45 protein-coding genes (1 of these 45 running past the window's edge) are annotated in these 57671 nt (G+C 63.6%); 30 read left to right on the top strand and 15 right to left on the bottom strand.

The genetic code is table 11. The features are described from left to right. Positions 1 to 185: 185 nt before the first annotated feature. Positions 186 to 386, bottom strand: coding sequence for a hypothetical protein (locus ACZXDY_RS22160; RefSeq protein WP_210385126.1), 201 nt, complete (start codon positions 384 to 386; stop codon positions 186 to 188). A 14-nt stretch (positions 387 to 400) separates the two neighbouring features. On the opposite strand from ACZXDY_RS22160, the gene ACZXDY_RS22165 reads away from it, so the two are divergent. Further along, positions 401 to 682, top strand: coding sequence for a hypothetical protein (locus ACZXDY_RS22165; protein ID WP_464346946.1), 282 nt, complete (start codon positions 401 to 403; stop codon positions 680 to 682). Between the two features lie 1083 nt (positions 683 to 1765). Then, a complete protein-coding gene (locus tag ACZXDY_RS22170; RefSeq protein ID WP_464346947.1) occupies positions 1766 to 3022 on the top strand; it encodes an aminopeptidase in 1257 nt (418 codons plus the stop codon). A 158-nt stretch (positions 3023 to 3180) separates the two neighbouring features. On the opposite strand, the gene ACZXDY_RS22175 is transcribed toward ACZXDY_RS22170, so the two are convergent. The 3 genes from ACZXDY_RS22175 to ACZXDY_RS22185 form a co-directional block, all read right to left on the bottom strand. Continuing rightward, positions 3181 to 3993, bottom strand: coding sequence for an MBL fold metallo-hydrolase (locus ACZXDY_RS22175; RefSeq protein ID WP_464346948.1), 813 nt, complete (start codon positions 3991 to 3993; stop codon positions 3181 to 3183). A gap of 250 nt (positions 3994 to 4243) precedes the next feature. Beyond that, a complete protein-coding gene (locus tag ACZXDY_RS22180) occupies positions 4244 to 5767 on the bottom strand; it encodes a permease (RefSeq protein WP_464346949.1) in 1524 nt (507 codons plus the stop codon). Next, entirely contained in the window at positions 5764 to 6516 is a 753-nt protein-coding gene (locus tag ACZXDY_RS22185) for an ABC transporter ATP-binding protein (protein ID WP_464346950.1), read from the bottom strand. Before ACZXDY_RS22185 ends, ACZXDY_RS22180 begins: the two co-directional genes overlap by 4 nt. Before the next feature lie 294 nt (positions 6517 to 6810). On the opposite strand from ACZXDY_RS22185, the gene ACZXDY_RS22190 reads away from it, so the two are divergent. The 6 genes from ACZXDY_RS22190 to ACZXDY_RS22215 all read left to right on the top strand — a co-directional run bounded on the left by ACZXDY_RS22190 (position 6811) and on the right by ACZXDY_RS22215 (position 13750). Then, positions 6811 to 7686 (top strand): branched-chain amino acid ABC transporter permease, encoded by an 876-nt coding sequence (locus ACZXDY_RS22190; protein WP_028167785.1) that lies wholly within the window; start codon positions 6811 to 6813, stop codon positions 7684 to 7686. 5 nt (positions 7687 to 7691) lie between these two features. Further along, positions 7692 to 8843, top strand: a complete 1152-nt coding sequence (locus ACZXDY_RS22195) for a branched-chain amino acid ABC transporter permease (protein ID WP_464346951.1) — start codon at positions 7692 to 7694, stop codon at positions 8841 to 8843. Further along, positions 8840 to 9598, top strand: coding sequence for an ABC transporter ATP-binding protein (locus ACZXDY_RS22200; protein WP_028167787.1), 759 nt, complete (start codon positions 8840 to 8842; stop codon positions 9596 to 9598). The genes ACZXDY_RS22195 and ACZXDY_RS22200 overlap by 4 nt, the downstream gene beginning before the upstream one ends. Positions 9599 to 9602: 4 nt before the next feature. After that, entirely contained in the window at positions 9603 to 10391 is a 789-nt protein-coding gene (locus ACZXDY_RS22205; RefSeq protein ID WP_464346952.1) for an ABC transporter ATP-binding protein, read from the top strand. A 90-nt stretch (positions 10392 to 10481) separates the two neighbouring features. Further along, positions 10482 to 12320: an AMP-dependent synthetase/ligase gene (locus ACZXDY_RS22210; RefSeq protein WP_464346953.1), complete on the top strand. Its 1839-nt coding sequence runs from the start codon at positions 10482 to 10484 to the stop codon at positions 12318 to 12320. A gap of 230 nt (positions 12321 to 12550) precedes the next feature. After that, positions 12551 to 13750: an ABC transporter substrate-binding protein gene (locus tag ACZXDY_RS22215; RefSeq protein ID WP_464346954.1), complete on the top strand. Its 1200-nt coding sequence runs from the start codon at positions 12551 to 12553 to the stop codon at positions 13748 to 13750. A 116-nt stretch (positions 13751 to 13866) separates the two neighbouring features. Here the strand turns inward: ACZXDY_RS22215 and ACZXDY_RS22220 are convergent, their stop codons facing one another. Then, positions 13867 to 14601 carry a transglutaminase-like cysteine peptidase gene (locus tag ACZXDY_RS22220; protein ID WP_464346955.1) on the bottom strand — a complete coding sequence of 245 codons (735 nt, stop codon included), beginning with the start codon at positions 14599 to 14601 and terminating at the stop codon, positions 13867 to 13869. Positions 14602 to 15278: 677 nt separating this feature from the next. Between ACZXDY_RS22220 and ACZXDY_RS22225 the strand changes: the two genes are divergently transcribed. Together ACZXDY_RS22225 and ACZXDY_RS22230 are read left to right on the top strand one after the other, a co-directional pair. Further along, entirely contained in the window at positions 15279 to 21206 is a 5928-nt protein-coding gene (locus tag ACZXDY_RS22225) for a nidogen-like domain-containing protein (protein WP_464346956.1), read from the top strand. Positions 21207 to 21290: 84 nt separating this feature from the next. Then, the gene (locus tag ACZXDY_RS22230; RefSeq protein WP_464346957.1) at positions 21291 to 23519 is read left to right on the top strand and encodes a CHASE2 domain-containing protein; all 2229 of its coding nucleotides are present in this window, start codon (positions 21291 to 21293) and stop codon (positions 23517 to 23519) included. A 228-nt stretch (positions 23520 to 23747) separates the two neighbouring features. Here ACZXDY_RS22230 and ACZXDY_RS22235 read toward each other — a convergent pair whose 3' ends face one another. Beyond that, complete coding sequence (locus tag ACZXDY_RS22235) at positions 23748 to 25355, bottom strand: ABC transporter substrate-binding protein (RefSeq protein ID WP_464346958.1); 1608 nt, start codon at positions 25353 to 25355, stop codon at positions 23748 to 23750. A 236-nt stretch (positions 25356 to 25591) separates the two neighbouring features. On the opposite strand from ACZXDY_RS22235, the gene ACZXDY_RS22240 reads away from it, so the two are divergent. The 9 genes from ACZXDY_RS22240 to ACZXDY_RS22280 all read left to right on the top strand — a co-directional run bounded on the left by ACZXDY_RS22240 (position 25592) and on the right by ACZXDY_RS22280 (position 36283). Next, positions 25592 to 27223 carry an ABC transporter substrate-binding protein gene (locus ACZXDY_RS22240; protein ID WP_464346996.1) on the top strand — a complete coding sequence of 544 codons (1632 nt, stop codon included), beginning with the start codon at positions 25592 to 25594 and terminating at the stop codon, positions 27221 to 27223. Positions 27224 to 27429: 206 nt separating this feature from the next. Beyond that, entirely contained in the window at positions 27430 to 28383 is a 954-nt protein-coding gene (locus ACZXDY_RS22245; protein WP_028167796.1) for an ABC transporter permease, read from the top strand. Positions 28384 to 28387: 4 nt separating this feature from the next. After that, positions 28388 to 29275: an ABC transporter permease gene (locus ACZXDY_RS22250; RefSeq protein ID WP_464346959.1), complete on the top strand. Its 888-nt coding sequence runs from the start codon at positions 28388 to 28390 to the stop codon at positions 29273 to 29275. 80 nt (positions 29276 to 29355) lie between these two features. Continuing rightward, the gene (locus ACZXDY_RS22255) at positions 29356 to 30414 is read left to right on the top strand and encodes an ABC transporter ATP-binding protein (protein ID WP_464346960.1); all 1059 of its coding nucleotides are present in this window, start codon (positions 29356 to 29358) and stop codon (positions 30412 to 30414) included. Next, positions 30411 to 30608: a hypothetical protein gene (locus ACZXDY_RS22260; RefSeq protein WP_464346961.1), complete on the top strand. Its 198-nt coding sequence runs from the start codon at positions 30411 to 30413 to the stop codon at positions 30606 to 30608. The genes ACZXDY_RS22255 and ACZXDY_RS22260 overlap by 4 nt, the downstream gene beginning before the upstream one ends. After that, the gene (locus ACZXDY_RS22265) at positions 30605 to 32017 is read left to right on the top strand and encodes an amidase (RefSeq protein WP_464346962.1); all 1413 of its coding nucleotides are present in this window, start codon (positions 30605 to 30607) and stop codon (positions 32015 to 32017) included. Before ACZXDY_RS22260 ends, ACZXDY_RS22265 begins: the two co-directional genes overlap by 4 nt. Then, positions 32014 to 33006 carry an ABC transporter ATP-binding protein gene (locus ACZXDY_RS22270; protein ID WP_464346963.1) on the top strand — a complete coding sequence of 331 codons (993 nt, stop codon included), beginning with the start codon at positions 32014 to 32016 and terminating at the stop codon, positions 33004 to 33006. Before ACZXDY_RS22265 ends, ACZXDY_RS22270 begins: the two co-directional genes overlap by 4 nt. Before the next feature lie 227 nt (positions 33007 to 33233). Next, positions 33234 to 34979 (top strand): type I secretion system permease/ATPase, encoded by a 1746-nt coding sequence (locus ACZXDY_RS22275; RefSeq protein WP_464346964.1) that lies wholly within the window; start codon positions 33234 to 33236, stop codon positions 34977 to 34979. Beyond that, the gene (locus ACZXDY_RS22280; protein WP_464346965.1) at positions 34976 to 36283 is read left to right on the top strand and encodes an HlyD family type I secretion periplasmic adaptor subunit; all 1308 of its coding nucleotides are present in this window, start codon (positions 34976 to 34978) and stop codon (positions 36281 to 36283) included. The genes ACZXDY_RS22275 and ACZXDY_RS22280 overlap by 4 nt, the downstream gene beginning before the upstream one ends. A gap of 158 nt (positions 36284 to 36441) precedes the next feature. Here ACZXDY_RS22280 and ACZXDY_RS22285 read toward each other — a convergent pair whose 3' ends face one another. Further along, complete coding sequence (locus tag ACZXDY_RS22285) at positions 36442 to 36924, bottom strand: CinA family protein (RefSeq protein WP_464346966.1); 483 nt, start codon at positions 36922 to 36924, stop codon at positions 36442 to 36444. Between the two features lie 158 nt (positions 36925 to 37082). Between ACZXDY_RS22285 and ACZXDY_RS22290 the strand changes: the two genes are divergently transcribed. From ACZXDY_RS22290 to ACZXDY_RS22300, 3 genes are read left to right on the top strand one after another with little or no spacing between them, the layout of a single operon-like run. Beyond that, positions 37083 to 38165 carry an amidohydrolase family protein gene (locus ACZXDY_RS22290; RefSeq protein ID WP_464346967.1) on the top strand — a complete coding sequence of 361 codons (1083 nt, stop codon included), beginning with the start codon at positions 37083 to 37085 and terminating at the stop codon, positions 38163 to 38165. Continuing rightward, the gene (locus ACZXDY_RS22295; protein ID WP_464346968.1) at positions 38162 to 39268 is read left to right on the top strand and encodes an amidohydrolase family protein; all 1107 of its coding nucleotides are present in this window, start codon (positions 38162 to 38164) and stop codon (positions 39266 to 39268) included. The genes ACZXDY_RS22290 and ACZXDY_RS22295 overlap by 4 nt, the downstream gene beginning before the upstream one ends. Continuing rightward, on the top strand, positions 39268 to 39681 hold the full coding sequence (locus ACZXDY_RS22300) for a Rieske (2Fe-2S) protein (protein ID WP_028169034.1): 414 nt from the start codon (positions 39268 to 39270) through the stop codon (positions 39679 to 39681). The genes ACZXDY_RS22295 and ACZXDY_RS22300 overlap by 1 nt, the downstream gene beginning before the upstream one ends. Positions 39682 to 39876: 195 nt before the next feature. Here ACZXDY_RS22300 and tcuC read toward each other — a convergent pair whose 3' ends face one another. Continuing rightward, positions 39877 to 41187 (bottom strand): tricarballylate/proton symporter TcuC, encoded by a 1311-nt coding sequence (gene tcuC / locus ACZXDY_RS22305; RefSeq protein ID WP_464346969.1) that lies wholly within the window; start codon positions 41185 to 41187, stop codon positions 39877 to 39879. A 122-nt stretch (positions 41188 to 41309) separates the two neighbouring features. Next, positions 41310 to 42209, bottom strand: coding sequence for a transcriptional regulator GcvA (locus ACZXDY_RS22310; RefSeq protein ID WP_464346970.1), 900 nt, complete (start codon positions 42207 to 42209; stop codon positions 41310 to 41312). 117 nt (positions 42210 to 42326) lie between these two features. Here ACZXDY_RS22310 and ACZXDY_RS22315 point away from each other — a divergent pair, with 117 nt between their 5' ends. Both ACZXDY_RS22315 and ACZXDY_RS22320 read left to right on the top strand, forming a co-directional pair. Next, complete coding sequence (locus ACZXDY_RS22315; protein WP_464346971.1) at positions 42327 to 42542, top strand: DUF1127 domain-containing protein; 216 nt, start codon at positions 42327 to 42329, stop codon at positions 42540 to 42542. 66 nt (positions 42543 to 42608) lie between these two features. Further along, positions 42609 to 43229, top strand: coding sequence for an N-acetyltransferase family protein (locus ACZXDY_RS22320; protein WP_464346972.1), 621 nt, complete (start codon positions 42609 to 42611; stop codon positions 43227 to 43229). A 198-nt stretch (positions 43230 to 43427) separates the two neighbouring features. On the opposite strand, the gene ACZXDY_RS22325 is transcribed toward ACZXDY_RS22320, so the two are convergent. Further along, positions 43428 to 44129, bottom strand: a complete 702-nt coding sequence (locus ACZXDY_RS22325) for an SDR family NAD(P)-dependent oxidoreductase (RefSeq protein ID WP_464346973.1) — start codon at positions 44127 to 44129, stop codon at positions 43428 to 43430. Between the two features lie 108 nt (positions 44130 to 44237). Here ACZXDY_RS22325 and ACZXDY_RS22330 point away from each other — a divergent pair, with 108 nt between their 5' ends. Together ACZXDY_RS22330 and ACZXDY_RS22335 are read left to right on the top strand one after the other, a co-directional pair. Beyond that, the gene (locus tag ACZXDY_RS22330) at positions 44238 to 46019 is read left to right on the top strand and encodes an acyl-CoA dehydrogenase family protein (RefSeq protein WP_464346974.1); all 1782 of its coding nucleotides are present in this window, start codon (positions 44238 to 44240) and stop codon (positions 46017 to 46019) included. Between the two features lie 184 nt (positions 46020 to 46203). Continuing rightward, positions 46204 to 47292 carry a Zn-dependent alcohol dehydrogenase gene (locus ACZXDY_RS22335; protein WP_028169027.1) on the top strand — a complete coding sequence of 363 codons (1089 nt, stop codon included), beginning with the start codon at positions 46204 to 46206 and terminating at the stop codon, positions 47290 to 47292. Positions 47293 to 47553: 261 nt separating this feature from the next. On the opposite strand, the gene ACZXDY_RS22340 is transcribed toward ACZXDY_RS22335, so the two are convergent. The 5 genes from ACZXDY_RS22340 to ACZXDY_RS22360 all read right to left on the bottom strand — a co-directional run bounded on the left by ACZXDY_RS22340 (position 47554) and on the right by ACZXDY_RS22360 (position 54427). Then, the gene (locus ACZXDY_RS22340; protein ID WP_464346975.1) at positions 47554 to 49023 is read right to left on the bottom strand and encodes an amidase; all 1470 of its coding nucleotides are present in this window, start codon (positions 49021 to 49023) and stop codon (positions 47554 to 47556) included. A 137-nt stretch (positions 49024 to 49160) separates the two neighbouring features. Further along, positions 49161 to 50132, bottom strand: coding sequence for an iron exporter MbfA (gene mbfA, locus ACZXDY_RS22345; protein WP_028169025.1), 972 nt, complete (start codon positions 50130 to 50132; stop codon positions 49161 to 49163). 63 nt (positions 50133 to 50195) lie between these two features. Next, on the bottom strand, positions 50196 to 51350 hold the full coding sequence (locus ACZXDY_RS22350; RefSeq protein ID WP_464346976.1) for an alpha/beta fold hydrolase: 1155 nt from the start codon (positions 51348 to 51350) through the stop codon (positions 50196 to 50198). 174 nt (positions 51351 to 51524) lie between these two features. Further along, positions 51525 to 53066, bottom strand: coding sequence for an acyl-CoA synthetase (locus ACZXDY_RS22355; RefSeq protein WP_464346977.1), 1542 nt, complete (start codon positions 53064 to 53066; stop codon positions 51525 to 51527). A gap of 188 nt (positions 53067 to 53254) precedes the next feature. Next, entirely contained in the window at positions 53255 to 54427 is a 1173-nt protein-coding gene (locus ACZXDY_RS22360; protein WP_464346978.1) for an acetyl-CoA C-acetyltransferase, read from the bottom strand. A gap of 147 nt (positions 54428 to 54574) precedes the next feature. Here ACZXDY_RS22360 and ACZXDY_RS22365 point away from each other — a divergent pair, with 147 nt between their 5' ends. From ACZXDY_RS22365 to ACZXDY_RS22380, 4 genes are all read left to right on the top strand, one after another. After that, positions 54575 to 55246 carry a TetR family transcriptional regulator gene (locus ACZXDY_RS22365; RefSeq protein WP_464346979.1) on the top strand — a complete coding sequence of 224 codons (672 nt, stop codon included), beginning with the start codon at positions 54575 to 54577 and terminating at the stop codon, positions 55244 to 55246. Between the two features lie 60 nt (positions 55247 to 55306). Continuing rightward, complete coding sequence (locus tag ACZXDY_RS22370) at positions 55307 to 56065, top strand: SDR family NAD(P)-dependent oxidoreductase (protein WP_028166789.1); 759 nt, start codon at positions 55307 to 55309, stop codon at positions 56063 to 56065. A gap of 179 nt (positions 56066 to 56244) precedes the next feature. Next, positions 56245 to 57051, top strand: coding sequence for an enoyl-CoA hydratase/isomerase family protein (locus ACZXDY_RS22375; protein ID WP_464346980.1), 807 nt, complete (start codon positions 56245 to 56247; stop codon positions 57049 to 57051). 43 nt (positions 57052 to 57094) lie between these two features. Next, positions 57095 to 57671 carry the beginning of an AMP-binding protein gene (locus ACZXDY_RS22380; protein ID WP_464346981.1) on the top strand. It continues 1298 nt past the right edge of the window, so the window shows 577 of its 1875 coding nt (coding positions 1-577); the start codon lies at positions 57095 to 57097; its stop codon lies beyond the right edge, outside the window.

Consider the following 57671-nt stretch of genomic DNA (forward strand, 5'->3'; position numbering starts at 1 on the left):
CGGCCCCAGCATGGAGTTTGAATCAGAAATTCCTCCAATTGGGAATCCCGATTCCGCTAAAAAACAACACGCTCTAGAGCATGATCCGGAAAAGTGGAAGCCGGTTTTCCGAAAAGATCATGCTCAAACAAAGAGATGAGATCATGATTCGATTCCGTCTAATCGAATCATGATCTAGTGGTCCGCTACTCCGCCGGCTTGCTGAGATTCGGCGCGACCACGGTCGGATCCAATCCGAGCAGCAGGGCACGCTCTTTTCGCTCTTCGGCCAGAAAGCCCAGTTCGCGCTCAAGCGAACGGGCCACCGCTTCCTGGGCCGATTTGCGACGTTTGCTGTTTTCGTGAAGTCTTGGCGGTTGGGTAGTCACACAAGGTCCCCGTGTCATGAATCTGTCATGGGGTGATCGCATGGACGATTCAGTCGCCCCAAATCAAATACTTTTTAGTGGCTAAGTTTGCGCACCGTCCTAATACCGACAAAGTATTCATGCAGCGAGATGAGTGTTCGGCATGCACGCGCGCCATTCGGCCGGATGAGATGATGAAGAACAGAAGTCCGAACGCTGCCCCCTACATCCTGACCGCCCTGGCGCTCGCCGCCGCGATCTGGACCGCCCTGGGCTCGCCGCACAGCGAACGGCCCGTCACGAAGCAAGTGGCCCACAGCAGCGTGGCGCCGTGAGGCTGCGTGGCGACCGCTGATTCCTGATCGTGTAAAGCAGCGTCCTCAGCACATTGATTCGTGTAGCCGGGCGCCGCCTCAACCACCACTCTTCGTCATTCCGGCGCGCGCCTCTTGGCGCGAGCCCGCAATCCATCGGACGGCAGGCGCGAGGGCGAAATGGATTCCGGGCTCATCGCTTCGCGACGCCCCGGAATGACGATGTGGCTGCTTTCGGTGCGACAAATCAACCCGACGGGCAAATCAGCTACAGTCTGTCCAGCCCTGCAGCGAAAAACATTCCGCTTTCGCCGTCGAGCAAATCAGTGATTTAACTCCGCGCGTCTCACGGCGGATGAGGGGCGGCTCGCGATCGTCACGAACGTTGCGGTGAGATGCGGTGGACGCAGGTATTGCGAGAGACGAACGCAACACCGGCGGACGGTGAAGTCGTGTGGTTCTGGCGCCCCGACGCTGGCGCTAAGCTTCTAACGAAGTGACGGTGGCAAGAAAGCCCGGTCACCGGGAAGAGCACGAAGGAAACCGTAAAACCATCGCGCAGGGAAAGCCGGAATGCTTCGGTTGAACCTGTGGTCCTACCCCCGTGCTTTTTGTTGCACGGGACCCACGGGTGCAACCAGCACCCGGCTTTCCCTGCGCCCTCTGTTCAATGAGAGGGTGGAAAGGTACGCAAAGCTCGGGCAAAGCATGCCGCGAGAATGCGAACTCACATCCCCACTGCTGTTTGAAATTTGAATCATGACTTGCGGCGACGCCGTAGGTGGGCAAAGCGAAGCGTGCCCACCATCGCGAGTACAGCACTGGATGGTGGGCCCGGCGCAAGTGCGCCTTTGCCTACCCTACGGCTTTCGCGGGGACGACAATCGTAGGATGGGTAGAGCGAAGCGAAACCCATCATTCGTGCCCCTTGCCGCCGAAGTTGATGGGTTTCGCTTCGCTCTACCCATCCTAGGGGTCCGCTCTCCCCACGTCGTCCCGGGCTTCCATCCGAAATGGTCGACCGGGTGCTGTCCTCGGTGAAACGTTGAAGGGCCCGCGCCGATCGCCTATCTCTGCTAAAGCCACCGATTTCAAGGATCCCGAATGACCGCATCGCAACGCAACCTTTCCGCCGCAATCGATCCCGAAAAGCTCGACCGTCTCGCCGAAGTCGCCATCAAGGTCGGGCTCGGATTGCAGCCGGGACAGGACCTGCTCCTGACCGCGCCGTCGTCGGCGCTGCCGCTGGTGCGGCGGCTCGCGGTGCATGCCTACAAGGCCGGCGCCGGCCTGGTCACGCCGATCCTCTCCGACGAAGAGGTCACGCTGGCGCGCTATCGCCATGGCCATAACGAAGGCTTCGATCGCGCGGCGAACTGGCTCTATGAGGGCATGGCAAAGGCGTTCTCCGCCAACACCGCGCGGCTGGCGGTGGTCGGCGACAACCCGATGCTGCTGTCGGGCGAGGACCCGACCAAGGTTGCGCGCGCCAGCAAGGCCAATTCGGTCGCCTATCAGCCGGCGCTGGAAAAGATCGTCAATTTCGAGGTCAATTGGAACATCATCGCCTATCCCAGCGCATCCTGGGCCAAGCAGGTTTTTCCTGACGATCCCTTGGAGACCGCGGTGGGGAAGCTGGCGGACGCGATCTTTGCGGCGTCCCGCGTCGACCAGGACGGTGCGGTCGCCGCCTGGGAGAAGCACAATGCGGTCTTGCGCGAGCGAACCCAATGGCTGAACGGCCAGCGCTTTCACGCGCTGCACTATACGGGACCGGGGACCGATCTCACGATCGGGCTCGCCGACGGCCATGAATGGGAAGGCGGCGCGTCGGTTGCCAAGAACGGCGTCACCTGCAACGCCAACATCCCGACGGAAGAGGTTTTCACCACCCCGCATTGCCGCCGCGTCAGCGGTCACGTCGTGAGTTCGAAGCCGCTGTCCTATCAGGGCACCCTGATCGACAATATCCAGGTCAGGTTCGAGGAAGGGCGGATCGTCGAAGCCAGGGCCTCGTGCGGCGAAGAAGTCTTGAAAAAGGTGCTCGACACCGATGAGGGCGCGCGCCGCCTCGGCGAGGTCGCGCTGGTGCCGCACTCCTCGCCGATCTCCAAGAGCGGACTGCTATTCTTCAACACGCTGTTCGACGAGAACGCCGCCTCGCATATCGCGCTCGGCCAGTGCTATTCGAAATGCTTCATCGACGGCGACAAGCTGACCCCGCAGCAGATCGCAGCGCAAGGCGGCAATCAGAGCCTGATCCATATCGACTGGATGATCGGCTCCAGCCAGACCGACATCGATGGCGTCAGGACCGACGGCAGCCGCGTCCCCGTGTTCCGCAAAGGCGAGTGGGCGTAGGCGAGGATCTCCCTCTCCCCGCCCTTCGCGGGGAGAGGGTCGGGGTGAGGGGCCCTCTCCGCAAATACGATGGTAGCGATGTGCGCGGAGGCTCCCCCTCACCCGAAATTCAAGCGAAGCTTGAATTTCGACCTCTCCTGCAAGCGGGGCGAGGTGAACTACACGCCGTCGAGGATGATCACCGTCGGAGTCGATGGCAGCGTGTCGCGCGAAATCTTAAGCGTCCGCTCGCTGCGCTGATCGATCTCGAACTGCTGGCCGATCAGGCGCATGAATTCGTCGAGCGGGGTGGCGAAGCGGTGCATCGGCAGCACCACGGCGGCGCGCAGCCGCTTGGTGATTTCGGAGACGCCGGAAAGCGACATGGTGAAGGTGCCGTCGATCGGCACCATCACGATGTCGAGCCGGCCGATGGCCACGAAATGGCTCTCGTCGAGCTTGTGGTGCAAATGGCCGAGATGGCCGATGCAGAGGCCGGCGACCTCGAAGATGAAGATCGAGTTGCCGTCCTTGATCATCTCGCCGCCGGAGTCCTTGCCATAGGTGCGGCGGATGTCGGTGGTGACATTGCGGACGAAGACATCGCCGATCCGCATCGCATAATGGGCGGGCTGACCGTTCTCGCCCGAGCCTTGCAGCACATGCGGGATCTTCGGATCGGGAAACAGCGTGTAATGCGTGCTATGCGCCCGGTTCATGGTGATGACATCAGGCAGGCGGCCGGTGCGGTAGGCACCATTGTAGTCGGTCGCGATCCGGATGCCGCCGGGGGTATCGATGTAATAGGTGGAGTGCCCGGCATAGGTGATCCCGACCTCGTCGGCATTGGCGAGCCGGCGCAGGCTGACCGGCGTGGCGCGCGGCGGTGCATTGGCCATCGCCAGGCATTCGCTGCGCTGGGCGTCCTGCCCATGGGCCGCGATGCTGAGGAGGCCGAGCAGGGCAAGGGCGGCGAGGATCGATCGCAACATGGGCAAGGTCCGTCGGCGGTGACGTCCATGCCACTCTACCGTCGAATCCGGTGGCCGTCATTGCCCTTGCTGCTGCGATTATGGGCGTCATTGCGCCACCGCGATCGCATCCTGCACCGCTGTCGTCCCTGCGAAAGCAGGGACCCATAACCACAGGGAGCCGTTGTGGCGCGAGCAAGCAGTTACGGCGGAGCATACAACAAAGGCCTGTGGTTATGGGTCCCGGGTCAAGCCCGGGACGACGGGTACATCACTCCCGCCGCGGGCTGATCTTCCAGGTCGTGGCGAGCACCATCAGCGTCATCGCGCCGGTGATAACGGCCGCGATCGGCATTGCCAGCGCGAGCGCGGACGTCGCCGCCCAGCCGATCGAGCAGAAGGCTTCCGCGAAAGTGGCGACGCGCGAGGAGGTCTGGCGGCGGCGAAACTGGCTGCGCTTGGCCTGCACGCGGAACCAGAGCTGGATCGTGGCGGCCGAGATCGTGGCGATGGTCACGCCGAGCGCGGTGACGATCGCCTGCAGCACCGAGGCGAACGCCAGTGCGATGACGAACGGCGCGACCACCAGCGCGATCGAAAGCAGCACCACTTCGATCTTGGCGCGGATCACCTGCGAGGGCGACAGCGGCGCGGTCGCGACCAGGTCGGCCGCGTCCTCGCCCGATATCGTCAGCCAGGCGAGGCCGCCGGCAAGCTGGCCCGCCGCCATCACGATAACGGGCGTGATCAGCGTCAGGCCGGCGGAGCCATCGGCAAAGCTCCGCCACAGCATCAGCGCCGGCGGTGCCAGGTAGAGCAGTTGCATCAGGCTCTGCGACAGCAGCCAGGGATCGCGCCGCAGCAGCATGAACTCTTTCCAGCGCAGCGCCTGCTGGCGCGAGCCGCGCTGGAATGTTCGCACCGTGGCCGTTCGGCTGGCCGTCGCCGGGTTCGCCGAGATGCTGATGATGGTATCGGCAAAGCGCGGCGAGAGTGCCACGATCACGGCGCCGAGCAGCATCAGGCTGAAGACGAGCAGGAGCGAGAGCGCCTCGCCGTCGCCGAGCATGGCGCGGGCCGGCCACCACAGCATGCTGCCGGCATCAGGCGCGAAGCCAGCCACGGTATCGGAGGTCAGGACGGCGAAACGCGAGAGCGTGCCGTAAGAGAGGATCGCGGCGATCTGCAGTGCGATGACGAAACCGGCGCCGATGATCGCGGCCAGCACCTGCGCTACCAGGCGGGTGCGGCGCGGGCCGATCAGGTGGAACAGCGCCACCGTGAGGGCGGTGGCGACCGCCGCGGCCGAAAGGCCGATCGCGATGACGACGCCGAACGCGGCGAGCCAGCGCGGTCCGTCGCTGACCACCAGCACATCGACGAAGGGCGTCGAGAACAACAGCGCCATGCCGGTGACCTGCAGTGCGATGGCGGCAATGCGGACCGAGAAGATATTGGTGAGCCGGACCGGCGAGGACATGATCAAATCGAGGTCGGCGCGGGCGTAAAATACCCGCGTCACCGATTCGACCGCCTGCGAGAGGATCAGCGCCCAGGCGAGGAAGATCGTCGACGACATCACGATCAGCGCGGACTTGTCGAGCGGCAGCGTCAGGTCGGCAAAACGGCCGACCACCGCATAGGCCGGCAAATGCAGGATGGCGGCGAAAATGACGAGGCCGATCACCGCGCGTTTGCGGCGGCCCTGTCGGCCGGTCATCATCGCCAGCCATTCGCGCCAGGCGAGGCGGATTTCGTGCCGGGCGAACCAGGTGAGGTCGGTCGCCGAACTCATGCGGCGGCCGCCTCGGTCTCGACCAGGGCGATAAAGGCGTCTTCGAGGCTGGTGTCGTTGCGGCCGTTGCGCTGGCGCAGTTCCGCGAGCGTGCCTTCGGCCACGAGCCTGCCCTTGGCGATGACGCCGATGCGGTCGGCCATGCGCTCGGCGACTTCAAGGATGTGCGTGGTCATGATCACGGTGGAGCCGGCGCGCACGCGCTCCTGCAACAGGCCCTTGACGTGGCGGGCGGAGAGCGCGTCGAGGCCGGTCAACGGCTCGTCGAGGATGATGAGGCTGGGGTCGTGGACCAGCGCGCCGGCGAGCGCCACCTTCTGGCGCATGCCCTTGGAGAATCCCTCGCAGCGCTCGTGCAGATGCGGCTCGAGCCCGAGCGAGACGAGGAGGTCCTGGGCTGAGCGTTCGGAAAGGCGGGGATCGATGCCCCAGAGGCCGGCGACGAATTCGAGATATTCGAGGGGGGTGAGCTTGTCGTAAACCATCGGCTCATCCGACACCCAGGCCAGGATCTGCTTGGCGGCGATCGGATCGGACAGGGCGTCGATGCCGAAGATCGATACCGAGCCGGCGTCGGGCTTGAGCAGGCCGGCGACCATCCGCAGCGTCGTGGTCTTGCCGGCGCCGTTCGGCCCGAGCAGCGCGTAGAACTCGCCGGGGCGCACGGTGAGATCGAGCGCGTCGACCGCCGGCCGGTCGAAACGCTTGGTTAACCCTCGCACTCCGAGTGCTGGCGCATCTGATGGCATGATGTGGGGACGGTCCAGGTTGATGTCTGGTTGCGGACCATGGGCCGAAAAGCGTTTCGGCGCGGTGAATCGCAGGCCGCAAAACGCGGGCAATGCGCGGGAACGTTCGGCTGCGGCATTTCTGCGCAATTATGCCAGACGGCGGGCGCAGCGCTTTGTTGACTCTGGTTCCTGCTTTGCGCTCAAATCGCCGCCGGACATAGACAGCTTCCAGCGCTCCCGAAAAGAGGAGGGCGGAAGCGGGATGCAACGAGCGGTCGCCAAGAATTTGCCGTGCATCGGGGAGGGAAAACGATGCTGGACTTCGTTCAGCAGCTCGTGAGCGGCATTGCGCTTGGCTGCGTCTACGGCCTGATCGCGCTCGGCTTCGTGCTCGTTTACAAGGCAACGGAGGTCGTCAATTTCGCCCAGGGCGACCTGATGATGCTCGGCGGCTTTTTCGCCTTCACCTTCATCGGCATGCTCGGCCTCAATTACTGGATCGGCTTTGCCGGCGCGGTGGCGGCGATGGCGCTGTTCGGCATGCTGGCGGAGCGGGTGGTGGTGCGGCCGATCCTCGGCTATCCGCAGTTCTCCGTCATCATGGCGACCATCGGCCTCGGCTATTTCCTGCGCTCGGTCGCCGGCATCATCTGGGGGACAGACGACTTCAAGATCGAGACGCCGTTCAGCCAGGGCGTCCTGCGCATCGGTAGCCTCGTGCTGGCCTACGACAAGCTGTCGGTGATCGCGGCGACGATCATCCTGTGTGCGCTGCTCTATCTGTTCTTCAACCGCACCACGCTTGGCACCGCGATGCGGGCGAGCTCGGAGAACATGCTGGCCGCCTATTACATGGGCATCCCGGTCAAGCGCGTGGTTTCGATCGTATGGGCGATCTCGGCGGCGGTCGCCACCTGCGCCGGCGTGCTGCTGGCGCCGATTACGTTCATTCACTCCAATGTCGGCCTGGTGCTGGGATTGAAGGCGTTTCCGGCGGCCGTCCTCGGCGGCTTCGGATCGATCCCTGGCGCTGTGGTCGGCGGCGTGCTGATCGGTGTGATCGAGAGCATGGCCGGCTTCTATCTGCCCCAAGGCTGGAAGGACGTCGCGCCCTACATCGTGCTGCTCGCGGTGCTGCTGCTGAAGCCCGAAGGCCTGTTCGGCCTTCACGTGCGCAAGAAGGTTTGAGCAGCATGCGGTTCCTGTTCAAGACCGACTACGAAGACGACATCAAACTGTTCCCGCATTCGGGTTACATCTTCTCCTATGGCCTGTTGCTGGCCTTGCTCCTGATCGCGCCGCACGTGCTCTCGAGCTATCTGATGAGCCAGCTCGTCTTCGTCTGCATTTATGCGACGGTCGGCGTGGGGCTGTTGATCCTGACCGGCTTCACCGGGCAAGCGTCGCTTGGGCACGCGGCGTTTCTCGCGATCGGCGCCTACACCGCTGCCTATCTGCAGCAGTTCAACGTGCCCTTTCCGGTCTATTTCCTGGCCGCGGGGCTATTGACCGGCGTGGTCGGCGCGCTGGTCGGCTTCCCGGCGCTACGGCTGCAGGGCATCTATCTCGTCATCGCCACCATCTCCTTTGCCTTCATTGTCGAGGAGATCCTGGCGCGCTGGGAGAGCGTGACTCATGGCAATGAGGGCATGCGGGTCAAGACACTCTATTTCTTGGGCACCGCAGTGCCGCGCGACGGGCCGACCTTCTATTATCTCTGCCTTGCGGTGCTGGTGCTGACTATCGTCGGCTCGCTGAACCTTTTGCGCTCGCCGACCGGCCGCGCCTTCGTCGCGATCCGCGACAGCGAGACGGCGGCGCGCAGCATGGGCATCAACGTCTCGCTCTACAAGGTGAAGTCTTTTGCCATCAGCGCCGCCATCACCGGCTTTGCCGGCGTCTTGTTCGCGCACAAGCTCTCGTTCATCAGCCCGGAGATGTTCACGCTGCAGCTCTCGATCGAGTTCATCATTGTGATCCTGATCGGCGGCACTTTCAGCCTGCATGGCGCGGTGCTGGGCGCGATCTTCCTTGTCATGATCGATCCGTTCCTGACCTATCTGAAAGACGACATGCCCGGCGTGATCGCAGGGCTCGCCGCGGCGCTTGGCGCCGGCACCGAGCGCGCCGCGCATATCCAGAACTCAGTCGCCGCGTTTGCCTCCGCCAATGGCCTGAAGGGCGCGATCTACGGCATCATCATCGTGCTGTTCGTGCTGTTCGAACCGCTCGGTCTTTACGGCCGTTGGCTCAAGATCAAGCTCTTCTTCCAGCTCTTCCCGCTCTACAAGCGCGCCACCTTCAAGCGGCAGAAGATCTATGTGAAGTCGGAGCGGAACCGATGAGCTATTTTCGCGCCGAGAATCTCTCGCTTCACTTCGGCGGCCTCAAGGCGGTCGATGCCGTGAGCTTCGCGGTCGAGAAGGGCGAGATACTTTCGATCATCGGGCCGAACGGCGCAGGAAAAAGCTCAATCTTCAACCTGATCTCGCGCATCTATCCGCCGACCTCAGGAAAGATCTTCTTCGAGGATCAGGACATCACCGAGCAGCCGGCCTACGACATCGCCAAGCTCGGCATCGCCCGCACCTTCCAGAACATCGAACTGTTCGAGAATGCGACGGTGCTTTCCAATCTGCTGGTCGGCCGTCATCGCCACTCCACCACGCAGCTCTGGCAGGAGCTATTGTTCCTGCCGAGCGTGCGCGCGAGTGAGAAGGTGCATCGCCGCCGCGTCGAACAGGTGATCGAATTCCTCGATCTCGAGCCCTATCGCGACAAGCTGATCTCCGGATTGCCGTACGGCGTGCGCAAGGTGATCGAGCTGGCTCGCGCGCTGTGCTCGGAGCCGAAGCTGATCCTGCTGGACGAGCCATCGTCGGGACTGAACGTGGAGGAAACCGACGACATGTCGTTCTGGATCCGCGACATGAGATCCGAACTCGGCATCACCGTGCTGATGGTTGAGCACGACATGACATTGGTGAACCGGGTCTCCGATCGCGTCATCGCGCTGAACTACGGCCGGGTGCTGGCGATGGGTTCGCCTGCGGACGTCCAGCAGCATCCCGACGTCGTCGCGGCCTATCTCGGAGCATGACGCCATGATCGCCGCCGTCACGCCCGAGATCATCCTGAAGCTCAGCAATATCGAGAGCTATTACGGGCCGATCATGGCGATCCGCGGCATCAGCCTGGAAGTGCCCCGCGGCAGGATCGTCACGCTGCTAGGGGCGAATGGCGCCGGCAAGACCACGGTGCTGAAGACGATTTCCGGCATCCTCGATCCGCAGAAGGGCTCGATCGAATTCTTGGGGAGGCCGATCCAGCGCATGGAGGCCGACAAGATCGTGCGGCTGGGTTTGAGCCACGTGCCGGAAGGGCGGGAGGTGTTTCCGTTCCTGTCGGTGCGCGAGAACCTGATGATGGGCGCTTATCCGCGCACGGACCGCGACGGCGTCGCCGAGGACTTGAACCGCGTTTACGGCTACTTCCCGCGGCTGAAGGAGCGGATCGACCAGCCAGCCGGGCAGCTCTCCGGCGGCGAGCAGCAGATGCTTGCGATCGGCCGGGCGCTGATGAACCGGCCGACGCTGCTGCTGCTGGACGAACCATCGCTCGGGCTGTCGCCGATCCTGGTGAAGGAGATCTTCACCATCATCCGCCGGGTCAACGAAGAGCAGGGCATGTCGATCCTGCTGGTCGAACAGAACGCCAAGGTCGCGCTGGAGACGGCGCATTACGGCTATGTGCTGGAGATCGGCCGCATCGTGATGAACGATACCTGCGAGCGGTTGATGCATTCAAAGGATATCCAGGAGTTCTATCTCGGCGCCAAGGAGGCGGGTGCGCGGGGGGAGCGACGCTGGAAAAAGAAGAAAACATGGCGTTGAGAGGGACTTGGCGGTAAATTGAAGGCCTGTCGCGGAAAGATCGGCGCAAAAGCCGGCGGTCGCGACAGGCGAGGAGAGGAGGGAACGGGCATGGCCGGACCGGCGGTGCTGACGGTCGCCGACACGATCGCGAGGAGTTTTCTGCTGGCGGTGGAGACGCGAGGCGACAGGCCCGCGATCCGCGAGAAGAAATTCGGCATCTGGCAGCCGACAAGCTGGCGCGAGTGGCTGCAGATCTCCAAGGACATCGCCTACGGCTTGCATGCCATCGGCTTTCGCCCCGGCGATGTCGCCTCCATCATCGCGAACGCCGTGCCGGAATGGGTCTATGCCGATATGGGCATCCTCTGCGCCGGGGGCGTCTCGTCCGGCATCTACCCGACGGATTCGCCGGTCCAGGTCGAATATCTCATCAATGATTCCCGCACCCGCGTGGTCTTCGCGGAGGACGAGGAACAGCTCGACAAGCTGCTCGCCTGCCGCTCGCGCTGCCCGACATTGGAGCGGATCGTCGTCTTCGACATGGAGGGCCTGAGCGGCTTCTCCGATCCGATGGTGATGTCGCTTGCCGAATTCACCGCGCTGGGCCGCAATCACGCGCAGGACAATGAGGCCTTGTGGGACGAGATGATCGGAAGCCGGACCAGTGGCGATCTTGCGATCCTCGTCTACACCTCGGGTACCACGGGTCCGCCCAAGGGCGCGATGCACGCCAACCGCAGCGTGACGCATCAGATGCGCCACGCCAATGACCTCTACCCGTCGACCGATCACGAGGAGCGGCTGGTGTTCCTGCCGCTGTGTCACGTCGCCGAGCGCATCGGCGGCTACTACGTCTCGGTCGCGCTCGGATCGGTGATGAATTTCGCTGAAAGCCCCGAAACCGTGCCGGACAATCTGCGCGAAGTGCAACCAACCGCCTTCCTCGCCGTGCCCAGGGTGTGGGAGAAAATGTACTCCGGCATTACCATCGCGCTGAAGGATGCGACCCCGTTCCAGAACTGGGTCTATCGCCGCGCGATGGCGGTCGGCTATCGCATGACCGATTATCGGCTCGAAGGCGAAGAGCCGCCGCTGCCGCTACGCTTTGCCAACCAACTGGCCTATCGGCTGGTGTTCCGCAACATCCGCCGCATGCTCGGGCTCGACCGCTGCCGGATCGCGTTCACCGGCGCCGCGCCGATCGCGCCTGACCTGATCCGCTGGTACCTCGCGCTCGGCATCGACATGCGCGAGGTCTACGGCCAGACCGAGAATTGCGGCGTCGCCACCATCATGCCGACCGAGCGCATCAAGCTCGGTTCGGTCGGCAAGGCCGCGCCCTGGGGTGAGGTGATGATCTGCCCGAAGGGCGAGATCCTGATCCGAGGCGACTTCCTGTTCATGGGTTATCTCAACCAGCCCGAGAAGACCGCCGAGACTATCGACGCCAGAGGCTGGCTGCATACCGGCGATGTCGGCACGATCGACAACGAAGGCTACGTCAAGATCACCGACCGGATGAAGGACATCATCATCACCTCCGGCGGCAAGAACATCACGCCGTCGGAAATCGAAAACCAGCTCAAATTCTCGCCCTATGTCTCGGACGCGGTGGTGATCGGCGACAAGCGGCCCTACCTCACCTGCCTCGTGATGATCGACCAGGAGAATGTCGAGAAATACGCCCAGGATCACGACATCCCCTTCACCAATTACGCGAGCCTGTGCCGCGCGCCGGAGATTCAGGACCTGATCCACCGCGAGATCGAGGCCGTGAATGCCAATTTCGCCCGCGTGGAGACCATCAAGAAATTCTATCTGATCGAGCGCCAGCTCACGCCCGAGGATGAGGAATTGACGCCGACAATGAAGCTGAAGCGCAGCTTCGTGAACAAACGCTATGCCGCCGAGATCGAGGCGATGTACGGCGAGCGCGCGGTCGCCTAGGCACGGCTTATTACTCCCTCTCCCCGTTCTTACGGGGAGAGGGTCGGGGTGAGGGGCTCTACCGCGAAGACGGTGACAGACGGATTCGCAGAAGCTCCCCCTCACCCGAAATTCAAGCTGCGCTTGAATTTCGACCTCTCCCCGCAAGCGGGGCGAGGTGAAGAAAAGGCGAGGGAGCCAAAACAGGCCCGGTCCTTCGCTCGATATGGGCCATGGAGAGGAGGATCATTATGTCGAAAGCGTTCAAGGCATTGGGCCTTGCGGTGGGTGCGGTGGCGCTGACCTATCTGCCGGCGTCAGCGCAAACCAAGGTCACCAATGAAGGCATCTCGGCGAACGAGATCGTCATCGGCACCCATCAGGATTTGTCCGGGCCGATCAAGGTCTGGGGTGTGCCGGTCTCCAACGGCATGAAGATGGCGGTGGAGGAGATCAATGCGAGCGGCGGTATCAACGGCCGCAAGATCAGGATGATCCTCGAGGACAATGGCTACGACCCGAAGAAAGCCGTGCTGGCCTCGCAGAAGATGGTCGAGCGCGATAAGATCTTCGCGATGATCGGCCCGATGGGGTCGCCGACTGTGTTGGCCGCGCAGGATGTGCTGTTCGACGCCGGGGTGCTCCAGCTCTTCCCGCTGACGGCGGCCGAATTCACCTTCAAGTTCGATCCGAGCAAGCCGCAGGAGCGGCTGAAGTTCAACAACCTGCTGCCTTATGTCGAGAGCACGCGCGCCGCGCTCAAATACATGGTGGAGGAGAAGAACCCGAAGAAGCCCTGCATCATGCATCAGGATGACGAGTACGGCAAAAACGTGCTCGACGGCTTCACCCAGCAGCTCGCAGCGATGAAGCTGCAGCCGGCCTCGATCACGAGCTACAAGCGCGGCGCCTCCGACTTCAGCGCCCAGGTCGCCAAGATGAAGGCCGACGGCTGCGACCTCGTCGTGCTCGGCACCGTAATCCGCGAGACCATCGGCGCGATGAACGAAGCCAGGAAGCTCGGCTGGGAAGTGACCTTCCTCGGCGCGACGCCGACCAACGTGCTCGAAGTGCCGGCGCTTGGCAAGGAAGCGGTGGAGGGCCTCTATGCGGCGTCCGGGTTCGAGATCCCCTATGAGGACACCGCCAAGGGCAAGGTGAAGGACTGGCTTATCAACTATAAGAAGATGTTCGGCACCGACGCCAACACGCAGGCGATCATCGGCTACAACGCGGTGATGACGTTCGCCTTCTATGCGCAGAAGGCGGGCAAGGATCTGACCGGCCAAAAGATGCTGGATTCGCTCGAGTCGGGCGAAAAGTTTCTCGACATCTTCAATTCGCCGCCGACCAAATTCTCCAGGAACGACCACCTCGCCAACACCATCACGCAGGTGCAGCAGATCAAGAACGGACGCTGGGTGCTGACGAAGGACAGCCTGTCGTTTTGAGGGAGTGGTTACTCGTCATTGCGAGCGAAGCGAAGCAATCCATGCCGCCACGCGCGGAGAGATGGATTGTTTCGTCGCTACGCTCCTCGCAACGACGAAGTCCCCTAATCCGCGGGTTAGCGCAACGTCGCTTCGGCCACCAGCGGTGTATCCTCGTATCGCCGGACGCCGACCTCATCGACCACGAAAGTCGGCCGGTAGTTCCTGACGTCGGTATCGGCCACCATCATCATGCGGCGGTTGTCCAGCGTCAGCCACTGGCCATCGAGCCGGGCCGCGGCCACGGCATGATCCTCGCCGTGGAGCGTGTCATGCATGATGACGATCCGCAGGTCCTCCGGCGCCATGCCGGCCAGACGCAGCGCGACGAATTTGGCGATGGCATAGTCCTCGCAATCGCCGGCGCCGTTCGCAAAGGTCATCAGCGGCGAAGCCCAGACGTCGATCGCGCCATATTGCACGAGATCGTCCGCGGGCCTGATCGCGAGATTGACGGCGCGGTTGACTTCACCGAGCCGGGCGCGGCCCTCTGTGGCCTTCGCGCCGTCGATGACGGCCAGAAATTTCAGCGCGGCCGGCGAGACGCAGCTCTCGCGGTCGCCCTCGCAGAGCGCAAGCTGCACCAGATCATCGGCAAGCCGGCGCTGCAGGCTGAGCCATTTGTCGCGCAATCCGCCTTCCGAGAGGATGGCTGTCGCGCGCCCGAACGGCTCGATCGATTTCTTGATCAGGACCGCGCCCCCCGGCGACAGCAGCGTCCCCGCGCTGACCTCTGCCACCGGTGCAAGCCAAAGAAGACCAAAGGCGAACATGAGCGCGCGCAGCGCACCCGCGTAACCGAACATTCCCATCTGACACCCCTGTCCGGGCCTCGGCGGCGTTTCGCCAGCGCGTGACCAGATCGTTTCGTGGGAAGAGGATCGTGCGAGAGCGCTTGCGATCTGTTTAAGGAGATGCGGACGAGCGGGAGAAATGCGGAAGACGCTGAAGCCGGTCTCGCCAAAGCGTCGAAAATTTTATCGATCTTGCCAACCACGGCGGTCGAACCTTTTCGGGGGTAACGATGTCTTATCCTTGATGTTGGCTTAATAAGCGCGCGTCCGCAGGCGGGGCTGGCGCAACAGCATCAAAGTCGTCGGACGCATCAGGCGGCCGGTCTTTCTGAACATATAACTAACGGGGCAGCTTTTCCCTTGATCGGTAATCTACATCACATTGGGCGCCCGAACGCCGGTGTACGTTGCTCAGGTTGGACGGATGGCCAGCAGTCGGAAATATCCTTCCTTCGAAATAAGTAATTGAATTCACTAAAATTTTCTGCAAATTGAAATGGGGCTCCATGCGTTCTTCTGGCACCAGCACGCGCCGGATCAAATCCGCTTCGCGCCAGGCTGGACGAAGGCTTCCCGACAACGCAGCCAATGGGTCTCGCACTCGGTGTGCGTGCTTTCGCGTGGTTTCTCCTAATGGTATGTGTAGGTTTGGCTAAGGAAATTTACATTTTTATTAACTATTTCTGGTGGGGGCATTGAAATACGACGACACAGTTGCGTCGAGTGGGCTGGGGTCTCTTTCCAACGCGCATATCGATCTTGATTCGTTTTCGTTCCGCGCTGGCCACGCGGACAGCTTTACTGTTCCTGACGCGCATCTTCTGTTCGCCGGCAACTTCCACAAATCCGGCAACGATCTCGTCATCACCGACGATCTGCATCGCGTCGTAGTGCCGAACTACTTCCACGGCGACAAGCACCCGACACTGGTGTCCCCCGAGGGCGCGTCGCTGGATCCGAAGGTCGTCGACGCGCTAACCGGGCACACGGTTTACGCGCAAGCGGGAGCGCCGGCGGCGGCAGAGCTGGTCGGCCATATCGCCAAGATGACCGGCAGTGCCAGCGTGGTGCGCAGCGGCGTCACCGTCGAACTGCATAATGGCGAAGCGGTCTATCAGAGCGACGTGGTGCAGACCGGCAGCGACTCTACGCTCGGCCTCGTCCTGAAGGACGGCACCACGTTCAACCTCAACGCCAATGCGCGGTTGATGCTGAACGAGCTCACCTATGACGCCAGCAGCAATTCGAACTCGTCGCTGATCACGCTGGTGCAGGGCGCCGCCAGCTTCGTCGCCGGCCAGGTCGCCAGGAGCGGCGACATGAAAGTCGCGACCCCGATCGCGACCATGGGGATCCGCGGCACCGCTGTCATCCTCGACATCTCCTCGGTCGACGGCACGGTGAAGATCTCCGTCGTCGATCAGCAGGACAACCAGGTCCATGCTGTCCAGGTCTTCAACACGCGCGGCGTTCTGATCGGCACGGTGACCAGCAATGGCAGCATCCTGACGCTGACGCCGACTGCGGCTTTCGAGCTGATCGCGCGGGAAAGCGCCAAGACGCTGGCGGAAATCGCGCAGGAATTCGCGACCTTCCAGGCGGTGCTCAATACCTACGAGATCCAGAAGGCGATCGACCCGAACCTGCCGCAGCACACCGAGAACAACGCCAATCCGCAGACGAAATTTGCGCACCTTGGCAGCTCGACCTCGCCCAATTCGCCGGCAACCGAATTCCGCTCGGCGCTCAACACTCACGTCACCAGCACCGGTAACACTGGCAACAGCCAGACTTTTTCCGTCCTGATGGGTACGGACAACGGAACCAGCATCGGCGGTACGTCAAATCAGGGGTTGTTTGATCAGGGCTTCCCGGGGCATCAGAATAATCAGCCCATCGGGCCGCAGCCGTCGATCCCGTTCGTCGTCAATCCGCCAACGGTCACCAGGATCTCCACCACCAGCACTGGCGATCATTTCGGGCCGGTGATGAGCGCCGACGGGCAGTTCGTCACTTATGATCCTGACGGCGTCATCTACCTGTTCGACCGTGCGACCGGCGTCACCATCGTGATCTCGCCCCCCGGGGGCATCTATGGTTCGCCGACCATCAGCTCGGATGGCCACTCCGTCGTCTATCAAAGCTCCAGCGGCGTCATCTTCCTCTACAACAACGATCCGTCTTCGGCGCAGTACCACACGACGATACAGATCGGCGTGGGCACCTCGCCTGCGGTCAGCGGCGACGGCAGCAGGATCGCGGTCGAGAACGGCGGCAATATCATCGTCTACGATCGGCAGGGACACGTCCTCACCACGATCACGCCCGCCGATGCCGGCGCCGGCGGATCATTGCTGAAGCCGGCGATCAGCGCCGACGGCCATGTGGTTGCGTTCTGGGGTGCCGATCCCGGAGGCAGCTCGGGCCATCTCTATGTCTATGACCGGTCGACCGGGGTCATCAGCACGATCGCGGGCACCGCGCAGGGGGTGGGCGCGAGCGCCGCCTCGCTCAGCGCCGACGGCCGCTACGTCGTCTATCAAAGCGCCGATGCGAACGGGCACTCGGAAATCTATCTCTACGACCTGCAGGCCCACCAGATCGTCTTCCACACGTCGAACCCGAGCGGCGGCAGCTACAACCCCGTCATCAGCCCCGACGGCCATTTCATCATCTTCGCGAGCGATGCCGCGCTGACGTCGAACGACCACAATTCGGTTGCCGATACCTATGTGGTCAATCTCACCGATCCCGCCCATCCGAAGATCATGCTGGTGTCGACCGCGGCCGATGGGGCGTCGGGTAACGCCGCCTCCAACCTCGGCGCAACCATCAGCGCCGGCGGCCTGTTCATCGCCTTCGGCAGTAACGCGTCGAACCTTTCCACCGCGGACGGGCCTGGCGGCGATATTTTCGTGGTCGATCCGAGTTCGGGCCGCAACGCGATCGTCGAGCAGACCGCCAACTCGGGGTCGGTCCTGACGACAAGCGGAAAAGTCGGCATCACCGGGGGAATCAACGACGTCTCGCTCTCCGTCACCGACGCGGCGGGCAATCCGACCGGTCTGCTGCACGCGAGCTTCAGCGCCGACGGCAACTTCGTGAACTGGACGTTCGCCGAGAACAAATCGGATTTTGCCTCGCTGGTCTATGGCGACACGGCGACCCAGCAATTCCTGATCAAGCTCACCTATAATGGCGGCACGACGACGATCCCGATCACGATCGGCGTCCACAATGCCGTTCCGCCGACCATCCCGGTGGCGGACACGCCTCCGGTCGTTCACGACGCCACGCTCGCGGTGTCCGAGGGCGGCGTCGTGGTGCTGACGCCGGCGAACATCAACGTCACCGACCTCGACGATTCCAGCTTCACCTTCACGGTCACCAATGTCACGCATGGCAAGTTCCAGGTGTGGGGTGGCGAAGGCTGGATCGATACCGCCAGCTTCACATCGGCCGATCTCGCCGCGGGCCACGTCCGCTTCGTTCACGACGGCTGCGAAGCCGCGCCGACCTTCTCGATCCAGGCCAGCGACGGAGAACTGCTCTCCAATGTGAAGGCGGCCAGCATTGCCTTCACCAATGTCAACGATGCGCCGACGTTGGCGGCCGGAACGGTAACGAGCGGCGTGATCAACGTGGCCGTCTCAAACGGCGGGTATGACCATGTCAGCCCGGAGGTTGCCGCGAAACTTCTGGGGTCGGGCCTGATCAAGGACCTTCCTGGAGCGCAGGGGTATGGCGAGCTCGCGCTCGACCCCGGCGATGACAATTCCTCCGGCGCCATCGACATCGCTGCGGTGTTCGGTGCGAACGGCATCAATTTCTTCGGCCATCACTACACCTCGCTCTACATCAACAATAACGGCAACATCACCTTCGGCTCGCCGACCGACGCCTATACGCCCAGCATGATCGACGCGGGCCTGAACAATCCGATCATTGCGGTGTTCTGGGCCGACGTTGATACCCGCGGCCATGGCAGCGTCTATTACGATCTCGACGCGGCCGACGGCGTCATGACCATCACCTGGGATGATGTCGGCTATTTCGATCAGAGAACGAACAAGCTGAATTCGTTCCAGCTCGTCCTGATCAGCCAAGGCAACGGCAATTTCGATATCCAGTATCGCTACGGCGATATCGATTGGACCACGGGTGACGCCAGCGGCGGTTCCGACGGCCTTGGCGGCGCCCCGGCGCGCGCCGGCTACTCGGCCGGCGACGGCAAGCATTATTACGAGCTGCCGCAATCCGGAAACCAGGACGCGCTGCTCACCCTTCCGACTACCGATGGCAATACCGGCATCGACGGCGTCGATCAGTTCGAGGTGCACAACGGCGAGGTGGGTCTCACCGCGACCGGCACGATCAATTTCGCCGATCCTGACCTCAACGACGTCCATATCGCCACCAGCAGCTATACCGGCAGCGGCACTGCGCTGGGAACGCTGACGCTGGTCAAGCTATCCGATATCGGCGGTGCCGGCGGGCAATTCGTCTGGACCTACACCGCCGATCCCGCCGCCGTGCGGCAGGCGCTTGACGGCTTGCCGGGTCATAGCAAGGTCGAGACCTTCAAAGTCGTGATCAGTGACGGTCACGGCGGCACGCTCACCCAAACCGTGTCAGTCACGTTGAACGAGACCGGCAACCACGCGCCGGTGGTCTCGGGCGCTGTCACGGGATCAGTGACGGAAGATGGCAGCCAAAGCACGCTCAACGCGCTCGCCAACGCGTCCGATTCCGACCAGGATACGCTCACGGTTGTGAACGTTCCGACGCAGTTGCCGGACGGTGTGTGCTACAATGCGGCCACGCATTCCTTCACGCTCGATCCGAGCGTTGCCGCCTACCAGCATCTGGCTCAGGGCGAGCACGCGACGGTGACCGTCAACTATGGTGTCTCCGACGGCCACGCCACCACGCCGGCGTCGGTGTCGTGGACGATCACCGGCACCGACGATGCGCCGGTCGCAACGCCGGTGACATTGGCGAACGGCACCGAAGACGCATCCTACGTGATCCATGCCTCCGATCTTCTGGCCGGCGTGAGCGATGTCGACAGCCAGTCGCTGTCAATCACCGGCCTCAATATTGCCAGCGGCGGCGGCAGTCTCGTCGACAATCACAACGGCACGTGGACCTACACGCCGGCGGCGGGCTATGCCGGCCCGGTCAGCTTCACCTACACCGCCTCCGACGGAACACTGAGCGCGAGCTCGACGGCAAACTTGACGCTGGACTACGAGACCGCGGTCGCCCCGATACTGACGGTCGGCGCGAACGGCACGTTCGAACAGGCCGAAGGGCCGGAGCACACCCCGATCATCGTTCCGATCTCGGTCTCCATTGCCGGCGACACCCATCCCGACGAGACCTATGTCACGATCTCGGGCGCGCCGGTCGGATCGATCTTCAATCACGGCGTTTACAACGCCGTCGACGATACGTGGCGGATCGACGCCGCCGACCTCGGCGGCAATCTGACCCTCACCACGCCGCTGGACTATTGCGGAAGATTCTCGCTGACCGTGACGGCCACCAGCGTCGTTCATGGCAGCCACACCTCCGCAACCACGCCGGCGCAGACCCAGGCCGTGGTCGTCGATCACGTCGATTCCGACCAGGTGGTCACGCCGGTTGCGGTCACCGTGCATACGCCCAGCGGTTACGATTTCAGCGCGTTCTATGACGACCTGGCGGCGGGCCAGTTCGCTAGCACTGACGGCATTCATGCCTTCGTCGTCAACTTCGACAAAGGCATCACATTCGAGATGGTCGGAAGCGGTTACAGCTACGATCCGCAGACGAACTCCTTCTCCAACATCATCAACGAAATCGATATTTTCCGCACAACAGACCCGGGCCAGGCCACGCCGGAGCACCTGTTGGTCAGCACCCATGGCTGGAACATCAACGTCCAGGCCGTCGTCAATCCCACCGGAGAAGGCGCTCCGTCCGGCGCCGGCCCGTCTGCCGGAACAGGCGCGGTCGGCGACGTCTTCAGCGCTGTCGCTTTCAATTATGTCGGCAGCGTCGGCGCCGATGTATTCATGGCCAGCGATCATCCCGATGTCTTCAACGGCCTCGGCGGTCCGTCCGGCCCGAACGATCCGGGCAGCGACACTGTGGACTACTCGCACGCAAGCGGTCCCGTCAGCGTCAACCTGCTCACCGGTGCGACCTCCGGCACCGCGGCCGAAGGCGACATCTTCTCCTCGATCGAGAACCTGCGCGGCACCGCTTTCGACGACACGCTGATCGGCGACGGCCACAACAACATCCTCTCCGGTGGTGGCGGCAACGACACGCTCTTCGGTGGTGGCGGCAACGACACTTTCGTCTTCAAGCAGAATGCCATGGGCCACGCCACGATCGGCGACTTCACGCCGGGCCAGGACAAGATCGAGCTGGACTATGTCGCCTTCGATCCGAACTCTCAGGAGAGCTTTAACGCCTGGTTCCAGGACCACGTCGCGGCCGCGCCTGATGGCCATGACGTGCAGATCAACCTCGATGGCAACGGGCACACCGAGCACAACACGATCCTCTTGAAGAACGTTGCGCTCGCCAGTCTGCACGCCAACGACTTCATCCTTCCGCCGGGCAGCGTCTGACCGAACCGGCTCGCACGCCTGGGTGCACCGCACCCTGGAAACTCCCGGCGTGATCAATCGACGCGGGCGTGATATCGAGACGGTATGAGGCGGCTGAAGGCATTGCGAAGGTGGTTCAAGCGGCGCTTCGGCTACGCGCGGCTCGCCTGCGTTGCGCTGTTGATCGGCTTTGCCGCGCTCAGGGTGCTCGATCCCCCGCCGATCGAGGAACTTCGGGTCAGGACGTTTGACGGTTTCCAGGTCGTCGAGCCCCGGGTCAAGACGATCAGGCCGGTCACCGTCGTCGATATCGACGAACAGAGCCTGTCCGAGCTCGGCCAGTTTCCCTGGCCGCGCACGCTGATCGCCGATCTCGTCACCAACCTGACCAAGCTTGGTGCGGTCGTGATCGCCTTCGATATCGTGTTCTCCGAGCCTGATCGGCTCAATCCGGATGCCGCCGCCGATACGATCCGCAATCTCGACGAGGAGACCAGAGCGAAGCTACGGGCGCTGCCGAGCAACGACCAGATCCTGGCGGAGGCGATGGGCAAGTCGCGCGTGGTGCTGGGCGCCTCCGGCCTGCCGTTCGTGGTCGCCGAATTCGACAAGTCGCTGCCGCTGACGCCGCTCGCCATGAAGGGCGAGGAGCCGCAGCCGTTCATGTTCGATTTCCCCGGCCTGCTGCGCAACGTCCCCGTGCTGGAAGGGGCCGCCGCCGGCCGCGGCCTGTTCACGATCAGGCCCGAGCGCGACGGCATCGTCCGCCGCGTGCCGATGATCATGCTGGCGCAAGGCGCGACCATGCCGTCACTGAGTTTCGAGGTGCTGCGGGTCGCGACCGGCTCCGGCACCGTGCTGATCGATACCGACAAGGCCGGTATCAAGAGCCTCTCGCTCCGCGGCTTGCGGATTCCGACCGACCACAACGGCCAGCTCTGGGTGCACTTCGCTCAGGCCGACCCTTCGATCTACGTCTCGGCGGTCGACGTGCTGCACGGGCGGGTGCCGGCGGAGAGGATCCAGGGCAAGCTGGTCCTGATCGGCACCTCGTCGGTCGGGCTGAACGATATCAAGACCACGCCGGTCACGCCCGCGATGCCTGGCGTCGAGATTCATGCTCAGGTGCTGGAGAGCGCGCTAAGCGGAGCCAGCGTGTCGCAGCCGAACTACGGCATCGCGTTCGAGTTCGCGACCGCGCTGGTGTTCGGCCTGCTCGTGATTGCATTCGCCCCGCTGTTCGGGCCGATCACGCTGGTCGGCTTAGGTGCGGTGTTCGCGACCGCGCTGATAGGCACCTCCTGGTATTTCTACACGCAGCACCGCCTGCTGATCGATTTCACCTATCCCTTGATGTCGACCACGGCGATCTATCTCACGCTGATCTTCTCCAGCTTCGTTCGCGAGCAGCAGCAGCGGAAGCAGATCCGCGGCGCGTTCGCCCAGTACATGTCGCCTGCGCTGGTCGAACAGCTCGCGCAATCGCCGGAGAAACTCGTGCTCGGCGGCGAGGAGCGCGAAATGACCATCATGTTCTCCGACGTCCGCGGTTTCACCACGATCTCGGAATCCTACAAGCACGATCCGCAGGGACTGACCGCCCTGATGAACCGCTTCCTGACGCCGCTCACCAATGCGATCCTCGCCCGCAAGGGAACGATCGACAAATATATGGGCGATGCGATCATGGCGTTCTGGAACGCGCCGCTTGACGACAAGGAGCACGAGATCAACGCCTGCGAGGCGGCGATCGACATGCTCGAGCGCATCGACGAGCTTAACAGACTGCGCAAGCAGGAGGCTGACGCCGGCGGCCACGTCTACATCCCCCTCAATGTCGGCATCGGCCTCAACACCGGCGTCTGCGTGGTCGGCAATATGGGCTCCGACCTGCGCTTCGACTATTCGGTGCTCGGCGACAGCGTCAATCTCGCTTCGCGCTTGGAGGGACAGTCCAAGGAATACGGTTTTCCCATCATCGTGGGGTCGCAGACTGCACTCGCCGCGAAGGAGAAGTTCGCGATCCTCGAGCTCGACTTCATCATGGTCAAGGGCAAGAAGGAGCCGGAGGTGATCTACGCGATCGCCGGCCGCGATGACATCGCGCAGTCCGGCCGCTTCCAGCGCCTGCGCAATCTCACGATCGAGATGCTGGCCTGCTACCGCTGCCGCGACTGGCAAGGCGCGCTCGCCGCGATCGAGCGCGGCCGCAAGACCGACGAGGGCCATGCGCTGGAGCGTCTGTACAATCTCTACGAAGCCCGCATCCGCCATTTTCTCGAGAGCCCGCCCCCGGAAGATTGGAACGGCGCGTTTGCGTTGCTGACGAAGTGACGCGGTGATTTGTAGGGTGGGCAAAGCGAAGCGTGCCCACCATCCGCACTCCGCAAGAAATGGTGGGCACGCTGCGCTTTGCCCACCCTACGACTCCCCGTCGTCATTCCGGGGCGATGCGAAGCATCGAACCCGGAATCCATTTTTCCGCCATCGCCTGCGGTCCGATGGATTCCGGGTTCGCGCCGAGAGGCGCGCCCCGGAATGACAACGCTATCTACGGCAGACTCACTCCAACCCGATCTGCGTCAGGTCCTGAAACCAGTGCTGCGCCTGCACGAAGGTCTTCACCTTGGGCGACAGCGCATGCGGGTTGGTGTCGTGCACCACCCACACGAGCACCGCATCGTCGACGATCAGCGCATGCGCCTGCGCCAATAGTTCGTCCTGCTTGGTGGTGTCGAAGGTCTGCTTGGCCTCGTCGATCAGCGCATCGACCTTCGGGTTCTTGTAGCCGCCCCAGTTGACGCCGACGGGCGCGATCTGGCCGGAATGGAAGAAGCGTACGATCGCGTAGAGCGGGTCCGAGGTCACATAGGCGATGTTGTTGGCGGTGATGCCGGCGTTCATCTCATCGGCCGCGCCCTTGCGCCAATGTGTATAGAGAGTCTCGAGCTCGACCACCTTGAAGTCGACGTCTATGCCGATCTCCTTGAAGCTCTGCTGCAGGAATTCGTTCATCGGCAGCGACAGCATCTGTCCGGTGCCGCCCTGGGCGATGATGAAGGTCGTCTTCAGCGGTTTCTCCTTGGAGTAACCGGCTTCCTGCACCAGCTTCTTGGCCGCGGCGAGATCATATTTGATGTCGAAGCTCGGCTTGCCGAACCATGGGCTCGACGGGTCCACCTGGCCCTTGGCAGGCTTTGCCAATCCGTTCATCAGTCCGACGACCGCGTCGCGATCGATCGCGAGGTTGAGTGCCTTGCGCAGGCGGATGTCGGTCCAGGGCGAGCCGGGCAATACGCTCAGATGATAGTTCCAGACATGCGGGGTGACGTTGTCGACGATCTTCATGCCGGCAGCCTTGAGCTGCGGCACGGCGTCCGGCGCCGGCGTCTCGATCAGGTCGACCTGCCCCGCGAGCAGCGCGTTGGTGCGGGTCAATGCCTCCGGCATCGGGATCAGCACCATCTTGTCGACCTTCGGAATGCGCTTCTTGTTCCAGTAGTCGTCGTTCTTGGTGAGCTCGGCGAGTTCACGCGGCACAAGCTTGGTCAATTTGAATGGGCCGGTGCCGGAGGGCTGGCTGGCGAACTTGTCCCAGTCCTTGCCGAGCTTTTCATATTGCGCGGGGCTCGAGACCAGGAACCAGAGCATCTGGTAGGGGAAGAAAGAGTCGACCGTCTTGGTCGTGATCTCCACGGTGAAATCGTCGATCTTGGCATAGCTCGCAACCGAGGGCAGGCGGGTCTTGACCTGCGCGCTCTGCCGCTTGTCGAATTGCGGTGCCTTGTCGTTCAGCACCTTGTCGAGATTCCAGATTACGGCGTCGGCGTTGAACTCGCTGCCGTCATGGAACTTGACGCCCTTGCGCAGCGTGAAGCGCCACTTGGTCTTGTCTTTGTCGTCGACTTTCCATTCCGTGGCGAGGCCCGGCACCAGCTTTCCCGGCCGGTCGGCGACGTCCATCTCCCAGGCGACGAGTGGATCGTAGATCGTATAGGCGGTGAATTGATAGGCACCGGCGCCGCGATCGGGCTGGCCGGTCGTGAGCGGGATATCCGCCATCGAGATTCCGTAGCGCACCACGGATTCGGCTTGCGCCGGCTTGGCGCTCCAGCCTGCGCCGATGGCAAGCGCCAAAGCGGCTACGAGAATCGAATATCGGGTGCGCATGTTACTGAAGCTCCGTTGACGTATTCCGAATACCGGATGCCAACCAAGCAAGCTTGATGCCAGAATAGGCACATATTTCCGTCTCGTAGCATGGACTGAGAAGAATCGCCGCATCCAGGGGCGATTTCCCGCAGAACTATTCCCCTTGGCACAGGCATTGCATACGATTGCCCAACAATTAATCACCCGAAGTTGAAGAAGGGACCTTTGAAATGCGTACTGAGAAAACCAGAACGATGGCGCTGGCCGCAGCGCTGGCGATTGCGCTGGCGGGCCTGCCGCGCGCGGCCGGCGCCGAAACGGTGCTGCGCATCGGCATGACCGCTGCCGATATTCCGCGCACGCTCGGGCAGCCCGATCAGGGCTTCGAAGGCAACCGCTTCACCGGGCTCACGATGTACGACGCGCTGACGATGTGGGACTTGTCGTCATCAGACAAGGCGAGCGTCGTCATCCCCGGCCTTGCGACCGAGTGGAAGGTCGACGATGCCGACAAGAAGAAGTGGATTTTCAAGCTGCGCCCCGGCGTCACCTTCCATGACGGCTCGCCGTTCAATGCCGATGCCGTTGTCTGGAATGTCGACAAGGTGCTCAAGCAGGATGCACCGCAGTTCGATCCGAGCCAGGTCGGCGTCACCGCCTCGCGCATGCCGACGCTGGCCTCGGCCCGCAAGGTCGACGACATGACGGTCGAACTCACCACCAAGGAGCCGGACAGTTTTCTGCCGATCAACCTGACCAACCTGTTCATGGCGAGCCCGGCAAAGTGGCAGAAGTTCTATGACACCTCAGAAGGCGCCGACGCCAAGGCGAAATCGCAGGCCGCCTGGGCCGCGTTCGCCAAGGACGCCTCCGGGACCGGTCCGTGGAAGATGACGAAATTCACGCCGCGCGAGCGGCTCGAACTCGCTAAGAACGCTGCCTATTGGGACAAGGCGCGCGTTCCGAAGGTCGACAAGATGGTGCTGCTGCCGATGCCGGAAGCCAATGCGCGCACTGCGGCGCTGCTCTCCGGCCAGGTCGACTGGGTCGAGGCGCCGGCGCCGGATGCGCTGCCCGAGATCAAGCAGCGGGGCTTCGTGCTCTACAGCAATGAAGAGCCGCATGTCTGGCCCTGGCAGTTCTCCCGCATCGAGGGCTCGCCGTGGAACGACATTCGCGTCCGCAAGGCCGCCAATCTCTGTGTCGATCGTGAAGGTCTGCGCGACGGCCTGCTTGCCGGGTTGATGGTGCCTGCGACCGGCACCTTCGAGCCGGGCCATCCCTGGCGCGGCAATCCGACCTTCCAGATCAAGTATGACAAGTCTGCCGCGCAGAAGCTGATGCAGGAAGCAGGCTACGGTCCGAACAAGAAGCTGACGGTGAAGATCCAGACCTCTGCTTCAGGTTCTGGCCAGATGCTGCCATTGCCGATGAACGAATACCTGCAGCAGGCGCTCGCCGAATGCTATTTCGACGTACAGCTCGACGTGATCGAATGGAACACGCTGTTCACCAATTGGCGGCGCGGTGCCAAGGACCCGACCGCCAATGGCTCCAACGCCACCAACGTCACCTATGCGGCGATGGACCCGTTCTTCGCGCTGGTGCGCTTCCTGCAATCGTCGATGGCGCCGCCGGTGTCGAACAATTGGGGCTATATCAATAACCCCAAGTTCGATGAACTCGTGACCAAGGCGCGCCAGAGCTTCGATCCCGCCGCGCGCGATGCGGCGCTTGCCGAGCTGCATGCGGCCTCCGTCGATGATGCGGCGTTCCTTTACGTCGCCCACGACGTCGCGCCGCGCGCGATGAGCCCGAAGGTCAAGGGTTTCGTGCAGCCGAAGAGCTGGTTCGTCGATTTCTCGCCGGTCTCGATGACGCAGTGAAGTTGAGAACGTAGTCGCCAATCACCCTCTCCCCTTGTGGGAGAGGGTGGCTTCGCGAACGCGAAGCCGGGTGAGGGGTCTGTCTCCGCGGACACGCCTGTTTCCTTCGATTGCTTCAGTATCCGCGGACAGAACCCCTCATCCGGCGCGCATTGCATGCGCGCCACCTTCTCCCACAAGGGGAGAAGGGAAGAAGCGAGTGACCCGTGTTTACCTATATCGCCAGACGCATCGTCTATGTGATCCCGATCGTCATCAGCGTCGCGCTGGTGTGTTTCCTGCTCGTGCATATCACGCCCGGCGATCCCCTGGTCGCGGTGCTGCCGGCCGACGCCTCGCAGGAGCTGGCGCAGCAATTGCGCACCGCCTATGGCTTCGACCGTCCGTTGCCGGTGCAGTTCGGGCTGTGGCTATGGCGCGCTGTGCACGGTGATCTCGGCAGTTCCATCGCGACCGGCCGGCCCGTGCTGTCGGAAGTGATGCGCGCCGTCGGCAATACCGTGACGCTCGCGATCTTTGCGGCGATGATCGGCTTCACGCTCGGGCTGCTGTTCGGGCTGATCGCCGGCTATTTCCGCGATAGCTGGATCGACAAGCTCGCGACGTCGTTTGCGATCGCCGGCGTCTCGGTGCCGCATTACTGGCTCGGCATGGTGCTGGTGATCATCTTCTCGGTGCAGCTCAACTGGCTGCCCGCGGTCGGCGCTGGTCCTGGCGGCTCCGGTGCGTGGGCGTGGGACTGGGATCATTTGCGCTACCTGATTCTGCCTGCGGTCACGAGCTCGGTGATCCCGATGGGCATCGTCACCCGCACGGTGCGCGCGCTGACCGGTGATATCCTGTCGCAGGATTTCGTCGAGGCCTTGCGCGCCAAGGGCCTGCGCGAGACCAACGTGTTCCGCCACGTCATCAAGAACGCGGCGCCCACCGCCCTCGCGGTGATGGGATTGCAGCTCGGCTACATGCTCGGCGGCTCGATCCTGATCGAGACCGTGTTCTCCTGGCCGGGCTCGGGACTGCTGCTCAACTCCGCGATCTTCCAGCGCGATCTGCCGCTGCTGCAGGGCACGATCCTGGTGCTGGCGCTGTTCTTCGTGCTGCTCAACCTCCTGGTCGACATCGCGCAGGCCGCGATCGACCCGCGGATCAAGCGAGGCTAGCGCGATGAGCACGATCACCGATCTTGCACTGCAAGCTGCGCCCGTAACCAAGGCACGCGGCTATTGGGCCACCGTCGGCCGCCGCATCATGCGCGACAAGGTCAGCATGGCCTGCGCGCTCATTCTGATCCTGATCTTTGCAGCGGCACTGTTCGCGCCATGGCTCGGGCTCGCCGATCCGTACCAGGGCTCGATGATCCGCCGCCTGCGCCATATCGGTACGCCAGGCTATCTGCTCGGCACCGACGAACTCGGCCGCGATATGCTGTCACGTCTCGTCTATGGCGGCCGGCTATCGCTGATCATCGGCATCCTGCCGGTGATCTTGGCCTTCGTGATCGGCACCGGCCTCGGGCTGGTCGCGGGTTACGTCGGCGGCAAGCTCAATACCGCGATCATGCGCACCATCGACGTGTTCTACGCCTTCCCCTCGGTGCTGCTGGCGATCGCGATCTCCGGCGCGCTCGGCGCCGGCATCGTCAACTCCATCGTGTCGCTCACCGTCGTGTTCGTGCCGCAGATCACCCGCGTTGCCGAAAGCGTCACCACCGGCGTGCGCAACATGGATTTCGTCGAGGCCGCGCGCGCCTCCGGTGCCGGTCCGCTCACCATCATGCGCGTGCACATGCTCGGCAATGTGCTGGGCCCGATCTTCGTCTACGCCACCGGCCTGATCTCGGTGTCGATGATCCTCGCCGCCGGCCTGTCCTTCCTCGGCCTCGGCACCAAGCCGCCGGAGCCGGAATGGGGCCTGATGCTGAACACGCTGCGCACCGCGATCTACGTCAATCCGTGGGTCGCGGCGCTGCCGGGCGTGATGATCTTCGCCGTCTCGATCTGCTTCAACCTGCTGAGCGACGGCATGCGCAGCGCCATGGACATCAGGAACTAAAGCGATGAGATCGACTACAGCTATCTCCGCAGCGGTCCCCACCTCTCCCCGGTGGGGAGAGGTGAACCTGGAGGCCCCGCATGAGTAACCCAATCGACATGCTCACCCCGATCGAGGACGTCGGTGGCGCCGCGCAGCCATTGCTTCAGGTGAAAGGCCTGACCAAGCACTTCCCGGTGCGCGGCGAATTGTTCAGCGCGCGCAAGACCGTGCGGGCCGTCGATAACGTTTCCTTCGCAATCGCCAAGGGCGAGACCGTCGGCATTGTCGGCGAGTCCGGTTGCGGCAAGTCGACCACGGCGCGGCTGCTGATGCACCTGATGAAGCGCGATTCCGGCGAGATCATCTATGACGGCATGCAGGTCGGCCGCGCGCTGTCGCTGCGCGAATTGCGCCGGGGCATGCAGATGGTGTTCCAGGACAGCTACGCCTCGCTCAATCCGCGTCTCACCATCGAGGAATCCATCGCCTTCGGTCCGAAGGTGCACGGCATGGCAGATAGCGCCGCCCGCGCGCTGGCGCGCGAGCTGCTCGGCAAGGTGGGTCTGCGGCCGGAAAACTTCGCCAACCGCTATCCGCACGAAATCTCCGGCGGCCAACGCCAGCGCGTCAACATCGCGCGTGCGCTCGCGCTGTCGCCACGGCTCGTGATCCTGGATGAAGCCGTTTCCGCACTCGACAAATCGGTCGAGGCGCAGGTGCTCAACCTGCTCGCGGATTTGAAGCGCGAGTTCGGCCTGACCTATCTCTTCATCAGCCACGACCTCAATGTCGTCCGCTACATCTCCGACCGTGTGCTGGTGATGTATCTCGGCGAAGTCGTCGAGCTCGGCCCGGTCGACAAGGTCTGGGACCAGCCCGCGCATCCCTATACGCGCGCACTGCTGGCTGCGATGCCATCCTCCGATCCGGACAAGCGGACCGAGGTGCCGCCGATCTCGGGCGATCCGCCGAACCCGATCGATCCGCCGCCGGGCTGCCGGTTTCACACCCGCTGCCCGTTTGCAAAGCCGCTCTGCGCAAAAGCCACTCCACAACTGACCACGCTCGATAGTACGGGTCATCAGGCGGCGTGCTACATGGCTATTCCGGGCTCGGGGCACAGCCGCGCACCGGCAAGGGAGGAAGAGGCGGCATGACGAAACCCAGTCCGAAGGAAGCTACGGCGATGGCCGACGTCGCGGGCGTGCCCATCGACGGCGAAGCTGCCGCGCGCATTTCCAATTCGATCAGCCCGGCCTTCGCCGGCTTCGCGCCGGTCGCCGGTACGCTGCCGTTCGATCTCGAGCCCACGAGCTTCCTGCTCGCGCAGACCGCGAAGGTGTCGAAATGAGCAGCGAACTCGCCTTGATGTCGCTGACCGCGGTCGCGAAAGCGATCGCCGACAAGAAAGTCTCCTCGCGCGAGGTGACCCGAGCCTTGCTGCACCGCATCGCGGAGTGGCAGCCCAAGCTCAACGCCTTTATGGCGATCGAATCCGAACAGGCGCTCGCCGCCGCCGATGAAGCGGATGCGGAACTCGCGAAGGGCAAGAGCCGCGGCGTGCTGCACGGCGTGCCGCTCGCGCACAAGGACATGTATTACGAGGCCGGCAAGGTCGTGACCTGCGGCTCGCTGATCCGCCGCGACTTTGTCGCCAAGACCACGGCGACCGCGCTGCAGCGATTGAAGGATGCCGGCACCATCCGGCTCGGCTCGCTGCAGATGGTCGAGTTCGCCTACGGCCCGACCGGCCACAATGTGCATTACGGCCCCGTCCGTAATCCCTGGAACGTAGCTCACATCACCGGCGGCTCCTCCTCCGGCTCCGGCTCGGCGGTCGCAGCAAGGTTGACCTCCGCGGCGCTGGGATCGGACACCGGCGGGTCGGTCCGCATGCCCGCGCATTTCTGCGGCGTCACCGGACTGAAGACGACCGTCGGGCGCGTCAGCCGCGCCGGCGCAATGCCGCTGTCGCAATCGCTCGACACCGTCGGCCCCTTGGCGCAAACGGCTGAGGATTGCGCGCTGCTGCTCGGCCTGATGGCGGGTAGCGACCCCGAGGATCCGACCGCCTCGACCTTGCCGGTGCCGGACTATCTGGAAGCCACCAAGGGCTCGCTGAAAGGCCTCAAGATCGGCGTGCCCACCGCCTTCTATATCGACGATCTCGATTCCGAGGTGGCGCGCATCCTCGACGAGACCATCGCCGTTCTCAAGCGGGAGGGCGCGGAAGTCATGAAGGTCGAGTTGCCCGACCAGCGCCAGCTCAGTTCGGCATCCCAGCTCGTGCTTGCCGCCGAGGCGGCCGCCTTCCACAAGCGCTGGATGATCGAGCGTCCGCAGGATTACGGCGCGCAGGTGTTGATGCGGCTGCAGAACGGGCTCGCAGTTCCCGCCGTCAGCTATCTCGAGGCGATGCGCTGGCGCGGTCCGGCGCTCGCCGCCTATAATGCCGCGGTCGCCGGCGTGGATGCGGTGATCGCGCCGGCAGCGCCGGTGCCTGCGCCCACCATCGCCGAGAGCGATGTCGGCAACGGCCCTGGCGCCGAAGCGGTGATCCAGCGGCTGACGCGCTTCACCCGCCCGGTCAACTATCTCGGCCTGCCGTCGCTGGCGATCCCCTCGGGCTTCACCCGCACGGGGCTCCCGGTCGGCATGCAACTGATCGGCCGCTCCTTCGAGGAAGCCACGCTGCTTCGCATCGGCGCGGCGTTCCAGCGGGCCACCGATTTCCACGCCAAGGTGCCGAAGCTCGCATGACCAGTCTTGTCGAAGTCCGGAATCTCAACATCCGCTTCACCGGCGAACGCACGGTGCACGCCGTCAATGATCTGAGCCTCTCGCTCGGTGAGGGCGAGGTGCTCGGCCTGCTCGGCGAGTCCGGCTCCGGCAAGAGCGTCACGCTGCGGGCGCTGATGCGGCTGTTGCCGAAGAAGCGGACGCAGATTTCGGGCAGCGTCAAGGTGCTGGGACAGGACGTGCTCGGGATGGACGACGAGGCGCTGTCGAATTTTCGCGGCCAGACCGTCTCGATGATCTTCCAGGAGCCGGCGCTTGCGCTTGATCCGGTCTACACCATCGGCCGCCAGATCGCGGAAACCGTGATGCGGCATGAGGGCAAGAGCGAGCGCGAGGCGACGGCGCGTGCGCTCGAGATGCTGGAGGTGGTGCGCATTCCCTCCGCCAAGCGCCGGCTCGACTCCTATCCGCACGAGATGTCCGGCGGCATGCGCCAGCGCGCGATGATCGCGCTCGCGCTCGCCTGCAAGCCGAAGATCCTGCTCGCGGACGAGCCGACCACCGCGCTCGATGCCACCGTGCAGATCCAGATCCTGCTGCTGCTGCGCGAATTGCAGCGCGAATTCGGCATGTCCGTGATCTTCGTGACCCACGACATCGGGGTCGCGATCGAGATCTGCGACCGCGTCGCGGTCATGTATGCCGGGCAGATCGTCGAGCAGGGCAGTCTTCGCGGCATCGTGCGTTCCCCGGTCCACCCCTACGCCAAGGGCCTGTTGGCCTCGACCATCCATGGCGCCAAGCGCGGGGAGCGGCTGGAGACGATTCCGGGCACGCCGCCCTCGCTCGACCGCGCGCCGACCAGTTGCTCCTTCGCGCCGCGCTGCAGCCTGGCCCAGCCGCGCTGCTCCGAGCAGTTGCCGCCCGCCGTACAGGTGGCGCCGGACCGCATCGCGCGCTGCGTGCTCGCCGAAGTCTCTCTCCGTAGCCCGGGTGAAGCGCTAGCGTAACCCGGGGACCACTCGCCAACGCCGACGCAGTTGTCCCGGGTTGCGCGTCCGCTCCACCCGGGCTACGAAGCCGGGCCGTCATTAACCTTCCTGGACGGTTGCGCGGTGCGGAACTGTGCCGAAATTAACGCAACCAGAATGCGCCTGCCGCGACATAAATAGACGCTGGCCACAAACATCGGTAAAACGTGGTCAATACTTGACCCTTTTTGCAGAGATAAGCATTCATGGCAGCCGCTCCCGGCGTCCGGCGTTCCGAACTCGGCGATGCGCTGCGCGCGTGCCGCGCCGCCTTCATCGGCGTCGGCCTGATGAGCTGCGTGATCAACGTCCTCTATCTGACCGGCTCGATCTTCATGCTGGAGGTCTACGACCGCGTGCTGCCGAGCCGGAGCGTGCCGACCCTGGTCGGCCTGGTCGTGCTCGCTGCCGGGCTTTACATCGCGCAGGGGATGCTTGATCTGCTGCGCGGACGGATCCTGGGGCGGATCGGCACCTCGCTGGACGAGGCGATCAACGCGCGTGTGTTCGACACCATCGTGCGCCTGCCGCTGCTGATGGGCAATCGCACCGAAGGCCTGCAGCCATTGCGCGATCTCGACAATGTCAGATCGTTTCTCGGCAGCCAGGGGCCGGGCGCGTTCTTCGACCTGCCGTGGCTGCCGCTCTATATGGCGATCTGCTTCGCCTTCCACTGGCTGCTCGGCGTCACCGCGCTGGTCGGCGCGATCATCCTGATCACGCTGACGCTGGTCACCGAATTCATGTCGCGCAGACCTGCCAAGGAGGCGATGACGCTCGCCGCCCGTCGCAATGATCTCGCCGCGGCGAGCCGCCGCAATGCCGAAGTGCTGGTTGCGATGGGCATGTCCGGCCGGCTGCAGCGGCGCTGGAGCGAGGCCAATGAGAATTATCTCGCGGGCAACCAGCGCGCGAGCGACGTCGCCGGCGGCCTCGGCGCGGTCGCCAAGGTATTGCGCATGATGCTGCAGTCCGCGGTGCTCGCGGTCGGCGCTTATCTCGTCATCTTCCAGGAGGCGACCGGGGGCATCATCATCGCGGGTTCCATCCTCAGCGCCCGCGCGCTGGCGCCGATCGATCTCGCGATCGCGCATTGGAAGGCGTTTGTCGCCGCGCGGCAGAGCTGGCAACGGCTCAGCCGCCTGCTGCAGCAGATGCCGCCGGCCGGCACTCAGACCTTGCTGCAGGCGCCGACCAAACGGCTGTCGGTCGAGGCCGTCTCGCTTGCGGCACCGGGCGACCAGCGGGTGATCGTGGCCGAAGTGGCGTTCGCGCTCGAAGCCGGCAGTGGCGTCGGCATCATCGGTCCCAGCGGCTCAGGCAAGTCATCGCTGGTGCGCGCGCTGGTCGGCGTCTGGATGCCGTTTCGCGGCAAGGTGCGGCTCGATGGCGCCGCGCTCGACCAATGGTCGCCGGACGTGCTGGGCCGCTACGTCGGCTATCTGCCGCAGGACGTCGAACTGTTCGCGGGCACGGTGGCGCAGAACATCTGTCGCTTCGATTCCGAGGCGAAGTCGGACGACATCATCGCCGCCGCCAAGGAGGCCGGCGTGCACGAGATGATCATCAAGATGCGCGAGGGCTACGACACGCAAGTCGGCGAGCACGGCACGGCGCTGTCGGCCGGCCAGGCGCAGCGGATCGCGCTGGCGCGCGCGCTCTATGGCGATCCGTTCCTGATCGTGCTGGACGAGCCGAACTCCAATCTCGATAGCGAAGGCGACGAGGCGCTGACGCGGGCGGTGCGCTCGGCGCGCGAGCGCGGCGCCATTGTGGTGGTGGTGGCGCACCGGCCGATCGGGATCGAAGGTGTCGACCAGATCCTGGTGCTGAAGGAAGGCCGCATGCAGGCCTTTGGCCCGAAGGAAACCGTGCTGGCGCAGGTGCTGCAGCCGCGCGTCGCGCCGGCGCCGCCGATCAAGATCGTCTCCGAGGCGGGAGGCAAATCATGAGCGAAGAATTGCGCGGGGCGCGACGCTCGATCCGGCTGCATCTGATCGTGGGCCTCGTCGTCGTGCTGGTGGTGGCGGGCGGCTTCGGCGGCTGGGCCTCTACCGTGCCGATCTCGGGTGCCTTGATTGCGCCGGGTTCGGTTGTGGTCGATTCCAACGTCAAGAAGGTGCAGCACCCGACCGGCGGCGTGGTCGGCGAAGTCCGCGTGCGCGACGGCGATCTCGTCAAGACCGGCGATATCGTGGTGCGGCTGGACGAGACGGTGGTGAAAGCCAGTCTTGCGATCGTGGTCAAGACGCTCAACGGGCTCTATGCGCGCGCGGCGCGTCTGGAGGCCGAGCAACAGGGCCGCGACAAGATCGCCTTTCCGAAAGCCCTGGCCGACCGCGCCGAGGATCCCGACGTCCGCGAAGTCCTGGCGAGCGAAACCAAGCTGTTCGAGGTCCGCGTCAACGGCCGCATCGGCCAGAAGGCGCAACTGCGCGAGCGCGTCACCCAGCTCAACGAGGAGATCGAGGGTCTGAAGGCGCAGGAGGCTGCCAAGGACAAGGAGATCGAGCTGGTGCAGAAGGAGCTGGTCGGCGTCCGGCAGCTGTTTGACCAGCATCTCGTGCAGCTCACGCGGCTGACCACGCTCGAGCGCGACGCCGCGCGGCTTGCCGGCGAGCGTGCGCAATACATCGCTGCCCGCGCGCAGGCCAAGGGCAAGATCACCGAGACCGAGCTGCAGATCATCCAGGTCGACAAGGACATGCTGGCCGAGGTCTCCAAGGATCTGCGCGAGACCAACGACAAGATCGGCGAATTCGTGGAGCGCAAGGTGACCGCCGAAGACCAGCTCCGCCGCATCGATATCCGCGCACCGCAGGACGGCATGGTGCTGCAGTCGACGGTGCACACCGTCGGCGGCGTGATCACCGCGGGCGATGCCATCATGATGATCGTGCCGCAGGCTGATGCTCTCTCGGCGGAGGCCAAGGTCAATCCGCAGGATATCGACAAGCTGCAGATCGGCCAGAAGACGCTTCTGCGCCTGTCGGCCTTCAATCAGCGCACTACGCCGGAGATCAGCGGCGTCGTCACCCGCGTTTCGGCCGACGTCACCACCGACCAGCGCACGGGGCAGAGCTTCTACACCATCCGCGTCTCGATGCCGTCGGACGAGATCAAGCGCCTCGGCGACGTCAAGATCATCCCTGGCATGCCGGTCGAAGCTTTTGTTCAGACCGGAGACCGCACCATGCTGTCTTATCTGATGAAGCCCCTGAGCGACCAGTTCATGCGCTCATTCCGGGAGAAGTAATAGTTGCGCAGCGGGACCTCATCCTTAGACGCCGCTTGCGCGGCTCCTCAGGATGAGGGGATGGTCCTGAAGGATGGGACAGGCCTGACCCTCATGGTGAGGAGCCGCGAAGCGGCGTCTCGAACCACGAGGCCACCGGCGCGGCCACACACGCCCCGTTACCGCGACAAATTCTCCAACAGCAAACTCAGCGCCGCCTTCGCAAACGCCTGCATGTTGGCTTGCCGGTCGCCGCTCGCGGTCTCGATCGTGATCACCGTCTCCACAGGTCCCGCCACCGCCATGCAGCTATGGCCTGCCGCGTCGCCATAGCGGTTGCCGGCTGGTCCCGCTGCGCCGGTTTCAGACAGGCCCCAGTCAGTCGCAAGGCGCGCGCGGATCTGGCTCGCGAGCAATTTCGCGTAAGGTTCCGATGCGGAGCGGATGCCCTTCATCGTCTCGTTCGGAATGTCCATCAGCACGCGCCGTGCATCGCGGGTGTAGATCACGCCGCCGCCGATGAAATAGGCGGAAGCGCCGGGCACGGCGAGCAGCGCCGCTGAGATCAGGCCGCCGGCCGAGGATTCCGCCACTGCAATCGTCTGCTTCCGCTCGATCAGCCTCGCTGCAATCTTTTCTGCAATGGACACCAGCTCCTTCATCGGCCGCCTCTCTTGTTGTTTGCCATGAAAATTCTCCGGGGCGTCCTGACTTCCTAGCACACCAGTTTGGCTCCTGCCGAGTTGCGGGCCAAGGGCAGGCCTGCTTGAATGCAGAGCAATGAACGGGCGCGGCGCACGCGCTTACACGAGGAAACGTCATGACGTCGCCGATCGCGGGTGGCGTGGATTGCGATCTGCATCCCGCCGTGCCTCATCTGACCAGCCTGTTGCCGTACATGAACGACTACTGGCGCGACCAGGTGACGACGCGCGGCATGACCGATCTGCTGTCGCAATCCTATCCGGTCAATTCGCCGATCTCGGCGCGGCCGGATTGGCGGCCGGCGCAGGGCAGGCCGGGCTCCGATCTCGCCAACATGCAGCGCCAGGCGCTCGACAAATTCGCTGTCGCCTATGGCATCTGCAATCCGCTCTATGGCGTGCAGATGGTGTTCAGCGAGGACATGGCTGATGCCTTCTGCCGCGCGCTGAACGATTGGCTCGCCAGGGAATGGCTCGACAAGGACGATCGGCTGCGCGGCTCGATCGTGATCCCCGTGCAAAGCATCGAGAAATCCGTGAAGGAGATCGAGCGCTGCGCGCAAGATCCGCGCTTCGTCCAGGTGCTGATGCTGGTCATGGGGGACATGCCGCTCGGCAAGCGGCACTACTGGCCGATCTATGCCGCGGCGGAGCGGTTGGGCCTGCCGATCGGCGTGCATGCCGGCAGCGCCTATCACAACCCGCCGACCTCGGTCGGCTGGGGCTCGTATCACATCGAGGACTATGTCGCGCAGGCGCAGGCGTTCCAGACGCAACTCACCAGCCTGATCATCGAGGGCGTGTTCGCCCGCCACCCGAATTTGAGAATGGTGATGCTGGAAAGCGGCTTCACCTGGTTGCCGCCCTATCTCTGGCGCTTGCACAAGTTCTGGCGCGGCGTCCGCATGGAGACGCCGTGGGTCGACCGCGCGCCATTGGAGATTGTGCGCAGCAACATCCGCTTCTCGCTGCAGCCGGTCGACGCACCGCCGGACGGCGAGACGCTGAACCGCCTGTTCGATCATATGCAGTCGGACGAATTGCTCCTATTCTCGACTGACTATCCGCACTGGCAATTCGACGGCGACGAGGCGCTGCCGAAAGGGATTTCGCCCGACCTGGTCCGTAAGGTCACGATCGACAATCCGCTCGCAACCTACACGCGCTTGAAGCAATCGGTGAAAGAGGTGGCGCCATGAATATCCAGATTCGTGAACGTCCGGAGGCTGGCTCTGCCGGCATCAAGACCGCGATCGCCGATTGCGACATCCATCCGGCGCGCGTCACCCAGACCGAGCTCTATCCATTTCTCGCCAAGCGCTGGCACGCACATCTCGAAACCTTCGGCGTCCACGCCTATCAGGGCATGATGGGTGGTCCGCCCTATCCCAAGGCGCAGCCGAATGCGTCGCGTCGCGACGCCTATCCGCCGGAGGGCGGTCCACAGGGCTCTTCGCTTTCCTTCATGCAGCAACAGCATCTTGATCCGAACAATGTTGTGCTCGGCGTGCTCAATCCGCTCAACACCGGGCAGGGCATCCGCAATCAGGATCTGGCGGCGGCGATCTGTTCCGCGATCAACGACTGGCAAATCGAGAAATGGACCAGCAAGGACCAGCGCCTCAAGGGCTCAGTCGTCGTTGCCAATGAGGACGGGCAGGCTGCGGCCGCGGAGATCCGCAAGCGCGCAGGGGACAAGAACTTCGTGCAGGTGCTGCTGCTCAGCCGCAATGTCGAGCCGCTCGGCCAGCGCCGCTATTGGCCGATCTATGAGGCGGCGGAGGAAGCCGGGCTTCCGGTCGGCGTGCACGCCTTCGGCTTCGGCGGCAATCCGATCACTGCCTCGGGCTGGCCGAGCTTCTACATCGAGGAGATGGTCGGCCATTCGCAGTGCCAGCAGACCGCGCTGGCGAGCCTCGTGCTGGAAGGCGTGTTCGAGCGCTTTCCGAAACTGAAGATGGTGATGGTCGAGGCCGGCTTCGGCTGGGCGCCGTCGCTGGCCTGGCGGCTCGACAAGGTGTTCGAGCGCCTGCATGCCGAGGTGCCGCATCTGAGGCGCAAGCCGTCGGACTATATCCGCGACCACATCTGGTGGACCACGCAGCCGATGGAGGATCCGGAGCGGCGCGAGCATCTGTTCCAGACCATCGAATGGATCGGCTGGGACAGGCTGTTGTTCGCGACCGATTATCCGCATTGGGACTATGACGAGCCCTCGCGCGTGCTGCCGGCCGGCGTCAGCGACGCCAACAAGCAGGCGTTCTATCTCGACAATGCGCGCAAGCTGTACGGACTTTCTTGATGGCGAGGCATGTGGTTGCCCCGGTGAACGAACTGCCGCCGGGCACGAGGAAGTTCCTGGAGATCGACGGCCGGCCCATCGCGGTCTTCAACGTCAAGGGCGAGTTCTTCGGCCTTCTGAACCGCTGCCCGCATCAGGGTGCCTCGCTGTGCGAGGGACCGCTGATCGGGCTCGCGCAATCGTCCGATCCCGGCGAGATCGAATACACGAAGCTCGGCGAGATCATCCGCTGTCCCTGGCACGGCTGGGAATTCGACATCCGCACCGGCCAGTCCTACTGCGACCCCAAGCGCTTCCGGGCGCGGGCCTATCCGGTCAAGGTCGAGCCGGGCACGAACGTGGTGAAGGGCCCGTACGTCGCGGAGACGATCGCAGTCTCGGTGGAAAGCGACTACGTCGTCGTGGATTTGTAACTTCCCGTCATTGCGAGCGAAGCGAAGCAATCCATCTCACCACGTGTGGAGAGATGGATTGCTTCGTCGCTGTCGCTCCTCGCAATAACGATGATGGAGCCGTAGGGTGGGCAAAGCGAAGCGTGCCCACCATTTCATGCTGTGCTCGCGATGGTGGGCACGCTGCGCTTTGCCCACCCTACGAGGCCGGCACCATCAGGCGGCGACCGCTTCGCGCGTCTCGACTTTCTCGCCGCGGCGATAGACCGTCAAGGTCGCGATGATGCCGAGCGCTGCCGCGAACATCAGCCAGAAGCCCGGCGAAGCCTTGTCGCCGGTGTGGTCGATCAGCCAGGTCGAGGCAAACGGCGTAAAGGTGCCGAACAGCGCCGCCGCCAGTGCAAAAGCCAGCGAGAAGCAGGTGGTACGCACATGTGACGGCACGATCTCGACCAGGCAGCCGAGCATGGTGCCGCTGTAGACGCCGAAATAGAACGAGAACATCATCTCGACCGCCAGCATCTTGCCGAAGCTGGGCGCGGCCACCAGCCAGTACAGCGCCGGATAGGCGGTTACCAAGGAAAGCCCGGCGATCGTCAGCAGCACCGGCTTGCGGCCGAGCCGATCGGAGACCGCGCCGCCGACCGGGTTCCAGATGAAGTTGGTCACCGCCACCAGCAGCGTGACCAGCAGCGCGTCCTGCGTCGACAGTTTCAGCACGTTCTTGCCGAAGGTCGGCGTGTAGACGGTGACGAAATAGAAGGTCGTGGTGGTCAGGATCGCGATCATCATGCCGAGGATCACGATGCGCCAGTTCGCGAGCGCCGACGCGAACACCTCGGATGCGGTCGGATGCCGCTTCATGGCGAGGAATGCCGGCGTTTCCTCCAGCGTCCGCCGCAGCACGAAGATGAAGGGGATGATCAGGCAGCCGATGAAGAACGGAATGCGCCAGCCCCAGGCTGCCACCGTCGCCGGCGGGATTATCTCGCTCAGGACATAGCCGACGATCGCGGCGACGAAGATCGCAACCTGCTGGCTCGCCGACTGGAATGAGGTGTAGAAGCCGCGGTTGCCGGGAGTAGCGATCTCCGACAGATAGACCGAGACGCCGCCGAGCTCGACGCCCGCGGAAAAGCCCTGCAGCAAGCGGCCGATCAGCACGATGACCGGCGCGGCAATGCCGATCGTCGCATAGGTCGGGCAGATCGCGATCACCACTGTGCCCACAGCCATGATCGCGAGCGTGACGATCAAGCCCTTGCGGCGTCCGATGCGGTCGATATAGGCCCCCAGCACGATCGCGCCGACCGGGCGCATCAGCGCGCCGAGCCAGAACACGCCGAACGTGTTGAGCAGCGAGGCGGTCTCGTTGTCGGACGGGAAGAACGCCTTGCCGATCGCGCTCGCATAGAAGCCGAACAGGAAGAAATCGAACTGCTCGAGGAAATTACCGCTGGTCGCGCGCAGGATGGCGCCGATGCGCGATTTGATCTGCGGTATCTCTGCCGTGCTCGTTGGCGCCATGCGCGTTTTCTCCCCGTGCTGCGACGAAAAGCCTCGTCTGCGCGGCAATTTGGCACAGCTATGCGGCGCGACCAACCCGCAAACGCGTCGGTCACCCGGAAATCTGCAGGTTTTTCAGGTGCTCAGGCCTTGCCTTGGGCCGAGGCCACCATCCACTGCCGGAATGCCGCGAGCTTCGGCGAATCAGCGCGCGCGTGCGGCGAGACCAGGTAGAAGCCGGCATCGGCGGGGAGCGTGATCTTGAAGGGGACCACCAGCCGCCCCTTGGCGATGTCGTCCTGCACATAAGATGTCCGGCCCATGGCGACGCCGATGCCGTCGATCGCCGCCTGGATGGTCATGAAGATCAGGTCGAAGGTGATGCCCGGCTGCTTCGAGAGGTCGGCCGGCAGCCCGGCCGCCGTCAGCCACAGCCGCCAGTCGTCACTGTTGGCGTTGCTGGTGTGCAAGAGCACGTGGCCGCGGAGGTCTTCAGGACATTTCAGCGGCTTCTCACCTTTAAGCAGGGACGGGCTGCAGACCGGAAACAGCTCGTCCGCCATCAGCCAGTCGGCGCGCAATCCCTGCCACTGGCCGCGGCCGTAGCGGATCGCGGCGTCGACATTGTCGCGCTGGAAATCCACCAGGCTGGTCGAGGTGGTGATGCGGACGTCAATGCCGGGATGCGCCTCCTGGAACGTGGAAAGGCGCGGCAGCAGCCATTTTGCGGCGAGCGAGGCCAGCGTCGAGACCGTCAGCACGTGATCGTCCTCGCGCCGCAGCAGCCGGTCGGTGGCAAGCTTCAGGTCATTGAAGGCGGCGCGCACCCCTGGAAGATATTCGGCCGCCTTTGGCGTCAGCGTCAGCGCTCGGTTCTGCCGCACGAACAGCCGGACGCCGAGCTCCTGCTCGAGCCGCTTGATCTGATGGCTGATCGCGGTCTGTGTCACGTTCAGCTCGGCGGCGGCCTGGGTGAAGCTCAGGTGCCGCGCTGCGGCCTCGAAGGCCCGCAACCCGTTCAGCGAAGGCAGCCTGGCGGTCATCTCCCGCACCCTTCTGATTCATGAGTTTATGTCATGTGAAGCGGCACAAAGTGTCGTTTGTGCAAGGCCACAACAGCGCAGATATTCCGGACAACAGATTAGCTATAGGAGCTGAGCATGTCCACTTGCACCCATGAATCGATGATAAATCATCATGGACAGGGCCTGTTCGCACAGGCTTTGATCCAATTGAGCGAGACCCTTCACGTCTGGCGTCAGCGCTACGAGATGCGCCGCGAACTGGCCCGATGGTCGGAGCGCGATCTCCACGACATCGGCAAGTCCTGGAGCGATGTCGCTTATGAAGCCGAGAAACCCTTCTGGCGGGCATGAGGTGACGCCAATGCCGGCGTCGCCTCCGTGGAGGGACGCCGGCTCATTTTTTCCGGAGAGCGTGTCATGACCAGCCTGCGTCTCGACGATCTCAAACGGTATTCGGACGTGCTGCGTTCGCGCGGCGGCGACAAGATCACCGTGCGTTTCGTCGAGCCGCGCGATGCGGAGGAACTGCAGAATTACTTCCGCTCGCTCTCGACCCGCTCCCGCTACAACCGTTTCTTCGGCGCCATGCGCGAGCTGCCGAAGAACGTGCTGGAAAACTTTGTCCATGTCGGCGAGCGCGAGCAGTTCAGCGTCGTCGCCACCGTGACGGTCGACGGCTTTGAAGTCATCGTCGGCGAAGCGCGTTATGCCTTCCACGCCGAGGATGCTAGCATCGAGTTCGGCGTCTCGATCGACGACCGCTGGCAGGGCCAGGGCATTGGCCGGGCGCTGTTGAAGAATCTCGAATGCCGTGCCGCCGCGCTCGGCGCTGCACGGCTGTTCGGCGACACCTTGCGTTCCAATGACGCCATGATCGGGCTGGCAAAAAAAGGCGGTTACACCTTCGCCAACAGCCCGGGCGACTGGAAGCTGGTGCGCTTCGCGAAACACATCGCTATCGAACCGCAGGATATCCCATGTGCCAGTTGGCGGCTCGCTGCTGCCGACAAGGCCGCTTTCTCCTCGCTTGCGGTTTGATCACTGGCCCGGTTCTGGCCGCCCCAGAACCGGGCTTTTTTCTTTACGTCACCTCCCCTTGAAAAGGGGAGGTCGGGTTGCGCGTGAGCGCAAACCGGGTGGGAATCATCGCTCTCCACAGACACCTGTGCCCGTGGCGTGACCCCCATCCCGCCTTCCCCCTTTCAGGGGGAAGGAGACGAGAGTTCAGCGCAAGCCTTAGAACTTCTCCACCCAGGGGCGCAGCTCCACTTCCCAGCTCCAGGCGCTGCGCGGTTGCTGCAGCACGTTCCAGTAGCTGAGAGCAATCGCGTCGGGATCGAGCATCGAATCCGGATGACCTTCCGGATCAGGGCGCGTCTTGCTGCGGATGCCGCCGTCGATGACAAAATGCGCGACATGGATGCCCTGCGGCGACAGTTCGCGCGCCATGCTCTGCGCCAAGCCGCGCAGCGCGAACTTGCCCATCGCGAACGACGATGATTGCGCATACCCTTTGACGCTGGCCGAAGCGCCCGTGAACAGGATCGCGCCATGCTTGTTCGGCAGCATGCGCTTTGCGGCCTGCTGCGCCACCAGGAAGCCGCCGAAGGCCGAGACTGCAATCGCGTTGGCGACATCGGCCGGCACGAGGTCGACCAGCGGGCCACGCGCCCGCGCGCTTGCGTTATAGACCACGAGGTCGGGCGTTCCGATCTCGCGCTCGACCAGGCCGAACAGACGTTCGACTTCGTCGGCGTCCGTTGCGTTGCAGGTAAAGGCCCGCGCGCCGGTCTCGGTGCAGAGTGCGCCGAGCTTTTCGATCTGCCGTGCCGCCAGCGCCACGCGAATTCCTTCGCACGAAAATAGCCGCGCCAGCGAAGCGCTCAGGCCTTCGCCGACACCGACGATCAGGGCGGTCTTGTATTTTGGGGTTTCCATGAGCTTTCCTTGAACTGCCGGAGAAGATTTTGCTTGGCGGGGCGACATCCCGGCATTCGATGTGCGATAGTCTCCTCCAACAGATGAGGAAACGAACCAGAGATTTCAATGCAGCCGCTGAAACAACGTCCAAACGCCGATATGGCCAACCAGCCGGGCCTGCTCGCGCCCGACACCTCGGGCATGAATTTCTACCAGGCTGATCCGGCGCTTCAGGACCTGCTGCGACTGCACCTGCCGGATGCGCTGTTTCGTCATATCGAGCCGCATCTCGATCGGCTCGGCGCGCTCGCCGGCGGCCCGCTCGATGAATGCGCGCGGCTTGCCGACCGCCATGTGCCGGTGCTGCACCAGCGCGACAAGTTCGGTCGCGACGTGCAGTGGATCGAATATCACCCGGCCTATCGCGAATTGGAGAAGGCCGCGTTCGGCGAGTTCGGTATTCACGCGATGTCGATCCGCAAGGGCATTTTGGGCTGGCCGGATAAATATCCTGTGGTGGCAAAACACGCCTTCACGTTCCTGTTCAACCAGACCGAATTTGGCATGGGCTGTCCGATCAACGTCACCGACGGCTGCGCGAAGCTGCTGGCGAATTTCGGCAGCGAGGCGCTGAAAGCAAAATACCTGGATGGCCTGACCCAGACCGACATGGAAAAGCTGACCCAAGGCGGTCAGTTCATGACCGAGAAGGAAGGCGGCTCCGACGTCGGCACGCTGACGACGACTGCGGTGCAGGAGGGCGATCACTGGCGCCTCTATGGCGAGAAATGGTTCTGCTCGAATGCGGACGCCAAGGTCGTGATGCTGCTGGCGCGGCCGGAAGGCGCTGGCCCCGGCACGCGTGGCGTCGGGTTGTTCCTGATGCCGCACTTCCTCGATGACGGCTCGCAGAACCGCTACCGGATCGTGCGGCTGAAGGACAAGCTCGGCACGCGCTCGATGGCGTCGGGCGAGATCAAGCTTGAAGGTGCGATCGCCTATGCGGTCGGCAAGCTCGATCGCGGCTTCGTGCAGATGGCCGAGATGGTCAACTCGTCGCGGCTATCCAATGGCGTCAAGTCGACGGCGCTGATGCGACGCGCGTATCATGATGCGATGACGGTGGCGAAGGGCCGCGTCGTGTTCGGCAGCCGCATCATCGACCTGCCGCTGGCGCGGCGGCAACTGATGAAGATCATGCTCGCAACCGAGCAGGCGCTGTCGATGAGCTTCCTGACCGCCGATGCGCTCGACCGCGCCGAGGCCGGCAGCCAGGACGCCGCGGCGCTGCTCCGCATCCTGACGCCGACCTTGAAATTCCGCGCCACCCGCGATGCGCGAAAAGTCTGTGGCGATGCGATGGAGATGCGCGGCGGCATCGGCTACATCGAGGAATTCGCCACCGCGCGGCTGTTGCGCGACGCGCATCTCGGCTCGATCTGGGAAGGCACCGGCAACATCGTCGCGATCGATGCCTTGAAGCGCGCCGTCGGCCGCCATGGCGCCGACGCGGCACTTGCCGCGGATCTCCACGCGCGGCTCGATGACAGCGCCAATGTGCCGCGGGCCTGGCGCAGCCGTCTGCATGAACTCACCGACCGCGCCATCGGCTTTGCACGCGAGGTTGCCGGCCGCATCGACAACGAAGCGGAAGCACGTCGTGCGACCAGCCTGCTTTACCACGTGGCAAGCGCGGTGACTCTCGCCTGGGAAGGCGGGCGCATCCATGAGATGCGCGGCGATGCACGGCGCCTGTTGCTATCGCGCCTGGTGATTGATCATCGCGTGGCGATCCACGATCCGTTCCGGCTAACGGAAAATACCGCATCGCGCGCCATCACCGATCACCTGCTCGGCGAGCGTGCCGTCGGCATGGCCGAGGTTGGCGAATTGCTTCTCGCGGCGTAGGCTGTCTCTGCACCTCTCCCAAAGGGAGAGGTCGGGAGCGCATCGAAGATGCGGTCCCGGGTGAGGGGTTCAGGTCTATCGATGGAGCGTAACCCCTCACCCGGATCGCTGGCGCGCTCCGACCTCTCCCTACGGGAGAGGTGAAGAGAGCGCGTCATAGTAAAACAACAGAGGGGAAACACCGATGAAGGCCGCCGTCCTGTACGAAGTCAACAAGCCGCTCGTGATCGAGGACGTCAGCCTGCCAAATCCCGGACCGCGCGAAGTCTTGATCCGCACTTCCGTCGCCGGTCTCTGTCATTCCGATCTGCACTTCATGGAGGGACTCTATCCGCATCCGCTGCCTGCCGTGCTCGGCCATGAATCCGCCGGCGTGGTGGAGAAGGTCGGCTCCGACGTGAACTATGTGAAGCCGGGCGATCATGTCGTGACCTGCCTCTCGGTGTTCTGCGGCACGTGCGACAACTGCACCACCGGCCGTACCGTGCTCTGCACCGATACCACCGTGAAGATGCTGCCGGGCGCTTCCAATCGCCTGCAATGGAACAGGCCGGAGAAATTGAACCAGTTCCTCAATCTGTCGTCCTTTGCCGAGCAGATGCTGGTGCACGAGAATGCGATCGTGAAGATCCGCAAGGACATGCCGCTCGAGCTCGCAGCCCTCATCGGCTGCGGCGTCATCACCGGCTATGGTGCTGTCGTGAACACCGCGAGAGTGCAGGCCGGAGAGACGGTGGCAGTGATCGGCTGCGGCGGCGTCGGCATGGCCGCGATCAACGGCGCCGAGATCGCGGGCGCGGGGCGCATCATCGCGATCGACACCAACCCGGCGAAGCTGCAGCTCGCGACCAAGCTCGGCGCCACCGACATCATCGATCCCAGGAATGGCGATGTGGTGCAGCAGGTGCGTGAGCTCACCGGCGGCGGCGTGCATCATTCTTTCGAGGTGCTGGGCCGCAAGGAGACCGCCGAGCAGGCCTTCGGCATGCTCGCAGCCGGCGGCACCGCGACCATCGTCGGCATGATCCCGTACGGCCAGAAGATCGAACTGCACGGCTTCGATTTCCTGCGCGAGCGCCGGATCCAGGGCTCGTCGATGGGCTCCAACCATTTCCGCGTCGACATGCCGCGGCTGGTCGAGTTCTACATGCGCGGCAAATTGCACCTGGAGGACTGGATCTCGGCCAAGCTGAAACTGTCCGAGATCAACGATGGCTTCGCCAACATGAAAGCCGGCAAGACGCTCCGCAGCGTCATCATGTTCGATAGTTGAGGCACTCTCTGTACGTCATGCCCGGGCTTGACCCGCGCATCCATCAATCTCCCGCAAAGAAGTCCTTGTTGGCGATGGATTGCCGGGTCAAGCCCGGCAATGACGGCTGTACGTCACCGCGTTACATGCACCGAGTTTTCCGCCCGTCATTGCGAGGAGCGAAGCGACGAAGCAATCCATCCATTCGCGAGCGTGGATGGATTGCTTCGCGGAGCCTGTCATCGGGCGCGCGTACGCGCGACCCGTTGGCTCGCAATGACGCTAGTCGTCAAACATCTTCGGCGGCACGAAGCCGCCGAATTCGCGCTCGATCAATTCCGCCAGCTTCAGCGGCGTGCGGTCTTCCAGCCAGGGCCCCACGATCTGCACGCCGACCGGCAATCCGTCCGGCGCGAAGCCGGTCGGAATCGCCGTTGATGGAAGCCCGGGCAGGGTCGCGATTCCGGGCCAGGCGAGCTGGTCGGGATAGGCATATTCTTTGCCGTCGATGATGATGCGGCGGTTCTCCTGCTCGGGTGAATGGTCGTGCGGATAGGCCGGCGTCGGCATGATCGGGCAGATCACGGCGTCGAAGGTCTTGAACAGTTCGCGCCATTGCGCGCGGAGCCGGGTGCGGCCGCCGTCGGCCATCACCCAGTCGCGATGATTGAGCGCGATGCCGCGCAGCCGTTCGGCGGCGAGGCTGGTATCGCTCTCCGGTAGAGCCGCGGCGGCCTGCTTGGCCCCCTCATAGAGGTCGGGCGCGAAAGAAGCGGCGAGGAACGACATCAGTATCCGCATATAGAGCCGGCTCGATGCGGCGAAGTCTGGCAACAGCTTGCTCTGGCGCTCGACCTTGACGCCTGCCTTGGCGAGGTTGGCGGCGAGCTTTTCGATCGAGCCGCGTACCACCGAATCCGTTGGCATCACCGGGTCAGTATCGATCAGCAGCACGCGGAAGTCTTTCAGCGCGGCATGTCGCGGAGCCGGCAGTTCGAGCCGGTAGGCGCTGGAGTCGAGCGGATCGGGGCCAGCGATCGCATCGAGCAACAACGTCAGATCGGCCGCGCTACGCGCCATCGGGCCGATCACCGAGAGATCGCGATTGAATGGCAGCGGCGGCAGGGGAGGGGGCGTGTGGCCGCGCGGCGGCACCAGCGCGTAGGTCGGCTTGTGCGCGTAGACGCCGCAATGAAATGCCGGTACGCGCAATGAGCCGCCGATGTCGGAGCCGAGCGAGAGCGGGCCGTAACCTGCGGCGAGCGCGGCCGACGATCCGCCGGACGAGCCGCCCGGGGTGCGGCCGAGGTCGTAAGGGTTGTTGGTGGTGCCGTAGATGTCGTTGTAGCTCTGCCAGTCGCCGAGGGCGAGCGGCACGTTGGTCTTGCCGAGGATCACCGCGCCGGCATCCTTGACCCGCGCGACCGAGAGTGCGTCCTCGGTCGGCGTGAAATTCTTCTGTTCGGGAATGCCCCAGGTCGTCGGCAGGCCGGCGATGTTGTAGGATTCCTTCACCGTGACGGGGATGCCGAGCAATGGCTTTTGTTCGCCGCGGACAAGGGCGGCATCGGCGGCGCGCGCTGCTGCCAGCGCGCGATCGAAATCGCGCACGCAGACCGCATTGATCTTCGCATCGTGACGCTCGATCCGGCCGATCGCATCCTGCGTCAGTTCGACCGCGGACACCTGCTTTGCGGCGAGCGCCGCCGATATCTCGACCGCAGTCTTGAAACTCCATTGCGATTTAGCCAAGGCAGACTCCCAATGTGATGACTTGTCCGGCAGGGATGATGATTGCTTTGCCTGAGGCTCGCAAGCGTGAGGCGTCACACATCATCGCGACGCGCGATCATCGCCGATCTGACAGCACCGATGCTTGACAGGAGTTGCTAGGCTGCGCCGATCAAAATGCCGACACCGAGCACGATGGCGCCGCCGAGCACGATCTGGAATACCGCCTGCAGGAACGGCGTATCCATGTAGCGCGAGCGGATGAAGGCGATCGCCCATAATTCGAAGAACACGATGATGCTGGCGATTGCAGTCGCAATCCAGAACGCGTTGGGCCAGGCATCGGGAACGAGATAGGGCAGGGTGTGGCCGAGGCCGCCGAGCGTCGTCATCAATCCGCAGGTGATGCCGCGCAGCCACGGCGAGCCGCGCCCGGTCAGCGAGCCATCGTCGGATAGCGCCTCGGCAAATCCCATGCTGATGCCGGCGCCGATCGAGGCGGCGAGGCCGACCAGGAAGGTCTGCCAGTTCTGGTGGGTGGCGAAGGCGGCGGCGAACAGCGGCGCCAAGGTCGAGACCGAGCCATCCATCAGTCCGGCGAGCCCGGGCTGCACATATTGCAAGACGAACATGCGCCGCCGCGTCCGGTCTTCCTCGGCGCGCACGTCGGGCTTCAGGATATCGTCAGTGAGCCGGACGGCGAGGTTCTCGTGGTGTCGCTCTTCTTCGGCGAGATCGCCGAGCAGGCGGCGCACGCCGACATCCTGGGCCTGTTCGGCGGCCTTGGCATAGAAGCGCTCGGCCTCAAGCTCCATCGTCTCGACTTCCTTCCGGATGGTGTCGAGCGGCAGGTTCTTGGTCAGCCAGATCGGGCGGCGGCGCAGAAAGCCCTTTACGTCCTCGCGGCGGATCGGCGGCAGATGCGGGCCGAAACGCTGCTCGTAGAGTTCGAGCAGCCGGTGCCGGTGGCCGCGTTCCTCCTCAGCCATCTGCTCGAAGACCCTTGCGGTATCTGGATAGCGTTCGGCGAGATCCTCCGCGAAGGTCATGTAGATGCGGCTGTCCTCCTCCTCGGAGGCGATCGCGACCGCCAGCACTTCGCGCTCGGTCAGATCGGCAAAGTTCTTCACGGAGCCGCCTTCTCACTCAATTTAGAATTATTCTAAATTAGGCGGCCTTGGCTACCGCGTCAATCACCTTCCGCCGTGCGCGTTGCGCAGAAATGCGAGCAGCAGCCGGCTGACCTCCGCCGGCCGCTCCTGCTGCACCCAATGGCCGGCGCCATCGACCAGATGGCAGCCAATCATGTTGCTGCAGGCCTTCGACTGCATCGCCTCGAACACGCCGGGCCGCTGGTAGGTGCCCCAGTCCTGCCGGCCGGAGATGAAGCAGGACGGCACGTCGATGGCGCGGCCCGACCATGTCTGCAGCTCCGGGACAAACGCGCCGGAGGTGCCGCAGCGATACCACTGCAGTCCCCCCTGGAAGCCGTTGCGTTCGTACTCGGCGCTATAGAATGCAAGCTCGCTATCTGGCAGCCATCGGTTGGCAGCGATCTCCGCGGCTGACGGCATCTCCTTCGCCACAGTGGCGGCCATGCCTTCGGCAAGGTCCATGATGTAATAGGTCGGCAGTTTCGCCAGCTCGCCCGCGGACCAGGACGCTAGCGGATAGGGCTTGTTGTCTTTCCAGTCCGCACTCTTGTGGTGGTAGTAGGCGCGCAGGAAGTCATGCACGCCCTGCGGCGCGCGGTGCATGTCGGGATTGGCCTCGCGGGTCGAGTAATACCATTGGTAATTCTTGCGCGGCCGCGGCAATGCCGCGAGCTCACGATGCACCGGGTCCTCCACAGCCGGCTTCGCCGGCGCATCCGCGATGTTGAACGGCAGCGACGGCGGGCCGCCGAATGGCGCACTCATCATCGTCACCGCCCGGAACACGTCCGGCCGGATCAGCGCGCACCACGCCGCGACCGATGAGCCGAAATCATGCCCGATCACGGCATCGACGCTTTTGTAGCCGAACGCCGACACCAGCCCCAACGAATCGCGCACCAGATTGGTCAGGCGGAACGAGGCGAGATCGCCGTCATAGTCGCCATCCCAGCCGGTGGTGCGGCCGTAGCCGCGCTGGTCCGGCGCGATCACGTGATAGCCGGCCTCCGCCAGAACAGGCATCACCTTGCGCCAGGAAAAAGCCAGTTCAGGAAAGCCGTGCAGCAGCAGGAGACAGGGCCGGCCTTTGGTTTCGAAACCGGCCTCGAGCACATGCATGCGCAGGCCGTTGATATCATCGACATAGCGGGAGCGTATGCCTGATGGGAGCGGAACGTCGGGGAGAGTGCTCATGGCGTTTCCATCCACGTCTTGTCATGTGCGCGACTGTAAAGACGTGGATGCCCAGGACAAGCCTGGACTGCCGTAGGGTGGGCAAAGCAAAGCGTGCCCACCATCCACATTCGGTGCAAGAAAGGTGGGCACGCTGCGCTTTGCCCACCCTACGACAACACTACAACTACACTCTTACGCCTTCGCCGGCTTCGGCCAATAGCGGTCGCGGAGATGGCGCTTGACCAGCTTGCCGGTCGGCGTGCGCGGCAGCTCGGCTTCGAAATCGATCGAGCGCGGGCATTTGATTGCAGACAGCCGCGATTTGCAGAAGGCGATCAGTTCGGCCTCCAGCTCCTTGCCGGCCGCAGCCATGTCGTGCGGCTGCACCACGGCCTTGACCTCCTCGCCCATCTCATCGTTAGGCACGCCGAACACCGCAACGTCGGAAACCGCAGGATGCGTGATCAGCACATCCTCGGTCTCCTGCGGATAGATGTTCACGCCGCCGGAGATGATCATGTAGCTCTTGCGGTCGGTGAGATAGAGGAAGCCTTCCTTGTCCAGATAGCCGACGTCGCCGAGCGTCGACCAGCCCTTGGCGTTATAGGCGCGCTTCGTCTTCTCGGGATCGTTGTGATAGGCGAATGCTGGCGCATCGGCGAAATAGACCGTGCCGATCTCGCCCGGCGGCAATTCCTCGTCGTTCTCGTCGAGGATCTTCACCTTGCCGACCACAGCACGGCCGACTGTGCCGCGGTGCTCCAGCCATTGCTGCGAGGTTGACACCGTGACGCCGTTGCCCTCGGAGCCTGCGTAATATTCGATCAGGATCGGCCCCCACCACTCGATCATCTTGGCCTTGACGTCGACCGGGCAGGGCGCGGCGGCATGGATCGCGCCCTTCAGCGAGGAGACGTCGTAGCGCATGCGCACCTCGTCCGGCAGCTTCAGCATGCGCACGAACATGGTCGGCACGAGCTGCGACTGCGTCACCTTGTGCTTTTCGACCAGCTTCAGGAATTCCTCGGCGTCGAAGGATTCCATGATAACAGAGGTGCCGCCGAGCACGATCGCCATCATGTTGAAGCGCAGGGGAGCGGCGTGATAGAGCGGCGCCGGCGACAGATAGACGGTGTCAGCGTTCATGCCGCACATGTCGGCGCACAGCACCCGCAGGAACGGGTTCGGGGTGTCGATCGGGTTACCCTCGAACTGCTTCTTGATGCCCTTGGGCCGGCCGGTGGTGCCGGAGGAATAGAGCATGTCGTAGCCGGCGATTTCGTCTGCAATCGGTGTGGTCGGCTGCACGATCGCTTCTTTGTCGAAGGAGCGGAAGCCCGGCAGCGGCTCGTCCAGCATGAACCACAATGGTTCGCCCGGCTCGCCCTTGATGAGGCCCTTCACCTGCTCGGCGCATTTCGGCGAGGTGATGAAGACCTTTGCGCCGCAGTCCTTGATGATGTAGGCGATCTCGTCCTGCTTCAGGTAGCGGCTGATCGCGGTGTAGTAGAGGCCCGCGCGCTGCGCCGCCCAGCAGATCTCCATGAAGGCTAGCCGGTTCTCCATCAGAAAGGCGATGTGGTCGCCGGCCTTCAGTCCGAGCGAACGGAACAGATGCGCGCCCTGGTTCGAGAGTTCGTCGAGCTCGCGATAGGCGATCGCCTTGCTGGTAGCAGCCATCTGATAGGCGATCTTGTCCGGATGCGTGCGAGCGTGGATCGAGGGGTGGGTCACGAACTTTTCCTTGGGGATCGTTTCTGTCGTCCCCGCGAAAGCGGGGACCCATAACCACTGATCGTGGTTTTAAAGTTGGGCTGGAGCCCCAGCCGGGCATAACCACGAAACCCTGTGGTTATGAGCCCCGGGTCAAGCCCGGGACGACACCTTTTGCGTGGTTGCTATTGCGACCAAACGGAAGCGGCTTACAGCCGCTCCACGATCGTCACATTCGCCATGCCGCCGCCTTCGCACATGGTCTGCAGGCCGTAGCGCTTGTTGCGCTGCTTGAGCGCATTGATGAGCGTCGTCATCAACTTGGTGCCGGAGCCGCCGAGCGGATGGCCGAGCGCGATCGCGCCGCCATTGACGTTGAGCCTTGCGGGATCGGCGCCGGTGGTTTTCAGCCACGCTGTCGGCACCGAGGCGAAGGCTTCGTTGACCTCGAACAGGTCGATGTCGTCGATTGTCATGCCGGCCTTCTTCAGCGCGCGTTCGGTCGCGGGCAGCGGCGCCTCAAGCATGATCACCGGGTCATGGCCCAGCATGCTCATGTGGTGGATGCGCGCCATCGGCTTGACGCCGAGCTGCTTCAGCCCCTTTTCGTTGACGACGAGCACGCCGGAGGCGCCGTCGCAGATCTGGCTCGAGCTCGCCGCCGTCAGCTTGCCGTTCTCGGCGATCAGCTTGACGCCCTTGATGCCCTCGCGGCTGGCATCGAAGCGGATGCCTTCGTCGATGTGATGGGTATCGGTGGTGCCGTCGGCGCGGGTGATCTGCACCGGCACGATCTCGTCCTTGAAGTGGCCGGCCTGGGTTGCCGCAATCGCGCGCTGGTGGCTGTTATAGGAATACTCATCCAGCTCGTCTTTGGAGAGGCCGTATTTCTCCGCCATCATCTCCGCGCCGGTGAACTGGCTGAACATGATGTTGGGATAGCGCTTCTCGATGTTCGGGCTCTTGTAGTAGCCGAAACCGTTCTTCTGCGGCAGCGACGAGGCAAGGCCCATCGGCACCCGTGTCATCGATTCCACACCGGCGGCGATCACGATGTCCATCGAGCCGGACATCACGGCCTGCGCCGCGAAATGCAGCGCCTGCTGCGAGGAACCGCATTGCCGGTCGATCGAGGTGCCGGGCACGCTTTCCGGCAGCTTGGAGGCCATCACCGCGTTGCGCGCGATGTTGTTGGATTGCTCGCCGGCCTGCATCACGCAGCCCATGATCACGTCCTCGACCAGGGCGGGATCGGCGCCGGAACGTTCGACCAGCGCGTCCAGAACGGTCGCGGCCAGGTCGGCCGGATGCCAGCCGGCAAGACGTCCCCCCTTGCGGCCGCCGGCGGTGCGAGCAGCGGCGACGATATAGGCCTCGGCCATGCTTAGTCTCCCTTAAGTGTTCTGGATGGGCGTTTCAAAGATGGCGGGATTAAAAGGGCGGCTACGGATTTAGTCAATCAATCAATTAACTCTTGAGGTCGGGCGCGGCATCGGGTTATCTGCCCGGCGGACGTTCCGGCAGGGAAGATGGCAGCACAGCTAAATACCAGTATACCAACGCGCCTTCCGACGGGCAGAAACGCCACGGCGGAAAAGCTATTGGTCGCCGCGAGCGAATTGATGATCGAGCGCGCTTCGATCGACGTGTCGCTGTCCGACATTGCCCAGAAGTCCGGCGTCAACGCCGCGCTGGTGAAATATCATTTCGGGAACAAGGACGGGCTATTGCTGGCGCTGCTCGCGCGCGATGCCGCAACCGAGATGTCGCAGCTCGAATATCTGGTCGCGCAGCCGATCGCGCCGACCGCCAAGCTGCGGCTGCACATCGCTGGCATCATCCGCGCCTATCACCAGTTCCCCTATATGAACCGGCTGATCCATTATCTCCTGCACGAGAGCAGCCCGGAGGCCGCCGACGAAGTGTCAAAATTCTTCATCGCGCCGCTGCTGGATTTCCATCGCCGCCTGCTCGACGAAGGCGTGCGAGCCGGGGAATTTCGCGAGGTCGATCCGGTGCTGTTCTACACCAGCCTGATCGGCGCCTGCGATCACCTGTTCTTCGGCCGCCACGCGATGTCGCGCGCGACCGGCGTCGGCCCGGTCACCGACGACGTTTGCCGTGAATACATCAAGCATATGGAGGCGCTGATCTTCGGCGGCATGCTCAACCCTTCAAAGCAAAGTGCTGCAGCCGAGTGACCTTCGAGTTCTGGAAGTCCCAAGTCTAGAGAAAGAAACGCCCAAGGAAAGGTTTTACCCATGCAGTTGAAAGACGTTGCTGTTCTCATCACCGGCGGTGGCTCCGGCTTAGGAGCCGCCACCGCGCGCGCCATGGCCGCCAAAGGCGCCAAGATCGGCGTGCTCGACCAGAACAAGGAAAATGCCGAGAAGGTCGCGGCGGAGGTGAAGGGCGTCGCGCTTCATGCCGACGTCACCAGCGAGGAGCAGGTGAAGGCCGCGATCGCCAAGGCGGAAGCCGCGCACGGTATCGCGCGCGTGCTGATGAACTGCGCCGGTATCGGCGGCTCGCAGCGCATCGTCGGCAAGGACGGCGTCTATCCGCTGGAGAAGTTCACGCGCATCATCAATGTCAACCTGATCGGCACCTTCAACGTGTTGCGCCTGTTCGCGGAGCGGCTCGCCACGGCGCAGCCGATCGGCGAAGAGCGCGGCGTCGTCGTCAACACCGCCTCGGTCGCAGCCTATGAAGGCCAGATCGGCCAGATCGCCTATTCCGCCTCGAAGGGCGGCATCGTCGGCCTGACCTTGCCGGCGGCGCGCGACCTCGCCAGCCTGAAGATCCGCGTCAACACCATCGCGCCCGGCATCTTCTTCACGCCGCTGCTGATGGGTCTGAACGAGGAGGCGCGCAAGAGCCTCGGCGCCCAGGTGCCGCATCCGGCCCGCCTCGGCGAGCCCGACGAATATGGTGCGCTCGCGGTGCATATCGTCGAGAACGCAATGCTCAACGGCGAAACCATCCGTCTCGACGGCGCCATCCGCATGGCCCCGCGGTAGGCTTCCCTTCTCCCCTTGTGGGAGAAGGTGGCGCGGATGAAATCCGCGACGGATGAGGGGTTCTCCGGCTGGCAACCGCTCACCGTATCGAATGCACGGCTGGTGCCGGCGTAGCCCTCTCCCACAAGGGGAGAGGGCGCAGTAACTGGCATCGCGTTCGGGTGAAGCAGGAGTTAAGCGTGTCGCAACCGCTTCTGATCGAACATCACGACGGCGTCGATCGGGTGACGCTCAATCGCCCCGAGAGCCTGAACGCGCTCGATCCCTCGCTGATCGATGCGCTGAATGTCTACTTCCAGGGCCTGCAGCGCAACCGCGACACGCGTGTCGTGGTGCTGAAAGGCGCGGGTGAGAATTTCTGCGCCGGCCTTGACCTCAAGCATGCGATGCGGCGTCGCGCCGGGCAGCAGGAGCCGCCTGGGGTCACCGAGTCGCTGGACTCGCAGCGGCGCATCGCTGACATCGTGATGCTGATGCGGCGTTGTCCGCAGCCGATCATTGCGCTGATCCAGGGCGCGGCCGCCGGCGGCGGCTTCGCGCTGGCGCTCGCTTCCGATATCCGCATCGCGACCAGATCGGCGCGAATGAATTGCGCTTTCGTCAAGCTCGGCCTTGGTGGCTGCGATATCGGCACCAGCTATTTCCTGCCGCGCCTCGTCGGTGTCTCCGTTGCGTCCGAACTGATCCTCACCGGCCGCTTCATTGGTGCGGAGCGCGCGCTCGCGGTCGGCCTTGTCTCCGAGGTGGTGGAAGAGGGCAGGCTTGATGCGGCCGCCGAGCCTTATATCGAGGCGATGCTGACGGCGTCGCCCGTGGGCCTGCGGCTCTCGAAGGAATGCCTCAACATGAGCGTCGATGCCGGATCGCTGGAAGCTGTCATCGCGATGGAGGACCGCAACCAGGTCCTGTGCAGCCGTTCGGAAGATTTTGCGGAAGGTATCAGGGCCTTTCTCGAAAAACGAAAGCCTGTGTATATCAGGCGATAGCAACAAAGATCCGCAAAGGACAAGAAATTCCGGGAGACGCAAAATGAGTGGGAGTGCAGCCGCGGTGCTGGAAAAGCCGGGCTTTCGCAAGATCGAATGGCTGCCGCGCGACATCGCGATCGAGCGTCGAGACGACGGCGCGATCGTTCTGAAGTCGCGCATTCCGCTCAGCCCCTACGAGAAGCATATTCCAGCTTCGCTCGCGAAATGGGCGAAGCAGGCACCGGAGCGGACCTGGCTCGCCCAGCGCACCGGCCCCGAGCGGCAATGGCGCAACCTGTCCTACGCCGAGGCCAAGCGCACGGTGGATGCGCTCACGCAAGGCCTGCTCAATCTGAAGCTCGATGCCGGACGTCCGGTCACGATCCTATCAGGCAATTCAATCGAGCACGCGCTGATGACACAGGCGGCGATGCAGGCGCGGCTGCCGGCGGCGCCTGTGTCGCCAGCCTATTCGCTGATGAGCCAGGATCATCTCAAGCTCAAATATTTGTTCGACCTGGTCAAGCCGGCCGTGATCATGGTGCAGGATGGCCCCACCTTCGAGAAGGCGCTGCGCGCGCTTGATCTTGATGGCGTCACCGTCGTTCACGTCGCTCGCCCTTGCGATGGCATCAAGA

The sequence above is a fragment of the Bradyrhizobium sp. LeoB3 genome, assembly GCF_055456055.1.

Coding starts and splice junctions, on each gene's coding strand:
- ACZXDY_RS22235 (WP_464346958.1), bottom strand. CDS start 25,355: ATGCGCACCCGATATTCGATTCTCGTAGCCGCTTTGGCGCTTGCCATC.
- ACZXDY_RS22175 (WP_464346948.1), bottom strand. CDS start 3,993: ATGTTGCGATCGATCCTCGCCGCCCTTGCCCTGCTCGGCCTCCTCAGC.
- ACZXDY_RS22205 (WP_464346952.1), top strand. CDS start 9,603: ATGATCGCCGCCGTCACGCCCGAGATCATCCTGAAGCTCAGCAATATC.
- ACZXDY_RS22180 (WP_464346949.1), bottom strand. CDS start 5,767: ATGAGTTCGGCGACCGACCTCACCTGGTTCGCCCGGCACGAAATCCGC.
- ACZXDY_RS22360 (WP_464346978.1), bottom strand. CDS start 54,427: ATGGCCGAGGCCTATATCGTCGCCGCTGCTCGCACCGCCGGCGGCCGC.
- ACZXDY_RS22230 (WP_464346957.1), top strand. CDS start 21,291: ATGAGGCGGCTGAAGGCATTGCGAAGGTGGTTCAAGCGGCGCTTCGGC.
- ACZXDY_RS22275 (WP_464346964.1), top strand. CDS start 33,234: ATGGCAGCCGCTCCCGGCGTCCGGCGTTCCGAACTCGGCGATGCGCTG.
- ACZXDY_RS22365 (WP_464346979.1), top strand. CDS start 54,575: ATGGCAGCACAGCTAAATACCAGTATACCAACGCGCCTTCCGACGGGC.
- ACZXDY_RS22335 (WP_028169027.1), top strand. CDS start 46,204: ATGAAGGCCGCCGTCCTGTACGAAGTCAACAAGCCGCTCGTGATCGAG.
- ACZXDY_RS22300 (WP_028169034.1), top strand. CDS start 39,268: ATGGCGAGGCATGTGGTTGCCCCGGTGAACGAACTGCCGCCGGGCACG.
- tcuC (WP_464346969.1), bottom strand. CDS start 41,187: ATGGCGCCAACGAGCACGGCAGAGATACCGCAGATCAAATCGCGCATC.
- ACZXDY_RS22285 (WP_464346966.1), bottom strand. CDS start 36,924: ATGAAGGAGCTGGTGTCCATTGCAGAAAAGATTGCAGCGAGGCTGATC.
- ACZXDY_RS22250 (WP_464346959.1), top strand. CDS start 28,388: ATGAGCACGATCACCGATCTTGCACTGCAAGCTGCGCCCGTAACCAAG.
- ACZXDY_RS22210 (WP_464346953.1), top strand. CDS start 10,482: ATGGCCGGACCGGCGGTGCTGACGGTCGCCGACACGATCGCGAGGAGT.
- ACZXDY_RS22270 (WP_464346963.1), top strand. CDS start 32,014: ATGACCAGTCTTGTCGAAGTCCGGAATCTCAACATCCGCTTCACCGGC.
- ACZXDY_RS22160 (WP_210385126.1), bottom strand. CDS start 386: ATGACACGGGGACCTTGTGTGACTACCCAACCGCCAAGACTTCACGAA.
- ACZXDY_RS22190 (WP_028167785.1), top strand. CDS start 6,811: ATGCTGGACTTCGTTCAGCAGCTCGTGAGCGGCATTGCGCTTGGCTGC.
- ACZXDY_RS22370 (WP_028166789.1), top strand. CDS start 55,307: ATGCAGTTGAAAGACGTTGCTGTTCTCATCACCGGCGGTGGCTCCGGC.
- ACZXDY_RS22195 (WP_464346951.1), top strand. CDS start 7,692: ATGCGGTTCCTGTTCAAGACCGACTACGAAGACGACATCAAACTGTTC.
- ACZXDY_RS22220 (WP_464346955.1), bottom strand. CDS start 14,601: ATGGGAATGTTCGGTTACGCGGGTGCGCTGCGCGCGCTCATGTTCGCC.
- ACZXDY_RS22215 (WP_464346954.1), top strand. CDS start 12,551: ATGTCGAAAGCGTTCAAGGCATTGGGCCTTGCGGTGGGTGCGGTGGCG.
- ACZXDY_RS22280 (WP_464346965.1), top strand. CDS start 34,976: ATGAGCGAAGAATTGCGCGGGGCGCGACGCTCGATCCGGCTGCATCTG.
- ACZXDY_RS22330 (WP_464346974.1), top strand. CDS start 44,238: ATGCAGCCGCTGAAACAACGTCCAAACGCCGATATGGCCAACCAGCCG.
- ACZXDY_RS22260 (WP_464346961.1), top strand. CDS start 30,411: ATGACGAAACCCAGTCCGAAGGAAGCTACGGCGATGGCCGACGTCGCG.
- ACZXDY_RS22315 (WP_464346971.1), top strand. CDS start 42,327: ATGTCCACTTGCACCCATGAATCGATGATAAATCATCATGGACAGGGC.
- ACZXDY_RS22170 (WP_464346947.1), top strand. CDS start 1,766: ATGACCGCATCGCAACGCAACCTTTCCGCCGCAATCGATCCCGAAAAG.
- ACZXDY_RS22295 (WP_464346968.1), top strand. CDS start 38,162: ATGAATATCCAGATTCGTGAACGTCCGGAGGCTGGCTCTGCCGGCATC.
- ACZXDY_RS22325 (WP_464346973.1), bottom strand. CDS start 44,129: ATGGAAACCCCAAAATACAAGACCGCCCTGATCGTCGGTGTCGGCGAA.
- ACZXDY_RS22320 (WP_464346972.1), top strand. CDS start 42,609: ATGACCAGCCTGCGTCTCGACGATCTCAAACGGTATTCGGACGTGCTG.
- ACZXDY_RS22240 (WP_464346996.1), top strand. CDS start 25,592: ATGGCGCTGGCCGCAGCGCTGGCGATTGCGCTGGCGGGCCTGCCGCGC.
- ACZXDY_RS22290 (WP_464346967.1), top strand. CDS start 37,083: ATGACGTCGCCGATCGCGGGTGGCGTGGATTGCGATCTGCATCCCGCC.
- ACZXDY_RS22265 (WP_464346962.1), top strand. CDS start 30,605: ATGAGCAGCGAACTCGCCTTGATGTCGCTGACCGCGGTCGCGAAAGCG.
- ACZXDY_RS22350 (WP_464346976.1), bottom strand. CDS start 51,350: ATGAGCACTCTCCCCGACGTTCCGCTCCCATCAGGCATACGCTCCCGC.
- ACZXDY_RS22185 (WP_464346950.1), bottom strand. CDS start 6,516: ATGCCATCAGATGCGCCAGCACTCGGAGTGCGAGGGTTAACCAAGCGT.
- ACZXDY_RS22310 (WP_464346970.1), bottom strand. CDS start 42,209: ATGACCGCCAGGCTGCCTTCGCTGAACGGGTTGCGGGCCTTCGAGGCC.
- ACZXDY_RS22200 (WP_028167787.1), top strand. CDS start 8,840: ATGAGCTATTTTCGCGCCGAGAATCTCTCGCTTCACTTCGGCGGCCTC.
- ACZXDY_RS22255 (WP_464346960.1), top strand. CDS start 29,356: ATGAGTAACCCAATCGACATGCTCACCCCGATCGAGGACGTCGGTGGC.